Source organism: Streptomyces sp. NPDC049954 (assembly GCF_040656295.1).
Taxonomy (GTDB): Bacteria; Actinomycetota; Actinomycetes; order Streptomycetales; family Streptomycetaceae; genus Streptomyces.
The window spans coordinates 342,242-398,472 of sequence record NZ_JBFALS010000005.1; the positions used below are offsets into that span (position 1 = coordinate 342,242).

Annotated in this window: 51 protein-coding genes, 1 pseudogene and 2 riboswitches (2 of these 54 running past the window's edge); of the genes and pseudogenes, 17 read left to right on the forward strand and 35 right to left on the reverse strand. The window is 72.9% G+C overall.

The genetic code is table 11. The features are described from left to right. Positions 1-24, reverse strand: the 5' portion of a protein-coding gene (locus AB0J21_RS13430; RefSeq protein ID WP_363146029.1) for an Rv2175c family DNA-binding protein. The gene continues 342 nt to the left of window position 1, outside the view; the window shows 24 of its 366 coding nt (coding positions 1-24); the start codon lies at positions 22-24; the stop codon falls past the left edge of the window. 79 nt (positions 25-103) lie between these two features. Then, entirely contained in the window at positions 104-1,324 is a 1,221-nt protein-coding gene (locus AB0J21_RS13435; protein WP_363146030.1) for an FAD-dependent oxidoreductase, read from the reverse strand. A gap of 119 nt (positions 1,325-1,443) precedes the next feature. Continuing rightward, positions 1,444-1,556, forward strand: a riboswitch (TPP riboswitch). Here AB0J21_RS13435 and thiO point away from each other — a divergent pair. The 6 genes from thiO (at position 1,554) to AB0J21_RS13465 (ending at position 7,575) form a co-directional block, all read left to right on the forward strand. Then, positions 1,554-2,786, forward strand: coding sequence for a glycine oxidase ThiO (gene thiO / locus AB0J21_RS13440; protein WP_363146245.1), 1,233 nt, complete (start codon positions 1,554-1,556; stop codon positions 2,784-2,786). (Overlaps the previous riboswitch by 3 nt.) Beyond that, a complete protein-coding gene (gene thiS, locus AB0J21_RS13445; RefSeq protein WP_363146031.1) occupies positions 2,783-3,010 on the forward strand; it encodes a sulfur carrier protein ThiS in 228 nt (75 codons plus the stop codon). The genes thiO and thiS overlap by 4 nt, the downstream gene beginning before the upstream one ends. A gap of 4 nt (positions 3,011-3,014) precedes the next feature. After that, positions 3,015-3,809 (forward strand): thiazole synthase, encoded by a 795-nt coding sequence (locus tag AB0J21_RS13450; protein ID WP_363146032.1) that lies wholly within the window; start codon positions 3,015-3,017, stop codon positions 3,807-3,809. 124 nt (positions 3,810-3,933) lie between these two features. Next, positions 3,934-5,934, forward strand: a complete 2,001-nt coding sequence (pknB, locus tag AB0J21_RS13455; RefSeq protein WP_363146033.1) for a Stk1 family PASTA domain-containing Ser/Thr kinase — start codon at positions 3,934-3,936, stop codon at positions 5,932-5,934. A gap of 270 nt (positions 5,935-6,204) precedes the next feature. Then, positions 6,205-6,606, forward strand: a complete 402-nt coding sequence (locus tag AB0J21_RS13460) for a hypothetical protein (protein WP_363146034.1) — start codon at positions 6,205-6,207, stop codon at positions 6,604-6,606. Positions 6,607-6,675: 69 nt separating this feature from the next. Further along, positions 6,676-7,575, forward strand: coding sequence for a deoxyribonuclease IV (locus AB0J21_RS13465; protein WP_363146035.1), 900 nt, complete (start codon positions 6,676-6,678; stop codon positions 7,573-7,575). 142 nt (positions 7,576-7,717) lie between these two features. Here the strand turns inward: AB0J21_RS13465 and AB0J21_RS13470 are convergent, their stop codons facing one another. The 3 genes and pseudogenes from AB0J21_RS13470 to AB0J21_RS13480 all read right to left on the reverse strand — a co-directional run bounded on the left by AB0J21_RS13470 (position 7,718) and on the right by AB0J21_RS13480 (position 10,391). Beyond that, on the reverse strand, positions 7,718-8,203 hold the full coding sequence (locus AB0J21_RS13470) for an RICIN domain-containing protein (RefSeq protein WP_363146246.1): 486 nt from the start codon (positions 8,201-8,203) through the stop codon (positions 7,718-7,720). Then, positions 8,186-9,313, reverse strand: a pseudogene (locus AB0J21_RS13475) (glycoside hydrolase family 64 protein); the annotation flags it as partial. The gene AB0J21_RS13470 and the pseudogene AB0J21_RS13475, both read right to left, overlap by 18 nt. Before the next feature lie 454 nt (positions 9,314-9,767). Further along, positions 9,768-10,391, reverse strand: a complete 624-nt coding sequence (locus tag AB0J21_RS13480; protein ID WP_363146036.1) for a sulfite oxidase-like oxidoreductase — start codon at positions 10,389-10,391, stop codon at positions 9,768-9,770. 190 nt (positions 10,392-10,581) lie between these two features. On the opposite strand from AB0J21_RS13480, the gene bfr reads away from it, so the two are divergent. Beyond that, positions 10,582-11,100, forward strand: a complete 519-nt coding sequence (gene bfr / locus AB0J21_RS13485; protein WP_363146037.1) for a bacterioferritin — start codon at positions 10,582-10,584, stop codon at positions 11,098-11,100. Positions 11,101-11,156: 56 nt separating this feature from the next. Here bfr and AB0J21_RS13490 read toward each other — a convergent pair whose 3' ends face one another. Then, positions 11,157-11,501 (reverse strand): (2Fe-2S)-binding protein, encoded by a 345-nt coding sequence (locus tag AB0J21_RS13490; RefSeq protein WP_363146038.1) that lies wholly within the window; start codon positions 11,499-11,501, stop codon positions 11,157-11,159. A gap of 198 nt (positions 11,502-11,699) precedes the next feature. Beyond that, on the reverse strand, positions 11,700-13,055 hold the full coding sequence (locus AB0J21_RS13495; RefSeq protein WP_363146039.1) for a class II 3-deoxy-7-phosphoheptulonate synthase: 1,356 nt from the start codon (positions 13,053-13,055) through the stop codon (positions 11,700-11,702). A 309-nt stretch (positions 13,056-13,364) separates the two neighbouring features. On the opposite strand from AB0J21_RS13495, the gene AB0J21_RS13500 reads away from it, so the two are divergent. After that, positions 13,365-15,317 carry an anthranilate synthase family protein gene (locus AB0J21_RS13500; protein WP_363146040.1) on the forward strand — a complete coding sequence of 651 codons (1,953 nt, stop codon included), beginning with the start codon at positions 13,365-13,367 and terminating at the stop codon, positions 15,315-15,317. Between the two features lie 48 nt (positions 15,318-15,365). Here the strand turns inward: AB0J21_RS13500 and AB0J21_RS13505 are convergent, their stop codons facing one another. The 4 genes from AB0J21_RS13505 to AB0J21_RS13520 all read right to left on the reverse strand — a co-directional run bounded on the left by AB0J21_RS13505 (position 15,366) and on the right by AB0J21_RS13520 (position 19,445). After that, on the reverse strand, positions 15,366-16,370 hold the full coding sequence (locus AB0J21_RS13505; RefSeq protein ID WP_363146042.1) for a 2-hydroxyacid dehydrogenase: 1,005 nt from the start codon (positions 16,368-16,370) through the stop codon (positions 15,366-15,368). Positions 16,371-16,491: 121 nt separating this feature from the next. Then, positions 16,492-17,136 carry a response regulator transcription factor gene (locus tag AB0J21_RS13510; RefSeq protein ID WP_363146247.1) on the reverse strand — a complete coding sequence of 215 codons (645 nt, stop codon included), beginning with the start codon at positions 17,134-17,136 and terminating at the stop codon, positions 16,492-16,494. A gap of 113 nt (positions 17,137-17,249) precedes the next feature. After that, on the reverse strand, positions 17,250-18,386 hold the full coding sequence (locus AB0J21_RS13515; RefSeq protein WP_363146248.1) for a DUF5931 domain-containing protein: 1,137 nt from the start codon (positions 18,384-18,386) through the stop codon (positions 17,250-17,252). Positions 18,387-18,680: 294 nt separating this feature from the next. Continuing rightward, on the reverse strand, positions 18,681-19,445 hold the full coding sequence (locus tag AB0J21_RS13520) for a lysophospholipid acyltransferase family protein (RefSeq protein ID WP_363146043.1): 765 nt from the start codon (positions 19,443-19,445) through the stop codon (positions 18,681-18,683). Between the two features lie 298 nt (positions 19,446-19,743). On the opposite strand from AB0J21_RS13520, the gene AB0J21_RS13525 reads away from it, so the two are divergent. Further along, entirely contained in the window at positions 19,744-20,532 is a 789-nt protein-coding gene (locus tag AB0J21_RS13525; protein ID WP_363146044.1) for an alpha/beta fold hydrolase, read from the forward strand. Beyond that, entirely contained in the window at positions 20,525-21,196 is a 672-nt protein-coding gene (locus tag AB0J21_RS13530; protein ID WP_363146045.1) for a hypothetical protein, read from the forward strand. The genes AB0J21_RS13525 and AB0J21_RS13530 overlap by 8 nt, the downstream gene beginning before the upstream one ends. A gap of 49 nt (positions 21,197-21,245) precedes the next feature. On the opposite strand, the gene AB0J21_RS13535 is transcribed toward AB0J21_RS13530, so the two are convergent. The 6 genes from AB0J21_RS13535 to AB0J21_RS13560 all read right to left on the reverse strand — a co-directional run bounded on the left by AB0J21_RS13535 (position 21,246) and on the right by AB0J21_RS13560 (position 26,346). Then, a complete protein-coding gene (locus AB0J21_RS13535) occupies positions 21,246-22,010 on the reverse strand; it encodes an endonuclease/exonuclease/phosphatase family protein (protein WP_363146046.1) in 765 nt (254 codons plus the stop codon). A 73-nt stretch (positions 22,011-22,083) separates the two neighbouring features. Beyond that, a complete protein-coding gene (locus AB0J21_RS13540) occupies positions 22,084-23,025 on the reverse strand; it encodes an ROK family glucokinase (RefSeq protein WP_363146047.1) in 942 nt (313 codons plus the stop codon). Positions 23,026-23,081: 56 nt separating this feature from the next. Beyond that, positions 23,082-23,597: a DUF5304 family protein gene (locus AB0J21_RS13545; protein ID WP_363146048.1), complete on the reverse strand. Its 516-nt coding sequence runs from the start codon at positions 23,595-23,597 to the stop codon at positions 23,082-23,084. A gap of 165 nt (positions 23,598-23,762) precedes the next feature. Further along, positions 23,763-24,968 carry an ArsA-related P-loop ATPase gene (locus AB0J21_RS13550; protein ID WP_363146049.1) on the reverse strand — a complete coding sequence of 402 codons (1,206 nt, stop codon included), beginning with the start codon at positions 24,966-24,968 and terminating at the stop codon, positions 23,763-23,765. Positions 24,969-24,991: 23 nt separating this feature from the next. Then, positions 24,992-25,477 (reverse strand): SRPBCC family protein, encoded by a 486-nt coding sequence (locus AB0J21_RS13555; RefSeq protein ID WP_363146050.1) that lies wholly within the window; start codon positions 25,475-25,477, stop codon positions 24,992-24,994. 92 nt (positions 25,478-25,569) lie between these two features. Further along, complete coding sequence (locus AB0J21_RS13560) at positions 25,570-26,346, reverse strand: metallophosphoesterase (protein ID WP_363146052.1); 777 nt, start codon at positions 26,344-26,346, stop codon at positions 25,570-25,572. Between the two features lie 328 nt (positions 26,347-26,674). Here AB0J21_RS13560 and AB0J21_RS13565 point away from each other — a divergent pair, with 328 nt between their 5' ends. Continuing rightward, a complete protein-coding gene (locus AB0J21_RS13565) occupies positions 26,675-28,471 on the forward strand; it encodes a long-chain fatty acid--CoA ligase (protein WP_363146053.1) in 1,797 nt (598 codons plus the stop codon). A gap of 283 nt (positions 28,472-28,754) precedes the next feature. Here AB0J21_RS13565 and AB0J21_RS13570 read toward each other — a convergent pair whose 3' ends face one another. Continuing rightward, positions 28,755-29,897, reverse strand: coding sequence for a glycosyltransferase family 4 protein (locus AB0J21_RS13570; protein ID WP_363146054.1), 1,143 nt, complete (start codon positions 29,895-29,897; stop codon positions 28,755-28,757). 177 nt (positions 29,898-30,074) lie between these two features. Here AB0J21_RS13570 and AB0J21_RS13575 point away from each other — a divergent pair, with 177 nt between their 5' ends. Beyond that, the gene (locus AB0J21_RS13575) at positions 30,075-31,334 is read left to right on the forward strand and encodes a glycosyltransferase 87 family protein (protein ID WP_363146055.1); all 1,260 of its coding nucleotides are present in this window, start codon (positions 30,075-30,077) and stop codon (positions 31,332-31,334) included. Positions 31,335-31,349: 15 nt separating this feature from the next. On the opposite strand, the gene AB0J21_RS13580 is transcribed toward AB0J21_RS13575, so the two are convergent. From AB0J21_RS13580 to AB0J21_RS13605, 6 genes are all read right to left on the reverse strand, one after another. Continuing rightward, the gene (locus AB0J21_RS13580; protein WP_363146056.1) at positions 31,350-31,847 is read right to left on the reverse strand and encodes a hypothetical protein; all 498 of its coding nucleotides are present in this window, start codon (positions 31,845-31,847) and stop codon (positions 31,350-31,352) included. Between the two features lie 104 nt (positions 31,848-31,951). Further along, positions 31,952-33,202, reverse strand: coding sequence for a hypothetical protein (locus AB0J21_RS13585; RefSeq protein ID WP_363146057.1), 1,251 nt, complete (start codon positions 33,200-33,202; stop codon positions 31,952-31,954). A gap of 41 nt (positions 33,203-33,243) precedes the next feature. Next, complete coding sequence (locus AB0J21_RS13590) at positions 33,244-34,275, reverse strand: NlpC/P60 family protein (RefSeq protein WP_363146058.1); 1,032 nt, start codon at positions 34,273-34,275, stop codon at positions 33,244-33,246. 399 nt (positions 34,276-34,674) lie between these two features. After that, positions 34,675-35,751, reverse strand: coding sequence for an NlpC/P60 family protein (locus tag AB0J21_RS13595; RefSeq protein ID WP_363146059.1), 1,077 nt, complete (start codon positions 35,749-35,751; stop codon positions 34,675-34,677). 548 nt (positions 35,752-36,299) lie between these two features. Continuing rightward, positions 36,300-37,589: an NYN domain-containing protein gene (locus AB0J21_RS13600; protein ID WP_363146249.1), complete on the reverse strand. Its 1,290-nt coding sequence runs from the start codon at positions 37,587-37,589 to the stop codon at positions 36,300-36,302. A gap of 332 nt (positions 37,590-37,921) precedes the next feature. Beyond that, the gene (locus tag AB0J21_RS13605) at positions 37,922-38,161 is read right to left on the reverse strand and encodes a hypothetical protein (RefSeq protein ID WP_363146060.1); all 240 of its coding nucleotides are present in this window, start codon (positions 38,159-38,161) and stop codon (positions 37,922-37,924) included. A gap of 404 nt (positions 38,162-38,565) precedes the next feature. Between AB0J21_RS13605 and AB0J21_RS13610 the strand changes: the two genes are divergently transcribed. Continuing rightward, positions 38,566-38,847: an Lrp/AsnC ligand binding domain-containing protein gene (locus tag AB0J21_RS13610; RefSeq protein WP_363146061.1), complete on the forward strand. Its 282-nt coding sequence runs from the start codon at positions 38,566-38,568 to the stop codon at positions 38,845-38,847. 116 nt (positions 38,848-38,963) lie between these two features. Here AB0J21_RS13610 and AB0J21_RS13615 read toward each other — a convergent pair whose 3' ends face one another. The 6 genes from AB0J21_RS13615 to AB0J21_RS13640 all read right to left on the reverse strand — a co-directional run bounded on the left by AB0J21_RS13615 (position 38,964) and on the right by AB0J21_RS13640 (position 46,368). Further along, the gene (locus tag AB0J21_RS13615) at positions 38,964-40,325 is read right to left on the reverse strand and encodes an aminotransferase class V-fold PLP-dependent enzyme (protein WP_363146062.1); all 1,362 of its coding nucleotides are present in this window, start codon (positions 40,323-40,325) and stop codon (positions 38,964-38,966) included. Positions 40,326-40,525: 200 nt separating this feature from the next. Next, positions 40,526-40,643, reverse strand: a riboswitch (SAM riboswitch). A 277-nt stretch (positions 40,644-40,920) separates the two neighbouring features. Further along, on the reverse strand, positions 40,921-41,985 hold the full coding sequence (trpD, locus tag AB0J21_RS13620; protein ID WP_363146063.1) for an anthranilate phosphoribosyltransferase: 1,065 nt from the start codon (positions 41,983-41,985) through the stop codon (positions 40,921-40,923). A 194-nt stretch (positions 41,986-42,179) separates the two neighbouring features. Next, the gene (locus AB0J21_RS13625; protein ID WP_363146064.1) at positions 42,180-43,829 is read right to left on the reverse strand and encodes a ubiquinol-cytochrome c reductase cytochrome b subunit; all 1,650 of its coding nucleotides are present in this window, start codon (positions 43,827-43,829) and stop codon (positions 42,180-42,182) included. Continuing rightward, positions 43,826-44,878 (reverse strand): Rieske 2Fe-2S domain-containing protein, encoded by a 1,053-nt coding sequence (locus tag AB0J21_RS13630; RefSeq protein ID WP_363146065.1) that lies wholly within the window; start codon positions 44,876-44,878, stop codon positions 43,826-43,828. The genes AB0J21_RS13625 and AB0J21_RS13630 overlap by 4 nt, the downstream gene beginning before the upstream one ends. Next, positions 44,875-45,684, reverse strand: coding sequence for a c-type cytochrome (locus AB0J21_RS13635; RefSeq protein ID WP_363146066.1), 810 nt, complete (start codon positions 45,682-45,684; stop codon positions 44,875-44,877). The genes AB0J21_RS13630 and AB0J21_RS13635 overlap by 4 nt, the downstream gene beginning before the upstream one ends. 63 nt (positions 45,685-45,747) lie before the next feature. Continuing rightward, a complete protein-coding gene (locus AB0J21_RS13640; RefSeq protein ID WP_363146067.1) occupies positions 45,748-46,368 on the reverse strand; it encodes a heme-copper oxidase subunit III in 621 nt (206 codons plus the stop codon). A gap of 206 nt (positions 46,369-46,574) precedes the next feature. Between AB0J21_RS13640 and AB0J21_RS13645 the strand changes: the two genes are divergently transcribed. After that, positions 46,575-46,979 (forward strand): hypothetical protein, encoded by a 405-nt coding sequence (locus tag AB0J21_RS13645; protein WP_363146068.1) that lies wholly within the window; start codon positions 46,575-46,577, stop codon positions 46,977-46,979. Between the two features lie 120 nt (positions 46,980-47,099). On the opposite strand, the gene AB0J21_RS13650 is transcribed toward AB0J21_RS13645, so the two are convergent. The 4 genes from AB0J21_RS13650 to coxB form a co-directional block, all read right to left on the reverse strand. Further along, positions 47,100-48,359, reverse strand: a complete 1,260-nt coding sequence (locus AB0J21_RS13650) for an Ig-like domain-containing protein (protein WP_363146069.1) — start codon at positions 48,357-48,359, stop codon at positions 47,100-47,102. A gap of 131 nt (positions 48,360-48,490) precedes the next feature. Continuing rightward, on the reverse strand, positions 48,491-48,889 hold the full coding sequence (locus AB0J21_RS13655; RefSeq protein ID WP_363146070.1) for a cytochrome c oxidase subunit 4: 399 nt from the start codon (positions 48,887-48,889) through the stop codon (positions 48,491-48,493). Continuing rightward, positions 48,886-50,616 (reverse strand): cytochrome c oxidase subunit I, encoded by a 1,731-nt coding sequence (ctaD, locus tag AB0J21_RS13660; protein ID WP_363146250.1) that lies wholly within the window; start codon positions 50,614-50,616, stop codon positions 48,886-48,888. The genes AB0J21_RS13655 and ctaD overlap by 4 nt, the downstream gene beginning before the upstream one ends. A 2-nt stretch (positions 50,617-50,618) precedes the next feature. Then, on the reverse strand, positions 50,619-51,584 hold the full coding sequence (gene coxB / locus AB0J21_RS13665) for a cytochrome c oxidase subunit II (RefSeq protein WP_363146071.1): 966 nt from the start codon (positions 51,582-51,584) through the stop codon (positions 50,619-50,621). 323 nt (positions 51,585-51,907) lie between these two features. On the opposite strand from coxB, the gene AB0J21_RS13670 reads away from it, so the two are divergent. Next, positions 51,908-53,308, forward strand: a complete 1,401-nt coding sequence (locus tag AB0J21_RS13670) for an aminotransferase class V-fold PLP-dependent enzyme (protein ID WP_363146072.1) — start codon at positions 51,908-51,910, stop codon at positions 53,306-53,308. Positions 53,309-53,511: 203 nt separating this feature from the next. On the opposite strand, the gene AB0J21_RS13675 is transcribed toward AB0J21_RS13670, so the two are convergent. After that, positions 53,512-54,486: a carbohydrate kinase family protein gene (locus AB0J21_RS13675; RefSeq protein WP_363146073.1), complete on the reverse strand. Its 975-nt coding sequence runs from the start codon at positions 54,484-54,486 to the stop codon at positions 53,512-53,514. A 174-nt stretch (positions 54,487-54,660) separates the two neighbouring features. Here AB0J21_RS13675 and AB0J21_RS13680 point away from each other — a divergent pair, with 174 nt between their 5' ends. Both AB0J21_RS13680 and AB0J21_RS13685 read left to right on the forward strand, forming a co-directional pair. Next, positions 54,661-54,846, forward strand: coding sequence for a hypothetical protein (locus AB0J21_RS13680; RefSeq protein ID WP_363146251.1), 186 nt, complete (start codon positions 54,661-54,663; stop codon positions 54,844-54,846). Positions 54,847-54,979: 133 nt separating this feature from the next. Next, positions 54,980-56,231: the 5' portion of a hypothetical protein gene (locus AB0J21_RS13685; RefSeq protein WP_363146074.1), read on the forward strand. The gene runs 161 nt beyond the window's last position; 1,252 of the gene's 1,413 nt are visible here — the first part of the coding sequence; its start codon is at positions 54,980-54,982; its stop codon lies beyond the right edge, outside the window.

Genomic DNA, 56,231 nt, shown 5'->3' on the forward strand with positions numbered 1-56,231 from the left:
GGTCTTGGCATCAATCTCGGTCACGGGGACAAGCGTGCCATCCCGGACCGACAGGCGGTAGCCGGGAGGGCGGCAGGGGGGAGGGCGGCGGGAAACGTCCTGGTCAGCGCGTGGCGGCCTTGAGCGGGCGGGCCGGGTCGGCGAGCGCCCCCGGGTCCATCGGCGCACCGGCGGCGATGAGCTTGCGGCCCTGGGCGAGGTCGCGGGGGCGGCCCACGGCGAGGACCGCGACGAGCTGCTCCTCGCGCAGCCAGCACACCGAGTACGCGGGGGTGGCGGGGTCGCCGCGCCACACGGTGGTGTCGGCCTGTTCGTGGTGGCCGGCGTACTGCACGAAGTGGCCGAACTGCTCGGACCAGAAGTACGGGACGGGGTCGTAGGGCTCGGCCCCGTCGCCCGCGATGTCGGCGGCCACCGTGTGCGGCCCCTGGAGGGCGTTGTCCCAGTGGTGCACGAGGAGGCGGCGCCCGTAGCGGCGGGAGGGGAAGGAGGCGCAGTCCCCGACCGCGTACACCCCGGGCACCGAGGTGCGCAGGTGCTCGTCGGCGAGGACGGAGCCGTCGGGGGCGAGGTCGACGCCGGAGCCGGCGAGCCAGCCGGTCGCGGGCCGGGCCCCGACGCCGACGACGACGGCGTCGGCGGGCAGGCGTTCGCCGCCTTCCAGGACGACCGCGCCGTCCTCGACCGCCTCGACCCGGACGCCGGTGCGCAGGACGGCCCCGGCCCGCGCGTACCAGTCGGCCATCGGGGCGGCGACCTCGGCGGGCAGGGTGCCGGCGAGCGGGCGTCCGGCGGCCTCGACGACGGTCACGGCGCAGCCCGCCTCGCGTGCGGCGGTCGTGAACTCGGCGCCGATCCAGCCGGCGCCGACCACGACGACGGTGTGCCGGGCGGCGAGCACCGGGCGCAGGCGGCGTACGTCGTCGAGGGTGCGCAGCAGGTGCACGCCGGGCAGACCGGTGGTGCCGGGCAGCCGTATCGGCTGGGCGCCGGTGGCGAGGACGAGGGTGTCGTAGGCGAGCGGCCCGTGGGAGGTGTCCAGCTCGTGGTCTGCGGCGCGCAGTCCGAGGACCTCGACGCCCAGGCGCAGTTCGACGCCGAGGGCGGCGAAGTCGACGTCGAACGCGGAGTCCTCGGCGGTGCCGAGCAGGACGGCCTTGGACAGCGGAGGGCGGTCGTAGGGGGCGTGCGTCTCCGCTCCCAGGAGCAGGATCCGCCCCGCGTATCCCTGTTCGCGCAGGGCCACGGCGGTCTGCACCCCGGCCATGCCCGCCCCGACGACCACCGTGCGTCTGTCCGCCTCGTGCTGCCTCTGCTCACTCACCCGGTCACTGTAGGACGGGCACCGGGGGCGGCGGCGGGGAGCGGGCGGGAGATCTCCCCCACAGCGTGACCGCCCGCGGGGCCGGGCCTACCGGGGCCCCGCGGGCGGGTCTAGGGTGACGGGGACACCGCGGGAGCCCGGACGACCGGGCTGAGAGGGAGGCTGGAGCGGCCTCCGACCGTCCGAACCTGATCCGGGTCATTCCGGCGAAGGGAGGGGCATCGTGCCCATGCCTCCACCGTCCACCGCTCCCGCTCCGCCCTCCGGGCAGTCCTCGGGGGCGCCGGTGGACGTGCTCGTCGTCGGCGGCGGGATCATCGGCCTCGTCACGGCGTGGCGGGCCGCGCGGCACGGGCTGCGGGTGGCCGTGGCCGATCCGTGGCCCGGGGGCGGTGCGGCGCAGGTCGCGGCCGGGATGCTCGCGGCCGTCACCGAACTGCACTACGGCGAGGAGACCCTGCTCGCGCTGAACCTCGCCTCGGCGCGCCGCTATCCGGCCTTCGTGGCGGAGCTGACCGAGGCGAGCGGGCAGGACCTCGGGTACCGGGAGTGCGGGACGCTCGCGGTCGCGCTGGACGGCGACGACCGGGCCCAGCTGCGCGAGTTGCACGCGCTGCACGAGCGGTGCGGGCTCGACTCGCAGTGGCTGAGCGGGCGGGAGTGCCGCCGCCTCGAACCGATGCTCGCCCCGGGGGTGCGCGGCGGGCTGCGCGTCGCGGGCGACCACCAGATCGATCCGCGCCGGCTCGCCTCGGCGCTCCTCGTCGCGTGCGCGCGCGCCGGGGTCGCCTTCCGCCGGGAGCGCGCCGTCCGGCTGCTCGTCGGGGACGGCCGGGCGCGTGGCGTGGCCCTGTCCGGCGGCGGGCTGCTGACGGCGGAGCAGACGGTGCTCGCCGCGGGCTGCGAGAGCGGCGGGCTCGACGGGGTGCCGCCGGAGGTCGCCGTGCCCGTGCGCCCCGTCAAGGGCCAGGTGCTGCGGCTGACCGTCCCGGCCCGGTACGCGCCGTTCCTGAGCCGGACCGTGCGTGCGGTGGTGCGCGGCGGCAGCGTCTACCTGGTCCCGCGTGAGAACGGCGAACTCGTGGTCGGCGCGACCAGCGAGGAACAGGGTTTCGACACGACGGTCACGGCGGGCGGCGTGTACGAACTGCTGCGGGACGCCCATGAGCTGGTGCCGGGGCTGACCGAACTGCCGCTCGCCGAGATGCGCGCGGGGCTGCGGCCCGCCTCCCCCGACAACGCCCCGCTGCTCGGCCCGACCGCGCTGCCCGGACTGCACCTCGCGACCGGGCACCACCGCAACGGGGTCCTGCTCACCCCGGAGACCGGCGAGGTCATGGCGCACGCTCTCGTCCACGGCGAGCTGCCGGAGGCGGCCCGTGCCTTCAGTCCCCGCCGTTTCGAGGGGACCTCGCTCAGCCCCGCACCCCGCCCGGCCCTTCCCCAGGAGCTGTCCGCATGACCGCTGCACCCCTCGACCTCGACCTGACCTTGAGGGTCAACGGCGCCGAGCGCACCGTCGCCGCCGGTACGACGCTGGCGGCCCTCGTCGGCGAACTGACCCGGGCCCCGTCCGGGGTGGCCGCCGCCGTCAACGAGAGCGTCGTCCCACGCGGGCAGTGGGCGCGTACCGCGCTCGCCGAGGGCGACCGCGTCGAGATCCTCACCGCCGTACAGGGAGGCTGACACCGTGGCCGACGATCCACTGCTGCTGGGCGGGGTGCCGTACACCTCGCGGCTCATCATGGGCACCGGAGGGGCGCCCAGCCTCGACGTGCTCGAACGGTCCCTGCTCGCCTCGGGCACCGAGCTGACCACCGTCGCGATGCGGCGTCTGCACCCGGGCACGCAGGGCTCGGTGCTCTCGGTGCTGGAGCGGCTCGGCATCGGCGTCCTGCCGAACACGGCGGGCTGCTACACGGCGGGCGAGGCGGTGCTCACCGCCCGGCTGGCCCGGGAGGCGCTGGGCACCGCCCTCGTGAAGCTGGAGGTCATCGCCGACGAGCGGACCCTGCTGCCCGATCCCGTCGAACTGCTCGACGCGGCCGAGATCCTCGTGGACGACGGGTTCACGGTCCTGCCGTACACCAACGACGACCCGGTGCTGGCCCGCAAGCTGCAGGACGTGGGCTGCGCGGCGGTCATGCCGCTGGGCTCGCCCATCGGCTCGGGGCTCGGCATCCGCAACCCGCACAACTTCCAGCTCATCACGGAGCGGGCCACGGTCCCGGTGATCCTGGACGCGGGGGCGGGCACCGCCTCGGACGCGGCCTTCGCGATGGAGCTGGGCTGCTCGGCCGTCATGCTGGCCTCGGCGGTCACGCGGGCGCGAGAGCCGGAGCTGATGGCGCAGGCGATGCGGCACGCGGTCGAGGCGGGCCGGCTCGCGCACCGCGCGGGGCGCATCCCGCGCCGCCACCACGCCGAGGCCTCCTCCCCCGCGGAGGGGCAGGCGTGGCGGGACCCGGAGCGCCCGGCCTTCTGAGCCCTCGCCCGCGTGACCCGTGGCACACGCGTACGCCACCCGCCTGTCACAGCTCGGCAGCAGCTCGGTCCCGGGTTCTTCCTGGCGGGCGGCGGCGCGTGCGCCGGATCGTAGACTCGCCCGCGTGGACACGAGGCCAGTAGACCAGCACGCGCCGCTCGTCGGACATGTCCTGGACGGGCGCTACCGCGTCGACGCGCTGATCGCCCACGGGGGCATGGCGACCGTCTACCGGGCGGTCGATCTGCGACTCGACCGGGTCGTCGCGCTCAAGGTGATGCACCCGTCGCTCGCGACCGACGCGTCCTTCGTGGAGCGCTTCATCCGCGAGGCGAAGGCGGTCGCGCGGCTCGACCACCCCAACGTGGTGGGCGTCTTCGATCAGGGTGCGCAGGGCGCGTACGTGTATCTCGCGATGGAGTACGTCGCGGGCTGCACGCTGCGGGACGTGCTGCGCGAGCGGGGCGCGCTCTCGCCCCGAACGACCCTGGACGTCCTGGAGCCGGTACTGGCCGCGCTGGGCGCCGCGCACCGGGCGGGTCTCGTGCACCGGGACATGAAGCCGGAGAACGTCCTGATAGGGGACGACGGGCGGGTCAAGGTCGCGGACTTCGGTCTGGTGCGCGCGGTGGGCACGGCCTCGCAGACGACGGAGACGGTGCTCGGCACGGTGTCGTACCTGGCGCCCGAGCAGATCGACGACGGCGCGGTCGACCAGCGGGCCGACGTGTACGCCTGCGGGATCATGCTGTTCGAGATGCTGACCGGCCTCAAGCCGTACGCCGGTGACAACGCGGCCCAGGTCCTGCACCAGCACCTGAACCGCGACGTCCGGCCCCCCTCCGAGGAGGTGCCGGGGCTCTCCCCGGTCCTCGACGACCTGGTGGTGGCGGCGACGGCCCGCGATCCCCGGCTGCGCCCGCAGGACGCGGTCGCGATGCTCGCCGACGTCCGGGCGTCGGTACCGGGTCTGAGCGAGGCCGAACTGGACCTGGTGCCGCCCCGCGCGCGGGCGAGCGGGCACGACCACCACGACAACGCGGCCGACCGCACGAGCGTCATCCCGCGTTCGGTGTCCGTCCCCCGGGCGGTGCGGCCCCCGCTGCTGCCGCCGTTCGGTGACGACCCGGTCGACGCGGTGCCCGCCGCCCCCCTCGGTGACACGGGAGGGGTGCACCGCACGAGCGTCCTGCCGTCCCCGCCGCCGCCCGTCACGGGCCGCCCCGGGCGCGGCGGCGCGAGGTGGCGGCCCCGGCGCGGGCTGTGGGCGGCGCTGCTGGCCGCCGTGGTGGTGCTGTGCGTGGGCGCGGGCGTCTGGTACGTCAACGCGGGCCAGTTCACCCGGGTGCCGCCGCTGCTCTCGAAGACGCGGGCGCAGGCCGAGCGCCGGCTCGCCGACGAGGGCCTGGAGGTCAAGTCGGTCGAGCAGAAGTACAGCGCCACCGAGGAGCCCGGCACCGTCATCGGGACGGACCCCGCGGCCGGTGAGCGCATCCGCGACCACGGCGAGGTCACGCTGACCGTCTCGCGGGGCCCGCGCATGGTCGACGTGCCGGACCTGCGCGGCAAGACGCTGGACGAGGCCCGGGCGGCGCTGCGCGGGGCGGGGCTCGCACCGGGCATGGTGACGGAGGCGTTCAGCGAGGAGTCCCCGAAGGGCGCCGTGACGCGTACCGAACCGGGCCGGGGCGAGCGCCGCAAGGCCGGGACGACGGTGGCGCTGACCGTCAGCAAGGGCGCCCCGGTGCACGTCCCCGACGTGGGCGGGAAGCCGGAGGACGAGGCCCGTACCGAGTTGGAGGACGCGGGCCTCGACGTCTCGGTGGCCGACCGCCGGGTCTTCTCCGACGTGGACGAGGGCTCGGTCGCCGGGCAGTCCCCGCGACCGGACTCGGTCCGTGCGGAGGGCGACAAGGTGACGCTCACGCTGTCCAAGGGCCCGGACCTGGTGGAGGTCCCGGACGTCGAGGGCAAGCACGCCGACGAGGCGAGGAAGGTGCTGGAGGCGGCGGGCTTCAAGGTCAAGGTCTCGCGCTTCTTCCTCGGCGACACGGTCTGGGACCAGTCCACGGAGGGCGGGGACGAGGCCCCCCGGGGCAGCACGGTGACGATCCGGGTGCGGTGAGACGCTCCCGGGCCGTCCCGGCGGACGGGCGTCGCTGACGATCCGGGGGCGGTGACGATCCGGGGGCGGTGACGGAGCGCGCGGGGGCGGCGGTCGATCCGGAAGAGGACGGCAGAGAGCGCTCTCCGCCGCACGTGCCGGGCCTCCCGGCGCCCTTCGAGGCCCGCTTCACGAATCGCCCGAACGCTTCACCGGAAGTCCATACGTCACCCGGAGTGTTCGGGCAGACTGCCCTTCTCTCCTTCTGCTTCTGCCTCCCGGGGGTCTGTGATGCGTGTGCGTGTCCTCGCGGTCTCGGCCGCTCTGCTGGTCGCGGCCTCCGCGTCCGCCTGTTCCTCCACGACCGAGGACTCCGCTCCCCCGGCCTCGCCCCGGCCGCCCGCCTCGGCGAGCCCGGCGGCACAGGAGCGGTCCGCCCAGAAGGCCGACAGGCCGGACGGCAAGCAGTCGGCGGCCATGACGATCGAGCAGGAGCGCGCCGAGGCGTGCGACCGCGCTGTCGCGGAGGGCCGCGACCGGGCCCCGGAGTGCATCCTTGAGGGCGAGGACATCCCGCCCGGCCAGGTCTCGGTGGGCACCCCGGTGGTGCGCAGCCCGGCGGCGCAGAGTCCGGCGGCGGGCACCCCGTCCGTGGCGGACACCCCGGCGGCGGGCACCCCGGCCGCCGAGTAGCAGGGGCCGGAGGCAGGCGGCCGGGACCTCACTTTCCGGGACGGCCGGCGGGCGTGTCACCCTGGAGCGGTGAGCAGTAAGAACCTTCAGCGGACCGCGTCCGCCCTCCGCAACCCCGTCGGCGGCCACATCCCGGTGGCCGGCGGGCTCGCCGCCACCGGGATTCCCTACGCCGAGGAGCTGGGCGCCGAGGCCGTGCAGGTCTTCGTCGCCAATCCGCGCGGCTGGGCGACCCCCGAGGGCAACCCCCGTCAGGACGAGGCGTTCCGGACGGCCTGCGCCGAGAGGGGCCTGGTCGCCTACGTGCACGCGCCGTACCTCATCAACTTCGGCTCGCACACCGAGGCGACGGCCGAGAAGTCGGTGGACTCGCTGCGGCACTCGCTGCGCCGGGCCCGGGCGATCGGCGCCCCCGGTGTGGTCGTCCACACCGGCTCCGCGACGGGCGGCCGCTCCCGTGAGGTGGCGCTCGCCCAGGTACGGGAGCGGCTGCTGCCGCTGCTCGACGAGCTGACCCACGAGGACGACCCGTATCTGCTGCTGGAGTCGACCGCCGGCCAGGGCGCCTCGCTGTGCGCGCGGACCTGGGACTTCGCCCCGTACTTCGCGGCTCTCGACTCCCATCCCCGGCTCGGGGTGTGTCTCGACACGTGTCACATCTACGCGGCCGGTCACGACCTCGCGGGCCCCGGCGGCACGAAGCAGACCCTGGACCTGCTGGTGGACGCGGTGGGCGAGGGCCGCCTGCGGCTGATCCACGCGAACGACTCGAAGGACGTGGTGGGCGCCCACAAGGACCGGCACGAGAACATCGGGGCCGGCCACATCGGCGAGGACGCGTTCGCGGAACTCTTCTCGCACCCCGCGACCGACGGTGTGCCGCTGGTCATCGAGACGCCCGGCGGCAAGGAGGGGCACGCGGCGGACGTCGCACGGCTCAAGGCGCTGCGGGAGGCGGCGGCCTGCTGAGGGACCCGGCTGCCCGGGCCGCCCTTCGCGGCCCGCGACAACACCTGGCGGTGCGACGGGCCTCCGCGCGCTCCGGGCCCCGCCCCACCGGTCACCGGTGGGGCGGGGCCCTTTCCTCTTCCCCGGTCTTCGCGGGGCCGGGTCAGCCCGTCGCGAGGCGGAAGGACTGGGCGGAGGTGCCGTTGCACGTCCACTGCTGGATGGGGGTTGCGTCGGCGGTGGAGGCCCCCGCGACGTCCAGGCACTTGCCGCTGAGACGCGAGACGAAGCGGTAGCCGCCGTCGGACTGCAGCTCCGGCCTCCACTGCTGGTTGACACCGGAGTTCCGCGTCCACGTGGTGAGCTTGGCCCCGTCGGCGGTGGAACCGGCCGGGACGTCGATGACCTGGCGGGCGGCGTTGCGGTTGGCGATCGTGTAATAGCCGCTGTCGGCCGGGCTGAACTGCCACTGCTGGTTGGTCTGGCCAGTGCCGCAGGACCACTGCACGAGCGGGGTGCCGTCCGCGGTCCCCGCACCGGAGGCGTCCACGCACTTGCCCGAGTTGGTGTTGGTCAGGCGGTACCAGGCCGTGGGGTCGGCCGGGCCGGACGGGTTCTGGCCCGGACCGCCGAACGGGTCGAGGGTGATGGACGCCCGCTGGGGGTTGCCGTCGTGGACCAGCGACTCGTGGTTGCCGACGTCGTCGAAGGCGAAGGCGTAGGCCTTCCCGTCCACCATCTGCTGGTGGATGGCGCGGGCGTAGTGGTTGGTGACCGCGTCCTGGTAGAAGCCGGCGGAGCCGGTGTCGGGCTGGTTGGGGTTGCTGAGCAGCGTGGAGCGGTTGTATCCGGCGCACAGGGTGCGGGAGATCGGGCCGCGGACCAGGTCGTTGGGGGCGTCCAGGTACTTGTAGCAGCCGAAGACGCTGTCCGAGTCGGGCTTCTGGAAGGAGGTGACGACCGCCCCCGAGCCGTTGGTGAAGTTCATGACGTTCCCCGAGACCCGCCCGAAGTACTTGGTGCCGGGCTGGTCGGTGAAGGGGGTGACCGTCAGCGTCGAGCTGCTGTACTTCGACCAGACGCGGTTGATGTAGTCGTCCATGACGGTCTTCGGCAGGGCTCCGTTCGCGGCACCGTGGCCGGGGGCCAGGGCGCGCAGCACCGTACCGTCCGAGCGGGTCTGGATGAGGTTGGCCCAGCCGCCGGGCTGGCTCCGCAGGGAGTCGAAGAAGGCCTGGTAGCCACCGGGCTTCAGATGCCCGGTGGTCTTCGTGCTGCCGTCCCCGCCCGTCACCCCCACGGCGTAGGGGACCGAGACCATGTCGACCTGCGTGCTGTTGAGCCAGAGCCCCGAGTCGTTGAGGGTGTACTCGGTCCAGTCGAACAGGATGTCGCGGTTCGGGTCACTGGGGTTCTGCACCGCGGGCTGCACCAGTCCGCCGGTGGTCAGGCTGAAGACGAGTTTCCGGCCGAAGGAGAAGTAGATCCGGCCGGAGAACTTGGGGATCCGGATGGTGGTGGACTGACCGTTGGCCGGGCCGGCGATCGAGGCGTCCGGGGCCGGGGTGGGCGGGTTGCCGCCGGCGGGCCAGGCGTGGAAGGTGCCGGCGGCGTCGGCCCAGCCCTGCCGGCCGGTGGAGAGCTGGGTTCCCAGGTCGTAGATGTAGACCGGTTCGTTGCGCCCGGAGTTGTTGGTGAAGGTCACCGGGATCGTGTCGGGCACCGCCGCCTCGGCGGGTACGACGGCCAGCGCCGTCATTCCCAGGGCGACGAGCACGACAGCGAGTAAGGAGGCCAGTGACTTGCGGACCGTACGGACGGGTCTCTCCGTGAGTCTTCGTGCCATGAGCGCGTGTCTCCTCGTGGGGAGGGTGGAGGGTGCGGACTTCGGTCCGGGACGTGCGTCCGGGCAGGGGAATCCCGACTGGCGGTACTGGACATGCGGATACGCGCCGACCCGGAAGGGGACGGCGACAGCCGTCCGCTGAATGCCCGGCCTCGAACCCGGTGACGGGCGAGGCCAAAGGACCAGACCAATGTGAGAGCGCTCCCAGCATCTGGCCGGGGCCGAGGACTGTCAACGCTTCGAACGGAACGAACGGGCACACGTCCGAGAACCGCCCCTGGGCATCCCGGGTCGGCCGTCCGGCAGGGCGGAGCCGGCCTCCTCGTGGCAGGGCGAGGCGGCAGGGAGCCGCGCCTCCGGCCTCCCGCTACGCCTGGGGCCCCTCGCCCGGCTCCTCCTGGTAGGAGTAGCGCTGTTCACGCCAGGGGTCGCCGATGTTGTGGTAGCCGCGTTCCTCCCAGAAACCGCGGCGGTCGGCGGTCATGTACTCGATGCCGCGCACCCACTTCGGGCCCTTCCAGGCGTAGAGCCGGGGAACGACCAGCCGCAGCGGGTATCCGTGCTCGGCGGTGAGCAGCTCGCCGTCCTTGTGGGTCGCGAAGAGGGTGTCCTCGGCGGCGAAGTCCGCGAGCCGGAGGTTCGAGCTGAACCCGTACTCGGCCCACACCATCACGTGGGTCACGGCGGGGGCCGGCGGTACGAGGTCCAGGAGGGTGCGGGCCGGGGTGCCGCCCCATTCGGCCCCGAGCATGCTGAATTTCGTGACGCAGTGCAGATCGGCGGCGACCGTCGTGTAGGGCAGGGCGGAGAACTGCTCGTGGTTCCAGGCGTGCTTGTCGCCGTCCGCCGTGGCGCCGAAGACCCGGAACTCCCAGCGCTCGGGCCGGAACTTCGGGACCGGCCCGTAGTGCGTGACCGGCCAGCCGCGCTGCAGGCGCTGGCCGGGAGGCAGCCGCGGTTGCTCGTGTGCTTCGCTCGCCCGCTGACCCATACGTCCATCCTGACAGACCGGACGGTCCTCGGTGACCTCGGACGGCGTGACCCCGGTGACGCCTGGGGCGGACCTGACTAAGCGTGCACTTACTGGACGCTCCGGAACCGCGATGCGAGGATGCGCGCATTCCGCAGCCGGTCCGTGACCGGCCGTACCCGCCGTTGCTCTCCTGGAAGGAGCCCCGACGATGCAGGGCGACCCCGAGGTCATCGAGTTCCTGAACGAACAGCTGACCGCCGAGCTGACCGCGATCAACCAGTACTTCCTCCACGCGAAGCTGCAGGACCACAAGGGGTGGACCAAGCTGGCGAGGTACACCAGGGCCGAGTCCTTCGACGAGATGCGGCACGCGGAGATCCTCACCGACCGCATCCTGCTCCTGGACGGCCTGCCCAACTACCAGCGGCTCTCCCACGTGGCGGTCGGGCAGACGGCGACCGAGATGTTCCGGGCCGACCGGCAGATCGAGGTCGAGGCGATCGACCGGCTGCGGCGGGGCGTCGAGCTGATGCGGAGCAAGGGGGACATCACCTCGGCGAACATCTTCGAGGCGATCCTCGCCGACGAGGAGCACCACATCGACTACCTGGACACCCAGCTGGAGCTGATCGACAAGCTCGGCGAGGCGCTGTACCTGTCGACGGTCATCGAGCAGAACCAGCCCGATCCCTCGGGCCCCGGCACCAGCGGCTTCAAGACCGACTGACGGGCCACCGAGGGCCCCCGGACGGCGGGCCCGACCGGCCGAGCCGTCGTTCCGGGTCAGGCGGCGTCGTCCAGCACTTCTCCGCGCCCGGTTCCTTCGTACGCGGCTTCTCCGTACGTGGCTTCTCCGTGGGCGGCTTCTCCGCGTGCGAGGGGGGCGGCCGGTACGGCGACGACGGAAGCGGGTCCGGCGAGCGCCACGGCGGCGGGCGCGCCGCGGTCGATCAGCTCGCGGCGGGGGCAGGCGGCCCGGCCCAGGAGGGACTGGATCTGCCGCACGCAGCGGCCGCAGTCGGTGCCGGCCCGGCACGCCGAGGCGATCTTCCTCGGGGTGCCCGCTCCGGCTTCCGCGTGCTCCTTGACCTGCTGTTCCGTGATGCCGAAACACGAGCAGACGTACACGCGGTCCACCTCCCCTGCGGGTTCGGTCAGTACGGCCTCCCGGCCCGGGAGCGGTGCACCGCACAGCCCCCGGCCAGTGAGGTAACCCTAACCTTACCGATCGCCCGGCGGACGTAAAGCCCGGATACGCCGATGGGGCACGGATCACACGATCCGTGCCCCATCGGTCATTCGAGGTTCAGTGCCTCTCGGCGGGCCTCACTGCGCGCGGTACATCTCCGCGACCAGGAAGGCGAGGTCCAGCGACTGGCTGCGGTTGAGCCGCGGGTCGCAGGCCGTCTCGTAGCGCTGGTGCAGATCGTCGACGAAGATCTCGTCGCCGCCGCCCACGCACTCCGTGACGTCGTCGCCGGTCAGCTCGACGTGGATGCCGCCGGGGTGGGTGCCCAGTTCCTTGTGCACCTCGAAGAAGCCCTTGACCTCGTCGAGCACGTCGTCGAAGCGGCGGGTCTTGTGGCCGGAGGCCGCCTCGAAGGTGTTGCCGTGCATCGGGTCGGTGACCCAGGCGACGGTCGCGCCGGAGGCGGTGACCTTCTCGACGAGGGTCGGCAGCTTGTCGCGGACCTTGTCGGCGCCCATCCGGACGACGAAGGTCAGCCGGCCCGGCTCACGGTCCGGGTCGAGGCGCTCGATGTACTGCAGCGCCTCCTCCGGGGTCGTGGAGGGGCCGAGCTTGATCCCGATGGGGTTGCGGATCTTGGAGGCGAACTCGATGTGCGCGCCGTCCAGTTGGCGGGTGCGCTCACCGATCCACACCATGTGGCCGGACACGTCGTAGAGCCGGCCGGTGCGGGAGTCCACGCGGGTCAGCGCCGACTCGTAGTCGAGCAGCAGCGCCTCGTGCGAGGAGTAGAACTCGACGGTGCGGAACTCCTCCGGGTCCGTCCCGCAGGCCCGCATGAAGTTCAGCGCGCTGTCGATCTCCCGCGCGAGCTGCTCGTAGCGCTGCCCGGAGGCCGAGGTGCGCACGAAGTCCTGGTTCCAGGCGTGCACCTGGCGCAGGTCCGCGTATCCGCCGGTGGTGAAGGCGCGTACGAGGTTCAGCGTGGACGCGGAGGTGTGGTACATCCGCTTGAGCCGCTCGGGGTCGGGCACCCGGGCCTCGGCGGTGAACTCGAAGCCGTTGACGGAGTCGCCCCGGTAGGTGGGCAGCGTCACTCCGTCACGCGTCTCGGTGTTCTTCGAGCGCGGCTTGGAGTACTGGCCGGCGATCCGGCCGACCTTCACGACGGGCACGGAGGCCGCGTAGGTGAGGACGGCGCCCATCTGGAGGATGGTCTTGAGCTTCGCGCGGATGTGTTCGGCGGTCACGGCGTCGAAGGACTCGGCGCAGTCGCCGCCCTGGAGGAGGAACGCCTCGCCCCTGGCGACGGCCCCCATCCGGGTGCGCAGTTGGTCGCACTCACCGGCGAAGACCAGCGGCGGATACGATTCGAGGTCCGCGACAACTTCGCGCAGTGCCTCGGCATCGGGGTACTCAGGCTGCTGCGCCGCGGGCAGGTCTCGCCAGGTCGCCTTGGCGGCGACGGCGTCGGTTTCGGCGTTCACGGTCACCCGGCCACCTTACGGCGTCCCCACAGGTGTCCATGCGGCGGCTCATCAGATGAGACGGAACGTGTCCGAACGGGCGCGCCGCGTCCCGGGTGGATGACGGGCCGCCCCGGCATCGGTTAGGGTGCCGCTCATGTTCGCGCACTCGACCCGTTCCTGGTGGTGGCCCGCTCCTTCGGCGGCCCACTGACTGCGCGTACCCAGTTCGCGAAGGCCGCCCGAGGGGCGGCCTTCAGTGTTTTCCGGGACTCCCCGGAAACCGGCCGGCCGCTCCTCTCCGCTCAGCTCCGCTCCCGGAAGGAACGCCCGCCCATGCATCCCGCCAGCCCCGCCGCCGCCCTGTTCGACCGGCTCCGCTCCCCCGACGCCCCGCCCTTCGCCCTGCTGCGCCGCCGCACCCCCGGCCACGACGAGGACACGGTGGAGGTCCTGACCGGGCCGGTCCGCGAGGTCGAGCGGCTCGCGGACATCCCCGAGGAGGGCGAGCTGCCGGTCCTCGCGCTCGTGCCCTTCCGGCAGATCAGGGAGCGCGGTTTCGACGTGCGCGACGACGCCACCCCGCTGTCGGTGCTCCTGGCCGAGGAGGTGCACACCGTGCCGCTGGACGAGGCGCTGCGGCTGCTGCCGACGCACGAGGTGCGCGTGCGCGACGGGGACTTCGACGTGGACGACGCGCGGTACGCGCGGACGGTGGAGCGGGTGCTGCGTGAGGAGATCGGCCGGGGCGAGGGCGCGAACTTCGTGATCCGGCGCACCTTCCGGGGCCGGATCGAGGGCTTCGGCCGCGCGGACGCGCTCGCCCTGTTCCGCCGGCTGCTGGCCGGGGAGCGCGGCGCGTACTGGACCTTCCTCGTGCACACCGGGGAGCGCACCCTCGTGGGGGCGAGCCCCGAGGTGCACGTGCGGATGACCGGCGGCGGCACGGACGCCTCGGGCGGGCGGCGCTCCGGCACGGTCGTGATGAACCCGATCAGCGGGACCTACCGCTATCCGGCCGAGGGGCCGAGCGTCGAGGACCTGCTCGGCTTCCTGGGCGACGCCAAGGAGGTCGAGGAGCTGTCGATGGTGGTCGACGAGGAGCTGAAGATGATGGCGACCGTCGGCGACATGGGCGGGGTGGTGGTCGGCCCCCGCCTCAAGGAGATGGCCCATCTCGCGCACACCGAGTACGAGTTGCGGGGGCGTTCGACGCTGGACGCCCGCGAGGTGCTGCGCGAGACGATGTTCGCGGCGACCGTGACGGGCTCCCCGGTGCAGAACGCCTGCCGGGTCATCGAGCGCCACGAGGAGGGCGGGCGCGGCTACTACGCGGGGGCCCTGGCCCTGATCGGCAGGGACGCGGGCGGGGCGCAGACCCTGGACTCCCCCATCCTGATCCGCACCGCCGACATCGACCGGGAGGGCCGCCTCGGGGTCTCGGTCGGGGCGACGCTGGTGCGGGGCTCCGACCCGGCGGGCGAGGTCGCCGAGACGCACGCGAAGGCCGCCGGGGTGCTGGCCGCGCTGGGGGTGCGGCCGGGCCGGGCGGCGGCCGGTCCCGGCGGGCCGGTGCGGCTCGCGGACGACCCGAGGGTGCGCTCCGCGCTGGACGGCCGGCGCTCCGGGCTGGCCCCGTTCTGGCTGCGGCTGCGCTCCGCCCCGGCGGGCCCGCCCTCGGCGCGGGTCCTGGTGGTGGACGCCGAGGACACCTTCACGGCGATGCTCGCGCATCTGCTGCGCTCCTCGGGCCTCGCCGTCGAGGTGCGCCGTTTCGACGCGCCGGGGCTGCGGGAGGCGGTGGCCGCGCACGAGGGCCCGGTCGTCCTCGGCCCCGGTCCCGGCGATCCGTCGGACGCGGACGACCCCAAGATGCGGCTGCTGCGGGCGCTCGCCGCGGACCTCCTGGGCGCGCGCCGCCATCCGCTGCTCGGCGTGTGCCTGGGGCACGAGGTGATCGCCGCCGAACTGGGACTGGACCTCGTGCGCAAGGAGGTCCCGTTCCAGGGCGCGCAGACCTGCGTGGACCTGTTCGGGCGGCCGGAGACGGTCGGCTTCTACAACAGCTTCACCGCGCGCTGCGGGGACGCGGCCGCCCGTGAACTCGCCGCCCACGCGATCGAGGTGAGCCGGGACCCGCTGAGCGGGGAGGTGCACGCGCTGCGCGGACCGGGCTTCGCCTCGGTGCAGTTCCACCCGGAGTCGGTGCTGACCCTGGACGGGGCGTCGGTCGTGTCCCGGCTGCTCGCGGACGCGGCCCGCGAACTGCCGCACACCCCCCGCGTATGAGGGCCCGCGGGTGAAGTCCTGCGGATGAGGGGTGGCGCGGCCGGGAGGTCAGGGTCCGGGCACCGCCGGGACCAGGACGTTCGGGCCGCGCCGGCCCTCGGTGTGGTCGAGGCAGTTCTGGAGGGTCGCGTCCACGATCTGCTGCACGGCGTCGACGGTGTAGTACGCCTGGTGCGAGGTGACGACGACGTTGGGGAAGGTCATGAGCCGGGCGAGTACGTCGTCGTCGACGCCCTCCAGCGACTTGTCGAGGAAGAACAGCCCGGCCTCCGCCTCGTAGACGTCGAGTCCGACGCCGGTGAACCGGCCCTTGCGCAGTTCCTGGACGAGGGCCTCGGTGTCGATCAGCCCGCCCCGGCTGGAGTTCACCAGCAGCGCGTCGTCCTTCATGAGGCGCAGCGCCCGCGCGTCGATGAGGCGGGCGGTGGTCGGCAGCAGCGGGACGTGCAGGCTGACGACGTCCGACTCGCGCAGGAGCCGCTCCCGCTCGACGTACTCCATGCCGAGGTCCAGGCAGGCCGGGTTCGGCGTGAGGTCCCAGCCCAGCAGCCGCATGCCGAAGCCGTGCGCGATGGCCGCGAAGGCCGCGCCGATCTTCCCGGTGCCGAGCACGCCGACGGTGCGGCCGCGCAGGTCGCGCCCCATGAGCCCGTTGAGCCTGAAGTCGAACTCGCGGGTGCGGCGCACGGCGCGTACGACGTGGCGGTTGACGGTCAGCGCGAGGCTCCACGCGAACTCGGCGACCGAGTACGGCGAGTACTCCGAGACCCGGGCGACGGTCAGGCCGAGGCGCTCGGCGGCGGCCACGTCGATGTTGTTGAAGCCGGTGGAGCGCTGGGCGATCATCCGCGTGCCGCCGGCCGCGAGGATCTCCAGGACCTCGGCGCCGAGGTCGGCGTTGACGCTGGTGGAGACGGTCTCGTGGCCCGCGGCGAGCGGGGCGGTGTCGGCGGTGAGGAAGACGTCGAGGCAGTGCAGCTCGGAGTGGCCGGCGAAGGCCCGCTCCAGCAACGGCTGTTCGTCGCTCTGCACGCCGAATGCCAGGATCTCCACAGCGGCTCCCCGGGTAGGTGACACTGCCCCCGACCCTAGGGCCCCCGGTGGCTGACACGCCCGGGGAACACGGCTGTCCGGGACCTTCGGCCCCGCCCGCGCCCCGGGCGGGCCCGGTTGCTCAGATCTCGTCGAGACCGCGTTCGATGGCGTACCGCACCAGCTCCACGCGGTTGTGCAGCTGGAGTTTGCCGAGCGTGTTCTGCACGTGGTTCTGGACGGTGCGGTGCGAGATGACGAGGCGTTCGGCGATCTGCTTGTAGCTCAGGCCCTTGGCGACGAGCCGCAGCACCTCGGTCTCCCGCTGCGTCAGCCGGGGCGCGCCCGGCTCCTGCGCACCGGCGGCGGGCCCCTCGGCGGCCAGCCGCCGGTACTCGCCGAGCACGAGACCGGCGAGCCCGGGGGTGAACACGGCCTCGCCGACCGCGGTGCGCCGGACCGCCTCGACCAGTTCCCCGGTGCTCGACGACTTCAGCAGGTAGCCGGTGGCCCCGGACTTGACGGCTTCCAGGACGTCGGCGTGCTCCCCGCTCGCGGACAGCACGAGGACGCGCAGCCCGGGCCGCTCCCGTACCAGCCGTTTGCACACCTCGACGCCGGGCAGTTCGGGCAGGTTCAGGTCGAGCACGAGCACGTCGGGCCGTACGGCGGTGGCGCGGCGTACGGCCTGGGCCCCGTCCCCCGCGGTGGCGACGACCGTGAAACCGGCCGCCTCCAGGTCGCGGGCGACCGCGTCCCGCCACATCGGATGGTCGTCGACGACCATCACCGTGGTCGGCCGAGCGCCGTCCGTGCCCGTCTCCCGCGCCTCGTGCGGCTGGTCGTTCGACCCGTTCATCCTGTTCAGCCCGTTTCTCTTGTGGCGTGTGCCGTGTTCCGTCACGTGGCGGCGCGCGGTACGCGCAGTTCGACCTCGGTGCCCTGCCCGGGGACGGAGAGGAGTTCCGCGCCGCCGCCGAGGTCGCGCAGTCTGCCCCGGATGGACTGGGCGACGCCGAGCCGTCCCTCGGTCGCGGCCTGGTCCAGGCGGCCCTCGGGGATGCCGGGCCCGTCGTCGCGCACGGTGACGAGGACCTCCTCGGGCTCGTCCTCGACCAGGAGCCAGGCCCGCGCCCCCTCGCCCGCATGGGCCCGGACGTTGTCGAGGGCCGCTGCCACGGCGGCGGCCACCTCGCGTGCGGTGTGCGGCGGCAGCAGGACGGGCGTACCCGGTCCGGCGAGGCTCACCCCGGGGCCGGTGTGCGCGGTGAGCAGCGGCAGCAGGTCGAGCGGTGCCTCCCCCGCGCCCGGCTCGGCGTCCTCGGCGGGCGGGGCGGGCGGCCCGCCCAGGATCAGGGTGCGCAGCGCGCTCTCCTGCTCCCCGGCCAGACGGCCCAGTTCGGCGGCCTCCCCGCCGAGGGCGGTGCCGCGCCGCTGCACCATGGCGAGGACCTGGAGCACGCTGTCGTGGATGTCGCGGGCCAGCCGTTCGCGTTCGCGGTTCGCCGAGTCGATCTCCAGGGCGCGCGCGAGGGTGCGCTCGGAGGCGCGGGCGACCTCGATGACGTAGCCGATCGCGATGGAGGCGACGCACACCAGCAGCACCGCGTGCACGGTGCTCTGGCTCGGTGTGCCGCGCTGTACGACGTTCGCCAGGCCGACCAGCGCGGAGGCGAACGCCGCCCAGCGCCAGCCGCCCTTGAGCGCGTACGCGAGGACCGCGCCCGCCGTCCATATCGAGGGCAGCGTGGGCACCCCCGAGGCGACCCGGTCCGCGCCCTGCGCGAGCGGGGTCAGCAGGATTCCGGCGAGCGCGATCACGAGGTCGGCGCCGAGGAAGGGCCAGGTGCAGCGCGCGGCGCCGGAGACCCGGCGCAGGGTCAGCAGCGTCCAGGGCGCGAGCACCACGTAGTACGCGACGGCGAGGCCCGGACTGGCGTACTCACCGTACGAGGCGAGGAACAGCCCGACCGCGTAGCACAGGGTCAGCACGCGGTAGCCGGTGAGCGCCCGCCACATCGGCTGCTCGACCGACATGCGGGCCCGGGGCGCACTCGGCCGCGCGGGCGGGGTGTTCTCCGTCCTGGCGTCGGGCGGTGTGCCGCGCGGCGCGGGCCGCCCGCCCCCGGAGCGCGGCGCTGCGGGCGCTGCGTGCGCTCCCGCCGTCGCCGGGCCTTCCCTCGTGCTCATCTCGTGTGCCCCCTGCCCTCGACCGATTCCCCACCCGGTCCTACGCGCTGGGCAGCCTATGCGGTTCCCGGGGGACGGAGGGAGAAGGGGCCTGCCGGTCGACGGCGGCGGGCCGGGCGGCTCTGGCGGCGGCCAAACGGCTCAGGCGGCCCGGCCGCTCTCCTCGGCCCCGGCGGGGCGCTCCTTGGCGGCGGCCTTCTCGGCCTCGGCGCGCTTCTTCGCCGCGTCGGCGATCTGGCGCTTGGCGGCGGTCGCGTAGATGTCGACGTACTCCTGGCCCGAGAGCTTCATGATCTCGTACATGACCTCGTCGGTGATCGCGCGCAGGACGAAACGATCCTGCTCCATGCCCTCGTACCGGCTGAAGTCGAGCGGCTTGCCGATCCGGATGCCGGGCCGCATGAGTTTCGGCATGACCTGGCCGGGCGGCTGGATCTTCTCGGTGTCGATCATCGCGACCGGGATGACGGGGGCGCCGCTGGCGAGCGCGACCCGGGCGAGCCCGCCGGGTTTGCCGCGGTAGAGGCGGCCGTCCGGCGAGCGGGTGCCCTCGGGGTAGATCCCGAAGAGCTCTCCGCGTTCCAGGACCTCGACCCCGCTCCTGATCGCGGCCTCTCCGGCGCCCCGGCCGCCCGAGCGGTCCACCGGGAGCTGGCCCACGCCCTTGAAGAAGGCGGCGGTCAGCCGGCCTTTGATCCCGGGGGTGGTGAAGTACTCGGCCTTGGCGATGAAGGTGACCTTGCGGTCCAGCATCGACGGCAGGAAGAAGGAGTCGGAGAACGAGAGGTGGTTGCTCGCGAGGATGGCGGGGCCCTCGGCGGGGATGTGCTCCATTCCCTCCACCCAGGGCCTGAAGGCAAGCTTGAGCGAGGCACCCAGCGAGTGCTTCATCGCGTTGTAGATCACCGGTCCGCCTTCCCTGTCCTTGCCGTCGACCTTACCCGCCGGGGCGCCCGCGGGCGGGTGGGCGCACGACGACCCTGGTCGGTGTCGGCCCGGTCGCGTACGGTGAAGTACGCTCCCGCGCCATCGTTCCGGTGCCCCGTTCCCGGCCGGACATGCCGGGCGGGGGCGCGGCGCCACCTCCCGTACCGCCCGGTCGTACCCCTGTCCCCTCTCGCCACCCCCTTCACTGTTCCGCCCCGCCTCACGAACCCGCCTCATGAACCCGCCTGACGAACCCGCCTCACGAAGGAGACCGATCGTGCCGGTCCTTCCCGGAGCCGAGCCGTACCGCCACGAGGGCGGGCAGGTCGGCGTCCTCCTCTGTCACGGCTTCACCGGCTCGCCGCAGTCGCTGCGCCCCTGGGGCGAGTACCTGGCGCGGCGCGGGGCGAGCGTGTCCCTGCCGCTCCTGCCGGGGCACGGGACCCGCTGGCAGGACATGCAGATCACCGGCTGGCAGGACTGGTACGCCGAGGTGGACCGGGCGCTGCGGGAGTTGTCGGAGCGCTGCGAGCGGGTCTTCGTGTGCGGTCTGTCGATGGGCGGGGCGCTCGCCCTGCGGCTCGCGGCGAAGCACGGGGCGGCGGTGTCGGGGCTGGTCCTGGTCAACCCGGCGCTCAAGGTGCACGGGGCGGCGGCGCACGCGCTGCCGGTGGCGCGGCATCTGCTGCCCTCCATCGCGGGGCTGGTCGGCGACATCGCGAAGGAGGGCGTCGAGGAGCTGGGCTACGACCGCGTCCCGCTGCACGCGGCGCACTCGGTGCGCGCCTTCTTCCGGCTGGTGGACCGGGAGCTGCCGCAGGTGACGCAGCCGCTGCTGCTTCTGCACAGCGCGCGCGACCACGTGGTGCCGCCGGGCGACTCGGCGCGGGTGCGAAGCCGGGTGTCCTCGCGGGACGTCACCGAGCTGGTGCTGGAACACAGCTACCACGTCGCGACGTTGGACCATGACGCGGACCGGATCTTCGGGGAGAGTGTTTCCTTCGTGTCCCGGATCGCTCCAGAATTCGCCCATTTCGCCAACGAAGGGACGGCCACCGGTGGCTGAGAACGGCGCGGAGCGCGAGGAGAGCCGGGAGCCGGAGGAGAGCGGCGTCCCCTTCGACGAGGAGGCGGCCTGGGCGGCGATCGTCGCCGGGTACGGCGAGGAGCCCGAGGACCCGCCGGGGGCGCGGCCGTTCAAGTCCGTGGAGGATCTGGCCCGTACCGAGGCGGCCTCGCGGGGCGACACCCGGGCCGGTGACAAGGACACCGGCGACAAGGACGCCGGTGACAAGGACGCCGGTGACAAGGACGCCGGTGACCGGGACGAGGCGAAGAACGAGGAGGGCGGCGAGCCCGGGGAGGGCACCGTGTCCGGGGTCCGGCCGCTCGGTGGTTCGGTGGCCTTCGCGCCGGGGCTGGCGGGCGGTCCGCGCGACCACTCCCTCGCGCGGCCGGGTGAGGACGATCTCGGTCCGCAGGACGAGGGGCACTTCGTGCAGCCGGACCCGCCGCTGCCCACGGCGGACGTGACGTCCAAGTTCGCCTGGATCGCGGTGATCGGCGGTCCGGTGCTGACCCTGTTGATCGTCCTGCTGGGCTGGACGATGACGTGGTGGCTCGCGACGCTGTGCATCGGCGGTTTCGTCGGCGGCTTCGCGACGCTGGTCATGCGGATGGGGGACGGCGAGGACGACGAGGACGACCCGGGGCGCGGCGCCGTGGTGTGAGCCCCGGCGGGCGGGCCGCGGCTTCCGCGCGGTCCCGCCCCCGGTTCGTTCAGGAAGCGGCCGGCAGCCGCAGCGCCGCGAGGACCGGCAGGTGGTCGGAGGCGGCGCGCAGGTCGGCCTCGGTCACGCCGGGCAGGTCGGGGACGCCGCAGCCCAGCACCTCCACGCCCTCGGTGACGAACAGGGCGTCGATGCGCTGACGGGGGTCGGCGGCGGTCGAGGTGTGCTCCCCGCCGGCCGGGCGGACGGTCCAGGCGTCGCGGAGTTCGCCGGCGAGCAGCCGGAAGGTGCGGCCCCCGGGGCGTTCGTTGATGTCGCCGCCCGCGACCGCGTACTGGGTGCCGAGCCCCGCGACCTTGTCGAGCAGCATGCCGCCCTGGGCGTAGCGCTCGTCCTTCTGGAGGCTCAGGTGGCAGCTGACGACGCCGAGCCGGGCGGCGCCGAAGCGGAGTACGGCGGTGGACAGCCCGCGCCGGTGCAGCCCGGGGGTGAGCGGCAGCAGGACGTCCTCGGTGCTCTCGACCCTCGCGCGCAGCGAGCACAGCAGGGCGGGCCCGGCGGCCGTACCGCCGCCCGCGAGGGTCACCAGGCCCGATCCCCGGGCCAGTCGCGACAGTTGCTTGCGCCAGCGGAAGAACCGGGGCGCCTCCTGCAGGAGCACCACGTCGGGCGCGCAGGCGCGGATGATGCGGCTCAGCGCTTCGGTGTCGTCGCGCAGGGAGCGGATGTTGTAACTGAGGACCCGCACTACGGCGGAACCGTCCGGCTCGGTACGGGAGTCGGGCAAGGTGCTGGGCGGCGTTGGGCTCTGCATGGCGCTCAACCTACGCCGACGTCCGCCGCCTCCCGCACCGGGGACGCGACGGACGTGGGGCGTGCGAGGGGGGTCAGCCCTGGCGGGCGAGGTCGGCGGCGCCGACCAGCCCTGCCTTCCCGCCGAGTTGGGCGGCGAGCACCTGGGCGTGCGGGCGCCAGGCGCCGCCGATCAGCCAGCGGCGGAAGGAGCGGCGGATCGGGTCGAGCACGAGGTCGCCCTCGTCGGAGACGCCGCCGCCGACGATGAACGCCGAGGGGTCGAACAGCGAGGCGAGATCGGCGAGTCCGGCGCCGGCCCAGCGGGCGAGTTCCCGGAAGGAGTCGATCGCGACGGCGTCGCCCTGGCGGGCCGCCGCGCTGACGTGCTTGCCCTGGATGCCGTCGGCCGTGCCGTCGCCGAGGGCGAGCAGGATCTCGGCGTTCTCCGGGGTCGCGTTGGCGCGCTGCTTGGCGTAGCGCACCAGGGCCCGGCCGGAGGCGTACTGCTCCCAGCAGCCCTGGCTGCCGCAGCCGCACAGCAGCCCGTCGGGGACGACCCGGATGTGGCCGAACTCGGCGGCCACGCCGAAGCGTCCGCGGCGCAGCTTGTTGCCGATGATGATGCCGCCGCCGAGGCCGGTGCCCAGCGTGATGCAGATGACGTCCTCGTGGCCCTGTCCGGCGCCGAAGCGGTACTCGCCCCAGGCGGCCGCGTTGGCGTCGTTCTCCACAACGACGGGCAGGCCGACGCGCTGCTCGACCTTGTCCTTGAGCGGTTCGTGGCGCCAGTCGATGTTGGGCGCGAACAGGACGGTGGCACGCTTGTCGTCCACGTATCCGGCCGCGCCGATGCCGACGGCCTCGATCTCGTGGCCCTTGCTGGCGCCGGCGACCGCGCTGGAGATCGCGTCGACGATGGCCTCGGCGGTGGGCGGCGTGGGCACGGTGAACGTCGAGAGGATCGCCCCCTCCTCGTCCACCACTCCAGCCGCGATCTTCGTGCCGCCGATGTCGACGCCGATGGTGAGTCCCATGTGTCCCTCAGTTTTCGGTCGAGCCCCGCTGAGGGGCAACCTTACGCGAGGGGCCGTCAGTCGAGGTCGATGTGCTCCCCGCGCCCGGGTCCCTCGTCGTCACGGCCGGGTCCGGAGGGACCGCCGGGGCCCTCGTTCCCCGGGGTCTTCCCGGGGGCCGTCGCCCCGGTCTCGGAAGGCTTGTCGCCGCGCGTCCAGCGGTTCTCCTGGCCGGACACGGCGCTGCGGTAGGCGGCGAGGAGTTCGGCCCCGGCGGCGGCGAGGTGGTCGAAGACCTGCGGGTTGCGCTCCAGTACGGGTTCCACGACGGACTTCGCCTGCTGGACGACCTGGCGGACGACCTGTTCGGCGGCGGCGCCCGCGACGGGGTTGGCGGAGCCGGCGAGGGCGGAGAAGGCGCCGACGCGTTCGGCGACGGCGTCGGCGAGGCGGCGCAGCTCCTCGGCGGCGGAACCGGGGCGCGGCCCGTGCTCCCGCCGGCGCCGGTCCCGCTCGGCGGCGAGGTCCTCGGCGCAGGCCGTGGACCAGGCGTCGTCGTCGAAGGAGGCGGAGGGCTCGGTGGCTTCGCTCATGGCGGACTCCTGCGGGCGGGTCGGGCCGGGGGTGGGCTGCGCACTTCGACGGTACCGGACCGGGCGGCGAGACGGAGGGGGCCGGACGGCGGGCGGGGCGCCCAGGGCCTGTCTTCGAACTGGCGCCGCGCGGCAGGCGGCAGTTCGAAGACAGGCCCGAGAGGCTCAGCGCCTGGGCCACAGCGCCGGGTCGGGGGTGAAGCGCACCCGCAGGGCGCCCTCGCGCAGGGCGGCGCCGGTCACCGAGCAGCGGCGCAGCGCCGAGGGCAGGATCAGGACGCGGCGGAACGGCCCGGCGGTGACCACGAGTTCGTCGTCGAGCCGGAACAGGTCGAGCTCCTCGCGTACGGCTCCGGGCAGCGGGATCCACCACTCCAGGCAGCCTCCGCCGTCGTTGTCGCCGCTGTCCTCGCGGCGGTCGAGCAGGGGCCAGGGCAGCGCCTCGACGGGCAGGGCAGCGGGCGGGGGCACCTGGAGCGCGGCGAGGTCGTCGAGGCCGCGCGGGTCGTGGCCGAGGTGCCGCACGGGGTGCACGGGCAGCACCTCGGCCCGCCACTCGGCGAGCACCTTGTCCTGCTGGGCGGCGCCGGGGGCCTGCTCGGGCTGGACCCGGTTGGCGAGGACGGCCTCGGGGCGCAGGTCGTACAGGGCGGTCCCGGTGCGGTGCACGCGCAGCGCGTCGGCGGCGGCGGGGGTGGGCTCGGCGACGTACCGCACGGTCGTCCCGGGGGCCCGCAGCAGGTCTTCGACGGCGGCGAGCGTGGTGTCGGCGCGGGCCGCGAGCGTGTAGAGGTCCTCGGCGGGCATCGGCACCCCGGCGAGCCGCCCGAGGACGGGGCGCAGCGCGCGGGCGGCCTGCCGTCTCGCGGGCAGCAGGCGGCCGAGGTAGCGGCGCAGCTGCTCGGGGAGGACGAGCAGCGCGAGGGCCGCGTCGCCCGCGGGCAGGTCGACCACCAGCGTCTCGTGGGCAGGGCCGGTGTCCTCGTCGGCGTCGGGCCTCGCGGGGTCCTCGCCGACTCCGTGGCGGTGCAGCGCGGAGAGCAGCGCGAGTTCGCCGGCTCCGGGCAGCGTGGTGAGTTCGCCGTCCTCCAGCGGGGCGGCGCCGAGCAGCGCGAGGGCGGTTCCGGCGCGTTCCTGGAGGGTGAGGAGCCCGCTGCGGAAGCCGTGGTCCGGGTCGGTGCCGACGACGCCGAGCAGGGGCGCGACCTCGACGGGGGTGCGTCCGGGCCGCACGCCGAGGACGGCGGCGGCCGACCGGTCGGGGGTGATCAGCAGGGTGCGGGAGCCCGCGCGGGCGGCGGCGAGGGCGGTCGCGGCGGCGAGCGTGGTGCGGCCCGCGCCGCCGGGGCCGGTGACGAGGACCGTGCGCATGGCCTGGGGAAGGGCTCGGGCGGTCAGGCGGGATCGCCGGCCGGGGGCGCGGAGTCGGTCGCGGTCTGGGCGGGCGGACCGGCCTCGACGCGCTTCTTGAGCCCGGCGAGCGCGCGGTCGGTGATGACCTTCTCGGCCTTGCGCTTGATCATGCCGAGCATCGGGATCTTGACGTCGACCGTGAGCCGGTAGGTGACCTCGGTGCCGGCGCCGGCGGCGCGCAGCCGGTAGGAGCCGTCGAGGGAGCGCAGCATCTGCGACTTGACCAGGGTCCAGCTCACCTCTTCGGGGCTGAGCCAGGTGTAGGCGAGGGTCTGGTCGTCCTTGATGGCGCCCGCGTCCATGACGAGGCGGACCTGTTCGGCGCGGCCCTGGTCGTCGGTGGCCAGGATGTCGGCCTCCTTGACCTCGCCGGTCCAGTCGGGGTAGCGGGCGAAGTCGGCGATCACACCCATGACGTCGGCCACGGGGGCCTCGATGATGATGCTTGAGCTGGTGTGTTCGGCCATCGCCGTGGCTCCTCCAGTGCAGACCGGTCGGATGTTTCGCGGAAGTGGAACGATGTGGGGCCCGCGCGGCAAGGCTACCGCCCCGGCCGGCTTCACCATTCCAGGGCCCAGGGGCGCCCGGTGGAGGCGAAGTGACCCACGTTCACGCACTCCGTGGCGCCGATCCTGGCCCGCCGCACGAGGGGCTGGTGGACGTGGCCGAACAGGTGGTAGCGGGGCCGGGTGCGGCGGATCGCGGCGAGCAGGGCGCGGCTGCCGCGTTCGAAGCGGCGCGCGACGGTGTCGTAGACGAGTTCGGGCACCTCGGGCGGGATATGGGTGCACAGGACGTCGACCTCGCCGAGCGCCTCGACCTTCGCGGCGTACTCCTCGTCGTCCCGCTCGTAGGGGGTGCGCATCGGGGTGCGCAGTCCGCCGCCGACGAAGCCGAAGACGCGGCCGCCGATCTCCACCCGCTCCCCGTCGAGGACGGTGGTGCCGGGGCGGGCGTACTCCTTCCACAGGTGCGGGAGGTCGACGTTGCCGAAGGTCGCGTACGTCGGGGCGGGGAAGGCGGCGAACAGGCGCGCGTACTGGAGGCGGGCGGCGCGCTCGATGGCCGGGCCCGGTTCCTCGCCCAGCCGGGCCCACTGGGCGCGGTTGAAGTCGCGGGCCTCGTCGAAGCGGCGGGCGGTGCGCAGTTCGACGATCCGGTCGGCGGCCTCGGTGCCGAACAGGTCCGGGAAGATGCCGTGCGAGTGGTCCGCGTAGTCGAGGAACATCACGAGGTCGCCGAGGCACACGAGGGCGTCCGCGCCGTCCCCGGCCCGGGCGAGGTCCCGGACGTTGCCGTGCACGTCGCTCACCACATGAATACGGGTCCTTCGCATGCCCGCCACCCTAAGACCGGCCCGCGGTCCGCGGACAGGGAAGCGGCCCGCTTTCCGGCCGTGCCCAAGGACCGGCCGGAATCCGGCAGACAGGGTCGGACCTGCGGTTACTTCTCAGTCGGGAGCACCGTGGACTACTGTGCGCGAAGCGCCTGCGCGGCGTGTGACGCACCGAACATCTGGCCCGGTCCCCCTATCGAAAACCCCTTACCGGTGGGTAACGTCCGGGCGGTCCGGTCGTGCTCTCCCCACGGAGCACCCGCCCGATCTTGGATCGCACCGTCGCAGCACACCGTCGTGGCGCCGGCGCCAATGAGGAGCAGCAGTCTTGCGCGAGTTCAGCCTTCCGGCCCTGTACGAGGTCCCCGCGGGCGGCAACCTGACCGATATCGTCCGCCGCAACGCCGCGCGCCATCCCGAGGTGGCGGTCCTGGGCCGCAAGGTCGACGGGGTGTGGCGGGACGTCACCTCCACGGTCTTCCTCGCCGAGGTGAACGCCGCCGCGAAGGGCCTGATCGCCTCCGGTGTCGGCCCGGGCGACCGGATCGGCCTGATGTCCCGCACCCGCTACGAGTGGACGCTGCTGGACTTCGCGATCTGGGCGGCCGGAGCGGTGACCGTGCCGGTGTACGAGACCAGCTCCGCCGAGCAGGTGCAGTGGATTCTGGGCGACTCCGGGGCGGTGGCCTGCCTCGTGGAGAGTGACGCGCACGCCGCGACCGTCTCCTCGGTGCGCGAGGGGCTGCCGGAGCTCGCGCACGTGTGGCAGATCGACGCGGGCGGCGTCGGGGAGCTGAACGCGGCGGGCGCCGGGGTCGCGGACCGGGTTCTGGACGAGCGGGCCGCGGGCGTCAGCGCCGACGACCCGGCGACCATCGTCTACACCTCGGGCACCACGGGCCGCCCCAAGGGCTGTGTGCTGACCCACCGCAGTTTCTTCGCCGAGTGCGGGAACGTCGTGGAACGCCTCAAGCCCCTGTTCCGCACCGGCGAGTGCTCGGTCCTGCTCTTCCTCCCGGTCGCGCACGTCTTCGGGCGTCTGGTGCAGGTCGCGGCGCTCATGGCGCCGATCAAGCTGGGCCACGCCCCCGACATCAAGAACCTCACCGAGGAACTGAGCGCCTTCCGGCCGACGATGGTCCTCGGTGTCCCGCGCGTCTTCGAGAAGGTCTACAACGCGGCACGGGCCTCGGCGCAGGCCGGCGGCAAGGGCAGGATCTTCGACCGGGCCGCCGACGCGGCCATCGCCTTCAGCCAGGCCCAGGACACCCCGCAGGGGCCCTCCCTCGGCCTGCGGCTGCGCCACCGGCTCTTCGACAAGCTCGTGTACGGCAAGCTGCGGGCGGTGCTCGGCGGTCGCGGCGAGTACGCGATCTCGGGCGGGGCGCCGCTCGGCGAACGCCTCGGGCACTTCTTCCGCGGCATCGGCTTCACCGTCCTGGAGGGCTACGGGCTCACCGAGTCCTGCGCTGCGACCGCCTTCAACCCGTGGGACCGCCAGAAGATCGGCACGGTGGGCCAGCCGCTGCCGGGCTCCGTGGTGCGGATCGCGGACGACGGCGAGGTGCTGCTGCACGGTGAGCACCTGTTCGCGCGGTACTGGAACAACGAGGCGGCGACCGCCGAGGCGCTCGCCGACGGCTGGTTCCACACCGGCGACATCGGCACGCTCGACGAGGACGGCTACCTCGCGATCACCGGCCGCAAGAAGGAGATCATCGTGACGGCGGGCGGCAAGAACGTCGCTCCCGCCGTCATCGAGGACCGCATCCGCGGCCACGCGCTGGTCGCCGAGTGCATGGTCGTGGGCGACGGCCGCCCCTTCGTCGGCGCGCTGCTCACCCTGGACGAGGAGTTCCTCGCCCACTGGGCCGCCGACCACGGCAGGCCGGCCGGCTCGACCCCCGGGTCCCTGCGCGAGGACCCCGAACTGCTGGCCGAACTCCAGTCGGCGGTGGACGAGGGCAACGCGGCGGTCTCCAAGGCGGAGTCCGTCCGCAAGTTCCGCGTCCTGCCGGTGCAGTTCACGGAGGAGTCGGGACACCTGACCCCCTCCCTCAAGCTGAAGCGGAACGTGGTGGCGAAGGACTTCGCGGAGGACGTCGAGGCGCTGTACCGGAGGTAGGACGAGGCATTCGTCCTCAAGTGCCGGACAGACCGCAACCACCCCGGCCCGTCCGGCACTTGAGGACACCACCGGCCAGAGCCCCACACCCGGACCGCACCCCCACCAGCCCGTCCGGCACTTGAGGACACCACCGGCCAGAGCCCCACACCCGGACCGCATCCCCACCAGTCCGTCCGGCGCTTGAGGACACCACCGGCCGGAGGCCCGACACCCGGACCGCAACCACCCCAGCCCGTCCGGCACTTGAGGACACCAAGCCCTCCGGCGACTGAGGACACGGCTACAGCAGCGCCGCCAGATCGGCCGCCAGCAGGTCCCAGCGCCATTTCTCCTCGACCCAGGCGCGGCCGGCCCGGCCCATCCGCGTGCGCAGCGCCTCGTCGGCGAGGAGGGTGATGAGGCGGTCGGCCGTGTCGCCGGGGCGGTCGCCGGGGACGACCCAGCCGGTCACCCCGTCCCGTACCGCGTCCGGCGCTCCCCCGGAGTCCCCGGCCACCACCGGCAGCCCGGTCGCCGAGGCCTCCAGGTAGACGATGCCGAGGCCCTCCACGTCCAGCCCGCCGCGCCGCGTGCGGCACGGCATCGCGAAGACGTCTCCCGCGCCGAAGTGCGCCGGCAGCTCCGCCCACGGCACCGCGCCGGTGAACCGTACGGAGGCGGCCACCCCCGTCTCGCGGGCCAGGCGGCGCAGGTCCGCCTCGTAGGGTCCGCCGCCGACGACGAGCAGTACGGCCTCGGGTTCGGCGGCCAGTACGGTCGGCCAGGCGCGGATCAGCGTGTCCTGGCCCTTCCTCGGGACGAGCCGGGAGACACACACGACGACGGGCCGCTCGCTCAGTCCGAGCCGGGCGCGGACTTCGGCGCCGCCCGAGCCGGGGTGGAAGACCTTCTCGTCGACGCCCGGCGGCAGGTGCACCATGCGGGCGGCGGCGGCCGGGCCGAGCGCGGGCGCGATCCGGGAGCGGGTGTACTCGCCGAGGTAGGTCACCGTGTCGGTGGTGTCGCCGATGCGCCGCAGCAGGCTCCGCGCCCCGGGCAGCTGGGCCCAGCCCGCCTCGTGGCCGTGGGTCGTGGCGACCAGCCGTCGCGCCCCCGCCGAGCGCAGCGCGGGCGCCATGAGGCCGAGCGGCGCGGCGGCGCCGAACCACACCGACGTACAGCCGTGGCGCCTGAGCAGCGTCGTGGCCCGGCGCGTGGTGCGCGGGGTCGGCAGCAGCATCGTCGTCGGGTCGCGGTACACCCGGAACGGCTGCTCCGCGTCGAAGGCGGCGGTCGCCTCCCGGCCCTCGCGGCCGCGCTTCCAGGTCGAGGCGTAGACGACGAACCGCTCCGGGTCCAGGCGCAGCGCGATGTTGTGCAGGAAGGACTGAATGCCGCCCTGGCGGGGAGGGAAGTCGTTGGTGACGATCAGGGTCTTGTCCATCGTCGCCGACAGTACCGAACGTCCCGGTCCCCGGCGGACGCCGCCGTACCGGCGAAGTGCGGGGCACGAACCGGGACACAGCGCCCGCGCCGATGGCCCCGCCACGGGCCTTGCGGGCATAGTGGCCGCTCCAGTGGGACGAGCGGCCCGGCAGGGACCCGACACGACGAGGTGGGCATGGCGGACGCGAGGCGCCCGGGAGCGACGACGGCGGCGGTCCTGCTGGGCTGGGCGGCGACCAGAGCGCTCCTGATGCTGTGCGTGACGAAGGTGATCACGCCCCCCACGCTCGACGTGACGACCGACGTGTCGGTGATCTACCAGAACTGGGCCTCGGTCCTGGGCACCGGCGTGTTCCCGCACGACGACGTGACGTGGCAGTACCCGCCGGGCGCCGCCCTCGCGATCCTGGCGCCCCGGCTGCTGCCCCCGCTCGGCTACGCGGACGCCTTCTTCGTCGTGGCGCTGCTGTGCGACGCGCTCGTCCTGGGGCTCCTGCTGTACGCCTCCCGCCGGGGCGCCCGCCGTACGGCGGGCGTGTGGGTGTGGGTCGTGGGCGTCCCGCTGCTGGGCCCGACGGTGTACGCGCGCTACGACGTGATGGTGACGGCCGTCGCGGTGGCCGCGCTGCTCGCGGGCGCCGCCCGGCCCCGGCTGATGGGCGCGCTGTCGGCCTTCGGCGCGGTCGTCAAGGTGTGGCCGGTGCTCGCCCTGCTCGGCACCCCGCGCCGTTCGCCGACCCGCCGGGCGTGGGCGGCGGCGGCCCTCACGGCGGCGCTGCTGCTCGCGGTGTTCGGCCTGACGATGCCGGGGAGCCTGTCCTTCCTGACCGCGCAGCGCGACCGGGGCACCGAGGTCGAGTCGCTGGGCGCGCTGGTGTTCCACGTGGCGCGGCAGTTCGGCTGGTCGGGCGTGGTGCAGTACCACTACGGCTCGATGGAGTTCCTCGGCAGCCACGTCGCGCTCGTCAGCACCCTCGCGCAGGTCCTGTCCCTGATGGCGCTCGGCTGGCTCGTGCTGTGGCGGCTGCGGGCCCGCGTGTGGACCTCGACGACGGTCGCCGACGCGGCCTTCGCGGGGCTCCTGCTGTTCACGACGACGAGCAGGGTCATCAGCCCCCAGTACCTGGTGTGGCTCGTGGGGCTCGGCGCGGTGTGCCTGCTGTACCGCGCGAGCCGTATGGCGCTCCCGGTCGCGCTGGTCCTGTGCGCGACGGTCCTGACGTATCTGGAGTTCCCGGTCTACTTCGCGGAGGTCGTGGCGAGCGAACCGGCGGGCCTCGCCCTGCTGCTCGCGCGCAACGGCCTGCTCGTGGCGGCGAGCCTGCTGGCCTGCCGCACGCTGTGGCGGCAGACCGTGACCGAGGCCCCGGCGGGCGAGCCCGTGGCCGCCCCCTCGGACGCCGGGCGGACGGCGGCGGCGGCCAGCTCCGCGTGACCCGCCCCGGCCGGGTCAGCCCCGCCCCGGGAACGCGGCGCGCGGTCCCCGGCCACGGACGAGGAAGGCCGCCACGACCAGCGGCAGCGCGCACACGGCCTGCGTCGCGGCGTACCAGGCGGGGCACACCCCGGGGATCAGGTCGACGCCGACGATCGCGACCGGCATGACGGCGGTCAGGGTGCGTACCCGTTCGTAGCCCCGTCGCACCCCTTGCGCGGCGCGGGCGGCCGGCCGGCGGATCACCGGGGCCAGGGCGAGCAGGACGGCCCCCCGCACCCACATGAAGAGGCTCACCGGGTGGCCGCCGCACACCAGGACGGCCAAGGTCACGAGGACGAGGGCACACAGCACGCCGTAGAGCCCGGCGCACGTGCGCACCGCGTCGAAGGCCCTCCGCGTACCGGCGTCCTGTGCCTTCAGTGTGTCGTGGTCGCGGTGCGCCGTCGCGGCCGGAATGTTCCCGGCCGTCCCCGTCCCCGTCCCGGCCCCGGTGGTCTCGGTGTTCGCCATCTCTCTTCTCCTCCGTCTCGTCGTGGTGTCGACGCTAGGGAGGGCGCGGGCAGTGGGGTACGGGCCTGGGCCCACGGGCCGGTGGGCCCAGGCCCACCCGGTACTCAGGCCAGCTGCTCCCGCAGATAGGCCTGCCAGCGCTTCGTGAACCGGGCGGTGTCCAGCCCGAGGACCTTGTGCAGGGCGGCGTCCACGGCGCTCTCGCGCCCGTCGTGCCCGCCGACCGCGCGGTAGAAGTCGCGCAGCGCCGCCTCGCCCCACTGCTCGGCGATCATGCGGCAGGCCAGCCAGCCGCTCTCGTAGGCGCGGGCGAGGCGGTCGGGGTCGGTCGCGAAGCCGAACGCCCCGTCCTCGGGCAGCGCGCGCGGCAGCCGCCCGGCGTGGACCTCCTTGGCGAGTTCGGGGGCGACCTCGGCGGGTGTGCGGCCGGTGCCCCGGTAGCCGCTCCAGTCGGCGAAGCCCTCGGAGAGCCACAGCGGGGTCGCCGAGGAGGTCGAGGAGCGCGTCGCCACGTGGGTGGCCTCGTGGGTGAGGACGAACTGCGCGCCGAAGGAGCCGAGTTCACCGAAGGCCGCGGGGTTGACGGTGACCCGGTCGGCGGGCACCCGCGCGGCGCCGCCGAGTTCCCCGGTGGTGACGGCGGCGATGCCCCGGTAGTCGTCGGGGCTCGCCCCGAGCAGGGCGGCCATCCGGTCCAGGGAGCGCGGCACCACGACGACCAGCCGTCCGGGCCAGCCGCCGGTCCAGGCGCGGCGTACGGCCGGCACGGCCCTGTCGGCGAGGGCCGCGAACTCCCGCAGCCGCTCGCGGCTCTGCCCCACGCCCAGGACGATCGAGGAACGCCCGTCCACGACGCTCACCTCGCCCTGCTCCCACAGCTGCGGCGGGGACTTCGGCGCGGGCCCCTCCGACTCGACGTACCAGCGCTCCCCGCGCAGTCCGAGGCTCAGCGCGCGTCCCACGGTGACCGGGGCGGCGTCGAAGCCGCGCAGCCGGTAACTCAGTTCGGCGCGGGCCGAGGCGGTGCGGCCGGTGCGTTCCAGCGAGACCAGGCGGTACGACCAGGAGCCGAACGGGAGGTCGTCGAGGTGCTCGAACGCGGTGCGCTCGCGGCCGCGTACGGCGCTGCCGCGCGGGTCGGCGGTCGCGAGCCAGCCCTGCTCGTCCTTGTCGAGCACGGCCCGCGCACGGCGCTCCAGGAGGGCGCGTACGGCCTGTTCGGCCCGGTGCTGCCGGTCCGCTCCCGGTTGCGGCGGCGCGCAGCCGGCCGTGCCGAGGAGCAGGGCCGCGGCGAGTGCCGCCAGGGGCCCGCGCCGTCGCACGAGCGGGAGTCTCTCGGGTGTCCGACCTGCCACCCGCCGAGAATACGGGCGCCGGGCGGCGCGCCGCCCTCCGGTCAGGGCCGGGTGACGGAGGAGACGGGCATCATGCCGACCGGATCGCGGCGGACCGGCGCCCCGGGGTAGGGCGCGTGGATGACCTGTCCGCCGCCGACGTACATCCCGATGTGGCTCGCGTCGGCCCGGTAGGCCACGAGGTCGCCGGGGCGTGCCTGGGACAGCGGGACCTGTCGCCCGGCGTGCGCCTGCGCCTGCGAGGTGCGGGGCAGCCCGACCCCCGCCTGCCCCCAGGCCCACTGCACGAGCCCCGAGCAGTCGAAGGAGGACGGCCCGCTGGCGCCCCACACGTACGGGCTGCCGAGGGCGCGCTGTGCGGCGGCCACGGCGGCCGCCGCCCGGCCGGAGGCGACGGCGTCCGCGCCCGGCAGGTCCGCGCGGCCCGGGGAGCCCGCCCGCGAACCGCGCCGGAAGTCCTCGCGCTGCCGCTCGGTCAGCGAGCCGAGCAGCCGCCTGGCCGCGCCGAGTCTCGCCTCCACGGTGCGCTTGTGGCGGGCCACGTCCGTGCGGCTGCGCTCCAGCGCGGCGAGGGTGCGCCGCGCCTCCGCGCGGTCCTGGGCCAGCACGCGCCGCGCCTGTTCCAGGGCGGTGAGCTGTCCGGAGCGCACCTCTCCGACCCGTTCGAGCAGCGCGGCCCCGGCCAGGTAGCCGTCCGGGTCGGCGGAGAGCAGGAGGGCCACGGTGGGGTCGATGCCGCCCGCGCGGTACTGCGCGGTGGCGAGTGAACCAAGCACGCCGCGCATCGTGTTGACCCGCTCCTGGGCGCGGGCGACGGCGTCCGCCGTGGAGTTGACCCGGGTCCGCAGCCGCCCGGCGCGTTCCTCGGCCTCGTTGTAGGCCTCGGTGGCCTGTTCGGCCTCGGTGAGGAGCCGGTCGACCCCGGCGCGGGCGGTCTCCCGGGTGGGGGTGGGCTCAGCGCTCGCGGGGCTCGCGGCGAGCGCGGCCGCGGTGGCCGCGACCGCGGTGGTCAGCGCGGTGACGCGGGCGCTGCGGTCGGGGCCGGAGGAGGCGGGACGACGATGGGACGCCACGGCGGTCGGTCGCCTTTCGCTACGGACCCCGGCGGGCGCCGGGGAATGCGAACCGACAGTAGCGGCCCGGCTACGCTCCGTCCAAAGACCTCAGGGGGCGCCACCTCCGCGGCCCGGACCGTGGGCAGCCGCCATGCCGCAGGTCACGGGCACACAGCGGGGCCGGCGGGGGCGTCCGCGATTCCCCCGATCGGGCGGGGGTGAGACCGGGCGCGCCCCAGGGACACGGCCGGGCTGGGCACTTGACCCCGACAGCCCCCTCGCGCTTTTTGCGTGCGAGCGCGCCCCCGCACGCGACGCGGTCCCGGACACGCCGGAGGCCCGGGCGCGCGACGGTGCGTCGCACGCCCGGGCCTCCCGCGGCCGGGCACCGCCCGGCGAGGACTCCTCGGCCCGGCCTCAGATACGGACGCCGAACTGGAAGGGCATGTTGCCGATCGCCTCGTAGCGCACGACCGTGCCGGTGCGCGGGGCGTGCAGCACCTGGCCGTTGCCCGCGTAGAGGCCGACGTGGTGCTGGTCGCCGTAGAAGATCACGAGGTCGCCGACCTGGAGCTGGCTCTGCGAGTAGATCCGCTGGCCGGCGTTGGCCTGGGCCTCCGAGGTGCGCGGGATGGTCGCCCCGGCCTGCGCGTAGGCCCAGGAGGTGAGGCCCGAGCAGTCGTAGGCGCTGGGACCGGTGGCGCCGTATTGGTACGGCAGGCCGATCTTGGACTGCGCGGCGGCGAAGGCGGCGCCCGCGAGGCCGGAGCCCTTGCCCACGTTGGCGGAGGAACCGGTCGAGGTGGAGCCGCCCGCGGTGGAACCGCCCGTGGTCTGGAGGGCGGCGCGCTCGCTCGCCCTGCTGGCCCGCTCCTGGTCCGCGGCCATCTTGGCCCGCTCGGCGGCCGTGAGGCTGTTGAGGAGCTTGCGGGCCTCGGAGAGCTTCGACTGGACCTCGGCCTTCTTCTTGCCGAGCTGCTCGCGGGTGTCGGCTAGGTCGGCGAGCTTCTCGGCGGCCTCCTTGCGCTGCTGCGCGAGCACCCGCTGCTTCTCCTGGACCTTCTTCAGCGTGTCGGCCTGCCGGTCGCTGATCTGGTCGAGGGCGCCCGCCTGCTGGAGGAAGTCGTCCGGGTCGGAGGAGAGGAACAACTGGACGGTGGGGTCGATGCCGCCGGAGCGGTACTGGGCGGCGGCGACGGCGCCGAGCGCGTCGCGCTGCTCGTTCAGCTGGTCCTGGCCGCGGGCCACCTTGTCCTGGAGGTTGTCGACCTCCCGCTCCAGCTTCTCCTGCTTCTCCTTGGCCCCGTTGAACTTCTCGGTCGCCTGCTCGGCTTCCTCGTACAGCTTGTCGACCTTGGCCTTGACCTCGGTCTTGGTGGGCTTGGGATCAGCTTGCGCGGCCTGCGAGGTGAAGGCCACGGCGGCGGCCGCGGTGACGGTGAGCACGGTCACACGGGCGCGGCTCGGCTGCTTGGGTCGACGGTGGGACGCCACGAAGGCGAGCTCCTTCTTCCTTCAGCCGCCTACCGAGACACCGGTCGGCGGTGCCCCCCGCCGTCACCCCGGATGGGTGATCAACCGAGCGAAGGTTCGGGCTGACATTAGTGACCTTCCTGTGATCAGTTCAAATCCTCACCGGCAAAAACCTCGTGCTCACGGGTTTCTTTACCCCGCAAGGCACCACCAGTGACGGTGAACTGACCGTGCGTCGCATCGCGAAGGCACCAATGGGCACACACCGCACTCCGGTTACAGATGGTACGGACAGAACTCCTGCGACAATACGGGCACATGTGTTCCTCGCATATGCGTACGGGCTTTACCGGGCGCGGCGGACCGGTGCGCCGAACGCGATCGCCCACGCGACCGGCTGCACCCAGCCGCGGATCATGCGGCCCGGGAATCCGTGGAGAGCAGCCCGGGCGCGGGCATTCGGGCACGAGCATCCCGGGCCCAGGCATTCCGCGCGCAGGCACCCCGGGCCCAGGCATTCCGGACACAAGGCCGCGACCGGGGGCGGCCCGGCCGGCGGAAGCGGCGCCTCAGGCCCGTGAGAGCCGCTTCAGGAGCATCGCGGAGGCCACCGGGCGGGCGCCCGCCTTGGCGACGCCGTCGGCCACCTCGCGGTCCGTGGAGACGACCACGACGGGACGGCCGGGCGGCTCGGCGCGCACGAGCTGACGGATCAGTTCGTCGGCGGTGACCCCGGCCTTGCTGAACAGCACCCGGACGCCGCGCGGCGGGGCGAGCAGCACGGGGGCCGCGAGTTCCGCCCCGTCGAAGACGCAGGTGACCTCCGCGCCGCTCTGGGCGGCGAGTTGGGACAGCCCGCCGAGCAGCCGCAGCCGCTGCTTCTCCAGCGGCATCGTCGGATAGCCGGTCTTGGTCACGTTGTAGCCGTCGACCACGAGGTGGGCCTGCGGCAGGTCGAGCAACTGGTCCAGGATCGCCGGATCGTGCTCGGACAGCGCGCGGGCCGCGATGTCCTTGGGCGTCATCCGTCCCGGCTCGTCCGCCTCGACGGTCTCGGCGGGCCGCACCGAGACGGGCGGCAGGGCGAGTTCGCGGCGCAGCCCGGAGGCGGCGTCGAGCACGGTGTCCAGCAGCAGGCGCAGCCGCATGTCCTCGACGCTGCGGCCTTCCCTGGCCGCCCGCCGGCTCGCCTCCAGAGCCGCCTCGACCTCGGCGAGCCGCGCCCGTACCCGGCGGGTCTCGCTCTCGGCGGCGCTCACCTGGGCCTGCCCCGCCGTACGCGTCGACTCGGCCTCGGCGGTGACCTTGCGCAGCGCCGCCTCCCCGCGCTTGACGTCGCTCAGCGCGGACCGCAGCTTGCGGTGCAGGGCGTCGGACTCCCGGCGGGCCGTGTCGAGTTCGGCGCGCAGCCGTTCGCTGTCGTGCCTGCCGCGCTCCTTGGCCTCGGCCAGTTCGGCGCGCAGGCGTTCCAGTTCGTCGCGGGTCGCGTCGTCGATCCGCTCGGCGTCGGCCCGCTGGGCCTCCTCGCCGGCCGCCGCGACGAGCTTGACCCAGCCGGGCGGGCGCAGCACGTAGGCCGCCGCCGCGACGTCGAGCGGGTCCGCGGCGGGCGGCGGGGCGCCGCACTCCAGGGCCTCGCACACCTCGGGCTGGGCACCGCGCAGCCCGAGCGCGATGCGCTGGCGGAAGGCGGGGTCGCTCTCCACGGCCGCGGCCATGGCGTTGCCCGCGAACTTGGCCCTGCGGGACGGGGTGAAGCGGGCGTACTGCCGTAGTGAGGCGGGCAGTTCGGACACCGTGAGCCCGCCGAAGGCGGCCGACACGATGGCCACGACCCGCCGCCTGACCCCTTCGGGCAGCGGTCCTTCGAGCGGCTCGGCCCCGCCGTCGGCAGCCCGGGCACCTTCGCCGGGAAGCTCACCGCCCGGTGCGGCCCCGGTCCGCCCGTCCGGCGGCCCGGCTTCGGTCCGCCCCTCGGCAGGTCCGGCCTCGGCACGCTCCCCGGAGTCCGCCGCGGGACGGTTCGTCCCGGCGGAGTCCGGGGCACGACTGTCCCGTCCGTCCGGCGGCACGGCGGCCTCGGGCTGCCGCTCACCGGCGGCCCCGGGGGGCGCCCCGGCGGTTTCGGCGTCGCCCGTGGCGTTCGCTTCCTCCACCCTTCGTCACCCCATCTCGCCGTGCGGGCCGGCCCTCAGGAGGCCGGGCCCGGCCTGTCCACCAGTTCCACCTGGTCCACCGCGTTGCACCAGCGGCAGCGGACCGACTCGATGGTCTCATCGACCACTTCACGCTCCTCCACCTGCGGCGCCCCGGCGAGGTCGAGATGTACGTACTCGACGACCTTCGACGAACGGGTCACGTCGAAGCGCGTGAGGTTGCCGCACAGCGTGCAGCGCCAGCGCGTCGTGTCCGTCGGAAGGGAAACCGTCATCGTGCCCGTCGCTTTCTTCGCAGTGGTACCAGTCCTCATTGCCCGTAACCCTACGGCCTGACGTACCGGACGCGAGCCGGGATACCCGGCGGCGCGGTGGCACGCCCCGTTCCGCACGCAAGGTCATGATATGTCCATGATCCCTTTCCGGGACGACGGGAAGCGGCCCGCGCGGACCGCCCACCCGGTCCGGGTACCCCGTCAATGCGGACCGACCGCCCCGAGCGGCCCGGCCCCGGCGTACGACGGCGGGGACCGCCTCGCGTCCGCCGGGACCCGCGTCGCGCACCCCGGCACCTCGCGGTCCGGCGGGCCTTCTCGCCGGGCTTCCTGCCCGCGTGAGCCCGGATCGGGCGCATTAAGGTGGCAGCATCAGCCAGGGCCACCGAAGGGGACAGCCAGCCGTGATCACCGCGATCGTGCTCATCAAGACCAGCGTCGACCGGATTCCGGAGATCGCCGAGTCGATCGCCGGCATGGACAGCGTGAGCGAGGTCTTCTCCGTCACCGGTTCCTACGACCTGATCGCGATGGTGCGGGTGGCCCGGCACGAGGACCTCGCCGAGATCATTCCCGGGCGCATCAGCCGGGTGCCCGGCGTCGTCGAGACGGACACCCACGTCGCCTTCCGCACCTACTCGCAGCACGACCTCGAAGCGGCCTTCGCGATCGGCCTCGACTCCTGAGCCGCCGCGCCCGCCGGTGGCGGCCCGCCCGGCCGCTCCCGCACCGCCCGCAGACCTGAGCCCCCGGCGCGCGCCGGGGGCTCAGGTGTACGCGGCCGGGGCCCCGCCGATCCGGCTCAGACGGCCGGGACGCAGCGCCCGCCCTCGGTGCGGTAGCTCCACCGCGCCCCGTCGGCCACCAGCTCGCGGACGGCGCCGAGGAACCGCTCGACGTGCTCGTCGGGGGTGCCCGCGCCGAAACTGACCCTGATCGCGTTGAGCGACTGCTCCCCCGCCGCGCCCTCGGGGGCCCCGCACTCGCCGGGCGCCTCGGCCGTGGAGCCGAGCAGGGTGCGCACCAGGGGGTGGGCGCAGAACAGTCCGTCGCGCACCCCGATGCCGTACTCGGCGGAGAGCGCGGCGGCGAAGTGCGAGCTGTTCCAGCCCGAGACGACGAAGGACAGCACGCCGACCCGTTCGGCGGCCTCGCCGAAGAGGGACAGCACGGTGACACCGGGAACGTCCGCGAGCCCGGTGCGCACCCGCTCCACGAGCTGCCTCTCACGGGCGACGAGGCTGTCGAACCCGGCCTCCGTGAGCGCCTTGCAGGCCGAGGCGATCGCGTAGGCGCCGATGACGTTGGGCGAACCGGCCTCGTGGCGGGCCGCGCCGCCGTGCCACACGACGTCGACCCCTCCGTCCTCGCGCCGGCTCACCGAACGGCTGGCGCCGCCCCCCGCGAGGTACGGCTCCGCCTCCTCCAGCCAGTCGGAGCGGCCGGCCAGCACACCGGAACCGAAGGGCGCGTACAGCTTGTGTCCGGAGAAAGCGACCCAGTCGACGTCCAACTCCTGTACGGAGACGGGGTGGTGGGGGGCGAGCTGCGCGGCGTCCAGCACGATCCGGGCGCCGTGCGCGTGGGCGACTGCGGCCAGTTCGCGCACCGGCCAGATCTCCCCCGTCACATTGGAGGCGCCGGTGACGCACACCAGGGCGGGCCCGTGGGGTTCCCGCGCGGCCAGGGCGCGCTCCAGGGTGTCGACGGCCTCGGCCGGGCTGCGCGGGGCGTCGAGGTGGGTGACCTCGGCGTTGCGCCAGGGCAGCAGCGAGGCGTGGTGCTCGGTCTCGAAGACGAACACCTGGCACCCGGCGGGCAGGCAGGCGGCGAGCAGGTTCAGCGAGTCGGTGGTGGAGCGGGTGAAGAGCAGTTCGTCGCTCTCCCGGCAGTCGAGGAACTCGGCGACCTCCACCCGGGCCTTCTCGAACAGGTCGGTGGAGAGCTGCGAGAGGTACCCGGCACCCCGGTGCACGCTGCCGTAGTACGGGGCGTAGGCGGCGACGTCGTCCCACACCCGCTGGAGGGCGGGGGCGCTCGCGGCGTAGTCGAGGGCGGCGTACTCGACCTCGCCGCCGGTCACCAGCGGGACGCGGACATCCCGCCCGAGCACGGACAGAGGCTGACAAACGGTCTGGGCGGCGGCAGCGGTGGAGACAGTCACGGCGAAACTCCCGGGGCGAAGGGACCCACGGACACGGACGCACGGGCCCGTGGGGCGAAGATGAGGAGGAGGTGCGGGGACGGGGCGCTCGGCCCTACCGCATTCGCTTGCTCACGAGACTGCTCCCTCGACGACCAGGACCCCTGGTGTCGAGCCCGGCGGGGGATTCACAGAGAAACGCCCCGGAACGGGCGCGGAGGGGTCCGCGCTTGCCGCAGACCTCGCTGCCTGCGGCCTGGTCTTCACCCGGGGCACCCCGCCACGGACGGAGGGTTGCCGGACAGCGGGCCGGGGCCGTAGTCGCTGTCACTCATGACCTGCCCGGCATCCTGCCATATCGCCTGCGGCGGGCACAGGGGGGTCCGCCATGCGGACGAAGGACTGTCCTCAAACGCCGGACGGGCTGGTGGTGGCCCCGCCCTCTTCACCGGCACCCACCCCCCGGACAGACGCACAACTCAAGCCCGTCCGGCGCCTGAGGACACCCCCGAAGGCGAAGGAAACGCCCCGGACACCGCACCGACCACCACCCCAGCCCGTCCGGCGTTTGAGGACACCGCCGAAGGCGGATCAGGCCCCCGCCCGCCCCGCCGGCTCAGGCGTTGGTGGCCGTGACCCAGCGGTCGAGCGCCCCCGCCGCCGCGCCCGAGTCGAGGGACTCCGCCGCGCGCGCCATCTGGGCGGCGATCTGTTCGGTGAGCGGGGCCCGCGTCGGGTGGAGGGCGACCAGCGCCGCCGCCGAGTTCAGCAGCACCGCGTCCCGCACGGGCCCGCGTTCCCCCGCGAACAGGCGCCGCGCGACATCCGCGTTGTACGAGGCGTCGCCGCCGCGCAGCGCCTCCACCGGGGCGAGGGCGAGGCCCACCTCGCGCGGGTCGAAGGCCTCCTCGCGCACCTGCCCGTCCCGCACCACCCAGACCCGGGAGGTCGCGGTGATGGTCAGCTCGTCGAGGCCGTCGTCGCCCCGGAACACGAGCGCCGAGGAGCCGCGCGCGGCGAGCACCCCCGCCATGATGGGCGCCATCCGGGCGTCCGCGACACCGGTGGCCTGGGCCGCGACCCGGGCCGGGTTGGTGAGCGGGCCGAGGAAGTTGAAGGTCGTGCGGATGCCCAGCTCACGGCGGGCCGGCGCCACGTGGCGCAGCGCGGGGTGGAACTTGACCGCGAAGCAGAAGGTGATCCCGGCCTCCTCGGCGACCTCGACGACCCGCTGCGGGCTCAGGTCCAGGTTGACGCCGAGCTTCTCCAGGACGTCGGAGGCCCCGGAGGCGGAGGAGGAGGCGCGGTTGCCGTGCTTGACCACCTTCGCTCCGGTGCCGGCCACGACGACGGCCGACATGGTCGAGATGTTGACGGTCTTCGCGCCGTCCCCGCCGGTGCCGACGATGTCGACGCTGGGCCCGGGCACCTCGATGGTGCGGGCGTGCGCGTACATCGCCTCGACGATGCCGCTGATCTCCTCGACCGTCTCGCCCTTGGCGCGCAGCGCCACGGCGAAGCCCGCGATCTGCGCGTCGGTGGCCTCGCCGCGCATGATGCGGTCCATCGCCCACGCCGTGTGCGCGGCGGACTGGTCCTCGCCCGCGAGCAGCCCGTCCAGGACCTGGGGCCAGGAAGTGACCGCCGCGGTGTCGCCTCCGACGGGGTGCACAGCGCTCATGGTCGCTCCTGGTGGGTCGTGTGGGTACGGCTTCTGCCAGGGGGTCCGGCGGATCAGGCCGGGTCGCGACGCCTGGCACGGGCCTGGCACGGCGCCCCCCGGCGCCCAGGATATCGGCGCGCGCGGACGGCGAAGAGCCCCGTCCATCGAATGGACGGGGCTCCTGCCGTGGCGTGCAGCGTGACAGCGGTCGATCAGTGGTGGCCGTGGCCGCTGGTGATCTCCCGGTACTCCTCCTCGGTCGGCTTCGGGATCTGCGTCCCTTCGCCGTAGTAGCCCTTGGAGAGCTTGACGCGGGTCTTCTCGATCGGGGAGACCTTGCGCTCCACCCCGTTCTCGTCGACCGTCGGGCCCAGTTCGGCCGGCTGGGGCTGCTCGTGCGCGGTGAGCGTGAAGCGCTGCTCGGCGCTGAGCGGCTCGTGGACCTCGATGAACTCACCGTGCGGGAGGCGCTTGATGACGCCGGACTCGCGGCCGTGCAGCACCTTCTCCTTGTCGGCGCGCTGGAGGCCGAGGCAGATCCGGCGGGTCACGACGAAGGCGACGACCGGGCCGAGGAAGAAGCCGATCCGCACGAACCAGCTGATCGCGTTGAGCGACAGGTGGAAGTGCGTGGCCCACAGGTCGTTGCCGCCGCCGATCAGGGTGATGAAGTACATCGTCACCCAGGCGACACCGAGACCCGTACGGGTCGGGGCGTTGCGCGGACGGTCCAGGATGTGGTGCTCGCGCTTGTCGCCGGTGACCCAGGACTCGATGAACGGGTAGACGGCCATCGCGCCGAGCACGAGCCCGAAGACGACCAGCGGGATGAACACCCCGAGGACCAGCGTGTGGCCCCACAGGTTGATCTCCCAGCCCGGCATGACACGGATCAGGCCTTCGGCGAAGCCCATGTACCAGTCGGGCTGGGCGCCGGTGGACACCTGGTCCGGACGGTAGGGGCCGATCGCCCAGATCGGGTTGATCGAGGCGATGCCCGCGATGGCCGCGATGACACCGAAGACCAGGAAGAAGAAGCCTCCGGCCTTGGCCATGTAGACCGGCATCAGCGGCATGCCGACGACGTTCTTGTTCGTGCGGCCGGGGCCCGCGTACTGCGTGTGCTTGTGGTAGAAGACCAGGATCAGGTGGCCGACCACGAGGCCGAGCATGATGCCCGGCAGCAGCAGGATGTGGATCGAGTAGAACCGGGCGACGAAGTCGCCGCCGGGGAACTCCCCGCCGAACAGGAACATCGAGATGTACGTACCGACGATCGGCACGGACAGGACCGCGCCCTGCGTGAAGCGGACACCGGTGCCGGAGAGCAAGTCGTCCGGGAGCGAGTAGCCGGTGAACCCGGTGAACATGCCCAGGGCGAACAGCAGGAAGCCGAACAGCCAGTTGACCTCGCGCGGCTTGCGGAAGGCACCCGTGAAGAAGACGCGCATCATGTGCACGAACATCGCCGCGAGGAAGATCAGGGCGGCCCAGTGGTGGATCTGCCGGATGAGCAGACCGCCGCGGACCTGGAAGCTGATGTCGAGCGTGGAGGAGAACGCCTCCGACATCATCTGGCCCTGCATCGGGATGTACGGGCCGTGGTACTCCACCTCGTTCATGCTCGGGTGGAAGAACAGCGTCAGGTACACACCGGTGAGGATGATGATGATGAAGCTGTAGAGGCAGATCTCACCCAGCATGAAGCTCGGGTGGTCCGGGAAGATCTTCCGCATGTTGGCCTTGGCCAGGCTGTAGATGCCCAGTCGGCCGTCCGCCCAGTCGGCGACCCGCTCACCCGCGGGGGCCTGACGGCGATCCGGCGCGTCAACGCCGGGTGCGTGCGTGGTCTCGGTGCTCATCCGCGCTCCCAGAAGGCAGGACCGACGGGCTGGTCGAAGTCGCCGAGCGCTTCGAGGTAGCCGTCCTCGTTCACAGCGATCCTCAGCTGCGGCAGCGGGTGGCCGGCCGGACCGAAGATCACTCGGGCGCCGTCGGAGAGGTCGAAGGTGGACTGGTGGCACGGGCAGAGGACGTGGTGCGTCTGCTGCTCGTACAGGGAGATCGGGCAGCCCACGTGGGTGCAGATCTTGGAGAAGGCGACGATGCCGTCGTGCGACCAGTCCAGCTCGCGCTTGTCCTTGATGTTGTCCGGAGCGATCCGGATGATCATCAGGGCGGCCTTGGCGATCTGGTTCTGGAAGTTCTCGTCGTGCTCCTCCAGGCCCTCGGGCTTGGCGAAGGTCAGCGAACCGGTCGCGACGTCCTCGGGGCGCATCGGCTCGTCGGTGTTCATGTTGACGAGCAGCTTGCCCTTGGCCCACAGGGTGGACCGCAGCTTCTTCTCGGGCAGCGGCCCGAGGTCGCGCAGCAGGACGACCCCGGAGAGCGGGACCAGGGCCAGCGCGCCGAACATCGAGTTGCGGATCAGCTTGCGGCGGCCGAGCACCGATTCCTTGGCGCCCTGCTTGAAGTCGGCGAGAACCTTGGCCTTGACCTCGGGGGCCGCCTCGATCTCGTGCCGCTCGTCGACCAGCTCGACGTCCGACATCAGCGTGCGCGCCCAGTGGACGGCGCCGGCGCCGATGCAGAACAGCGCGAGGCCCAGGGTCAGGCCCAGGGAGAAGTTCAGCGCGCTGACGTGACCGAACGGGAAGATGTAGACGATCTTGCTCGGCTTGAAGATCACGTACGAGGCGATGAACCCGGCCGTGGCGAGCATCGACAGGGTGAACAGGAAGGCGACCACGCGCTCACTGCGCTTGGCGGCCCGCTCGTCCAGGTCCTGGATGCGGTGCTCGTGGGGCGGCAGCCCCGGGTCGGCGAAGGGGTTCTTCGCCAGCTCGGCCGAGTGACCCTCGGCGCCCTGCTCTGCCGGCAGGTTCTCTTCAGGATTCTCTTGGCTGCTCATGACTTCTTGGCCTTTGCGGTCCGGACGGCAACCCAGGTGGCGACGGCGATCATCGCACCGAGCCCGAAGACCCAGGCGAACAGCCCTTCACTGACGGGGCCGAGACCACCGAGGCTCAGACCGCCGGGGGACGCGGTGTCGTCGCCGTTGACCTCTTTGACGTAGGCGATGATCTGCTTCTTCTGCTTCTCCGGCATGGTGGTGTCGGGGAAGGACGGCATGTTCTGCGGGCCGGTCTGCATGGCCTCGTAGATGTGCTTGGGGTCGACACCCTCCAGCGAGGGAGCGTACTTGCCGTGGGTCAGCGCCCCGCCCTCACCGGTGAAGTTGTGGCACTGGGTGCAGTTGGTGCGGAACAGTTCGCCGCCCTTGGCGATGTCGGCGCCCTGGGGGTCGTACTGGTCCTTCGTCGGAATGGACGGGCCCGCTCCGAGGGAGGAGACGTACGCGGCGAGCTGGTCGATCTCGGCCTGCGAGTAGATGACCTTCTTCTTCTCTGCCTGGGCGCCCTGCTGCTGGAGCGGCATGCGCCCGGTGCCGACCTGGAAGTCGACGGCCGCAGCGCCCACGCCGACCAGCTGAGGCCCGTCGCTGGTGCCCTGACCGCCGGTTCCGTGGCAGCTTGCGCAGCCCACGGCGTAGATCTTCTTGCCCTCGTCGATGGCGAGGGACTGGGCGGATTCCTCAGCCTGTGCCTTGTCCGCAGGTGCGAACGCGGCGTACAGCCCCCCGGTGGCCGCCAGCGCGAGGAGTAGGACGACGACCGCCGCCAGCGGATGGCGTCGTCGTACGGAGAGCTTTTTCACGGATTACCCCGGTGTCAGGATCTTCTGCGTCGATGCTTGCAGGATGTGGGCGATCTCGCCCGGTTACTTGATCAGGTAGATCGTGGCGAAGAGGCCGATCCAGACGACATCGACGAAGTGCCAGTAGTAGGACACGACGATGGCCGCAGTGGCCTGATGATGTGTGAACCTCTTGGCCGCGTAGGTCCGGCCCAGGACCATCAGGAAGGCGATGAGCCCGCCTGTCACGTGCAGTCCGTGGAACCCGGTGGTCAGGTAGAAGACGGAGCCGTACGGGTCCGAGGACAGGGAAAGTCCGTCCTTCTTCACCAGTTCCGTGTATTCGAAGATCTGACCTCCGATGAAGATCGCGCCCATCACGAAGGTCACCGAGAACCAGGACCGCAGCTTCTTCACGTCACCTCGCTCGGCGGCGAACACGCCGAGCTGGCAGGTGAGAGAGGACGCCACGAGGATGGCGGTGTTGGTACCCGAGAACGGAACGTTCAGCGAGTCCGCCATTTCCTTCCAGTGATCCGGTCCGGTCACCGATCGCAGGGTGAAGTACATCGCGAAGAGGGCCGCGAAGAACATCAGCTCGGAACTCAGCCAGATGACTGTTCCCACGCTGGTGAGGTTCGGCCGATTGACCGACGGGTGCGCGTGCCCGGTTTCTACTGTCGTTGCTGTCGCCACGACCGACATTATGTCGGTCGCTTATCCCGCCCTCACTCCCGGGGGTGCCGTTCGGTGTGTCCGCCCTCTGTGCCGGGCCCGAACGGCCCATCGTTGAGCTGTTCACAGCGGTGTTGACGGGGTGTTGGACGGAGTAGCATCCGGCCCACCGGGGCCCGGACGCACTGGTTCTGGCCCGTTCCGCCGAATGCCCGTACCGATGCATGGAGGAACTGATGCAGCCGACCGCGACCGTGCTGGTCTACAGCGACAACGCCGACACCCGCACCCAGGTCAGGCTGGCCGTCGGCCGCCGGCCCGCGGCCGACGTCCCCGAGGTCCGGTTCCTTGAGTGCGCGACGCTCCCCGCGGTCCTGAAGGAACTGGAGCAGGGCGGGGTGGACGTGTGCGTCCTGGACGGGGAGGCCGCTCCCGCGGGCGGCATGGGGGTGTGCCGGCAGATCAAGGACGAGGTCTTCCGCTGCCCGCCGGTCCTGCTGCTCATGGGTCGGCCGCAGGACGCCTGGCTGGCTACCTGGAGCCGCGCCGAGGCGGCCGTCACTCTTCCGGTGGAACCCGTGGAGTTCGCCGAGACCCTCGCGGGGCTGCTGCGCGCCCGTCCCGCCCTCGGGGCGGCCTGAACCCCGCCTGCGGACGTACGAAGCGCTCAGAGGCCCACAGACGGGCCGCTGAGCGCTTCGTACGTCCGTGGGCGGGGTCGGGAGTGTCGTGTGCTGTCCGGTGTCCGCACTGCCTCCGGGTCACACGCCCGGTCGCAGCCTGGCCGGTTCGACGGCGCCGGGGGCGGTGTTGTGGCCGCTGCCCCTGATGGCGCTGCCCTCCTGCCACTTCTTCCAGCTCAGGTTCCAGTCGCCGAAGCCGTTGTCGAAGGGGGTCATGCGCTCCCCGTCGCTGCCGACCACCTCGACGATGTCGCCCCGCTGGACGGTGTCGAAGAAGCGGTGGGCGTTCTCGGTGCTCATGCCCACGCAGCCGTGGCTGGTGTTCGCCGAGCCCTGGGAGCCCACCGACCACGGCGCGGCGTGCACATATTCACCGCTCCATGTCACCCGGGTGGCCCAGTAGACCGGCAGGTCGTAGGACTCGGAGCTGCCCGCGGCTATCCCGACGCTGCCGCTGCGCATCCGTACGAAGGACTCCTTGCCGAGGATCACCTTGATGCCGTTGCGGGTGTCGAAGCCGGGCTTGCCGGTGGTGACCGGGAAGCTCTCGACGACCTTTCCGTTGCGGCGCACCGTCATGTCGTGGTTGGCGGAGTCGACGACGGCCTCTATACGGTCCCCGAAGCCGAGCGTCAGCGGCTCCGAGGGGCCGCCGCGCAGGTCGCCGGTGACCTTGACCCCGTCGAGGTTGCTGCTCAGCCGCACCTTGGAGCGGGCCGGCCAGTACGTCTTCGGGCGGTAGTGCAGGTTCTTCGAGTCGACCCAGTACCAGGAGCCCTGGACCGCGGGTGTCGACTCCACGGAGAGGGAGCGTTCGACGACGGCCCGGGACGCCTTGTCCTTCACGGGTGCGCTGAGCGTGGCGGTGAGGGGCTGCCCCACGCCGTAGGTGCCCTTCTCGGGGCCGAAGCTGACCTTCAGCCGCTTCTTCCCCCCGTCGCCGGTGCGCATTTCGAGGGTCTTGCGGCCGGGGTCGCCGTCGCTGTTCTCGGTGGAGACGCGCACCGTGTACTGGGCGTTGGCGGCCAGCGGGCTGGTGCTGTGCCAGCGGGCTCCGTCCGCCGAGAGCGCGCCGGCCAGGTGCCGGCCGAGGGAGTCGGTCGCCGACACGTCGGTGATCCGGCTCTCCCCGCCCTTGGAGACGATCTCCAGCGGCTTGTCGGGGTCGGCCTCCTTACTGCCCGAGGGGGCGTTGAAGGCGACCTGACCGGCTGCGTCGTAGGGCCGGCCTGCGAGCGGGTGACCTCCGGAGTCTCCACAGGCCGTGGCACCGACACCGAGGGCGGCCACCAGGACTGTGCAGCTCAGTACCGTACGGGTTCGCGGTGAGTGGCTCATAGACCACAAGGTAGGGACATATCGGTCGCTCGGCGCGTCTGTTGAGCCGTTCGAGCGTACGCAGGCGGGGGAAAGCGAAGGGCCCGGACACGCCGTACGGCGTGTCCGGGCCCTTGCGGGTGCGGCGTGTGCTACTGGTTCTGGTCCGCTCCGCGGTAGTACTCGAAGACCCAGCCGAAGAGGCCGAGCACGATGATGGGCGCGGAGAAGTAGAGCAGCCACCAGCCGAAGGCCACCGCCAGGAAGGTGAGGGCGCCGCCGACGCTCAGCGCGAGCGGCTGCCAGCTGTGCGGGCTGAAGAAGCCCACCTCACCGGCGTCGTCCGCGACGTCGGCCTCCTTGTTGTCCTGCGGGCCGGCGTCGATCCGCCTGGCCGTGAAGGCCAGGTAGTAGCCGATCATGATGCACAGACCGAAGGCCAGGAAGAGCGCCGTCGTACCGGCGGGCTCCTTCGACCACAGGCCGTAGATGATCGCGATGGCGAGCACGAAGGCGCTCAGCCAGATGAACAGCTTCCCCTGGACCTTCACCGTCCGGCCTCCTTGCCGCCCACGAGGGCGGTGTCCTTCTGGTCGCCGTTCTCCAGTTGGTCGAGCGCGGCGATCTCGGGGTGGTGCAGGTCGAACGCGGGGGACTCACTGCGAATACGGGGCAGCGAGGTGAAGTTGTGCCGCGGCGGCGGGCACGAGGTGGCCCACTCCAGGGAGCGGCCGTAGCCCCACGGGTCGTCGACCTCGATCTTCTTGCCGTACTTGGCGGTCTTCCACACGTTGTAGAAGAACGGCAGGATCGACAGGCCCAGCAGGAACGAGCTGATCGTGGAGATGGTGTTCAGCGCGGTGAAGCCGTCGGCCGCGAGGTAGTCCGCGTAGCGACGCGGCATGCCCTCCGCGCCCAGCCAGTGCTGGACCAGGAAGGTCCCGTGGAAGCCGATGAACAGCGTCCAGAAGGTGATCTTGCCGAGCCGCTCGTCGAGCATCTTGCCGGTGAACTTCGGCCACCAGAAGTGGAATCCGGCGAACATCGCGAAGACCACGGTGCCGAAGACGACGTAGTGGAAGTGCGCGACCACGAAGTACGAGTCGGAGACGTGGAAGTCCATCGGCGGGGCGGCCAGGATGACGCCGGTCAGACCACCGAAGCAGAAGGTGATCAGGAAGCCGATGGCCCACAGCATGGGTGTCTCGAAGGACAGTGAGCCCTTCCACATGGTGCCGAGCCAGTTGAAGAACTTCACGCCGGTCGGTACCGCGATCAGGAAGGTCATGAAGGAGAAGAACGGCAGGAGGACGCCGCCCGTCACGTACATGTGGTGCGCCCACACCGTCACCGAGAGGCCGGCGATGGCGATGGTCGCGCCGATCAGGCTGACGTAACCGAACATCGGCTTGCGTGAGAAGACCGGGATGACCTCGGAAATGATGCCGAAGAACGGTAGCGCGATGATGTACACCTCTGGATGGCCGAAGAACCAGAAGAGGTGTTGCCACAACAACGCCCCGCCATTACTGGCGTCGAATACATGGGCACCGAATTTACGGTCCGCCTCCAGGGCGAACAGCGCGGCGGCCAGCACCGGGAAGGCGAGCAGTACGAGAACGGCCGTCAGCAGGACGTTCCACACGAAGATCGGCATGCGGAACATCGTCATCCCGGGTGCGCGCATGCAGATGATCGTGGTGATGAAGTTGACCGAGCCGAGGATGGTGCCGAAGCCCGAGAAGGCCAGACCCATGATCCACATGTCGGCGCCGACGCCCGGCGAGCGGACCGCGTCCGAGAGCGGCGAGTAGGCGAACCAGCCGAAGTCCGCGGCGCCCTGCGGGGTGAGGAAGCCACCGACCGCGATGAGGGAGCCGAAGAGGTACAGCCAGTACGCGAACATGTTCAGTCGCGGGAAGGCGACGTCGGGGGCGCCGATCTGGAGCGGCATGATCCAGTTGGCGAAACCGCTGAACAGGGGCGTCGCGAACATCAGCAGCATGATCGTGCCGTGCATCGTGAACGCCTGGTTGAACTGCTCGTTCGACACGATCTGTGTGCCGGGGCGGGCGAGTTCGGCGCGCATGACCAGCGCCAGGATGCCGCCGATGCAGAAGAACGCGAAGGACGTGACCAGGTAGAGCGTGCCGATCGTCTTGTGATCGGTCGTGGTCAGCCACTTGATCGCGGTGGCGCCGGGCTGGCGCTGCCGGACGGGCGGCTCGCTCACGAGCGTGCCGCCGGTGGCGGCCACCCTCTGGGGTTCGTTGTCGATACTCACAGGTTGTTCGTCTCCCGGTTCTTCTCGTGGCCCGTCTGCTCAATACCGGCCGGGATGTAACCGGTGTCGCCCTTCTCCGCGAGCTCCTTCAGGTGCTGCTTGTAGCGCTCGGGAGAGACGACCTTCACGTTGAAGAGCATCCGGGAGTGGTCGACGCCGCACAGCTCGGCGCACTTGCCGCGGAAGGTGCCCTCCTTGCTGGGGGTCACCTCGAAGGCGTTGGTGTGACCCGGGATGACGTCCTGCTTCATCAGGAAGGGGACCACCCAGAAGGAGTGGATGACGTCACGCGAGGTCAGGATGAAGCGGACCTTCTCGCCCTTGGGGAGCCAGAGGGTCGGTCCGGGGTTGCCGTTCTGGGGATTGCGGTCCCCAGGGGTGCCCGCGATGTAGACGCCTTCGGCGCCCTTCGGGTACGCCTTGTGGAAGCGGTCCGGGATCGCCTTCAGTTCCTTGGCGTTCGCGGCGTCACCGGTGGCGGTGTCACCGTCCACGTTCTCGATGTAGTTGAAGCCCCAGCTCCACTGGTAGCCGACCACGTTGACGGAGTGGACGGGCTTGTCAGTGAGGTCCAGGAGCTTCGACTCGTCGCGAGCCGTGAAGTAGAACAGGACCGAGACGATGAGGAGGGGGACCACGGTGTACAGCGCCTCAAGAGGCATGTTGTACCGGGTCTGACGAGGAACCTCGACCTTGGTGCGGCTGCGCCGGTGGAAGAAAACGCTCCACAGGATCAGCCCCCACACCAGGACGCCTACGGCGAGGGCGGCAGCCCAGGAGCCCTGCCACAGGGAGAGGATCCGCGGCGCCTCCTCCGTGGTGGGGGTGGGCATACCAAGGCGGGGGAAGTCCTTGTATGTGCAACCGGTTGCGGTTACCAGGATCAGGCCCGCAGTCAGCACCTGCGGCAGCTTCCGCCGCATCGGGCGCCGCGACGAGCGGTCGGAGCCGTTGGGACTCACGTAGCGCCTTCCCGAGAGTCTCGCCCGCGCGGCAATCCGCGGCCTCCACGCTGGTCGGTCGCCGTGTCCCCGCGGCGGGCAGGGTTTGGATGTTTATGCGGACCAAACCCTACTGGACGCAATTTGGGGTCGCGCGGGGAGGGTGCCCAACGCGCCGTGCCGCACCCCGAAGGGGTGGAATCCCCCGCTTCGCAGGTCATCTGACGCCCCCTCCCCTGCCGGAGGCAAACCTTCCGGACGTGCCCGGAGCGGCCGGGCGATCCCGCCGGTCACCGGAAGCCGGGCGTGTCGGGTTCCGGGCCTGCCGGGGTTAGCGTGACGGCGTGTCCTACTTCGACGCGGCCTCCTCGGCCCCGCTGCACCCCGTCGCCCGTCAGGCCCTTCTCGCCTCCCTCGACGAGGGCTGGGCCGATCCGTCCCGGCTGTACCGCGAGGGCCGGCGGGCCCGGATGCTGCTCGACGCGGCGCGGGAGGCGGCCGCCGCGGAGGTGGGCTGCCGCCCCGACGAGCTGGTCTTCACCTCTTCGGGGACGCGTGCGGTGCACTCGGGTCTGGCGGGGGCGCTCGCCGGGAGGCGCCGCACCGGACGGCATCTGCTGGTGTCGGCCGTCGAGCACTCCTCCGTCCTGCACGCGGCCGAGGTTCACGAGCGCGAGGGCGGGAGCTTCACCGAGGTGGGCGTGGAGCGGTCCGGGGCGGTGCGGCCCGGGGCGTACCGGGAGGCGCTGCGTGCGGACACCGCGCTGGCCGCGCTCCAGTCCGCGAACCACGAGGTGGGTACGGTGCAGCCGGTGGCCGAGGTCGCCGAGGTGTGCGCGGAGGCGGGGGTGCCCTTGTTCGTGGACGCGGCGCAGTCCCTGCTGTTCGGTCCGGTGCCGGGGGCCTGGTCCCTGCTCGCGGCGAGTGCGCACAAATGGGGCGGACCGGCCGGGGTGGGGCTGCTCGTCGTACGCAAGGGCACCCGTTTCGCGCCGCGGGGGCCGGCCGACGAGCGGGAGTCCGGGCGGGCGGCGGGTTTCGAGAACCTGCCGGCGATCGTCGCCGCGGCGGCCTCCCTGCGGGCCGCGCGCGCCGAGGCCCTGGCGGAGGCGGAGCGGCTGCGCGGGCTGACCGCGCGGATCAGGGAGCGGGTCCCGGTACTGGTCGAGGACTGCGAGGTGGTCGGGGACCCGGCGCACCGGCTGCCGCATCTCGTGACCTTCTCGTGTCTCTATGTCGACGGGGAGACGGTGCTGCACGCCCTGGACCGGGAGGACTTCTCGGTGTCCTCCGGCTCCTCCTGCACGAGTTCGACGCTGACGCCGAGCCATGTGCTGCGGGCGATGGGCGTCCTGAGCGAGGGCAACGTGCGCGTCTCGCTGCCGCTGCACACCCCCGAGGAGGAGGTGGAGCGGTTCCTGCGGGTCCTGCCCGCGGTGGTCTCCGGGGTGCGGGAGCGGCTGGGCGCCCCGGCATCCGCTCCGGCCACCCCCGACGGGGCGAAGGACACGCCGGAGGCGGCGGACCTGGTGGTGGACGCGGTGGGCCGGCGCTGCCCGATCCCGGTCATCGAACTCGCGAAGGTCATCGGCGAGGTCCCGGTGGGCGGCACGATCACCGTCCTCGCCGACGACGAGGCGGCCCGCCTGGACATCCCCGCGTGGTGCGAGATGCGGGACCAGGAGTACGTCGGCGAGGAACCGGCCCCGAGGGGCACCGCGTACCGGGTACGGCGACGGGGATAGCGGCGGGCCCACCCGCCCCCGTCCAGCCCGCGCGACAACAGCCGCCCTACCAGCCCCTCCGGCGCTTGAGGAGCCGCCGGAGGCACCGTCACGCGTAAGACCGCCACCCGGAGCAGGCGCACCGCCCCACCACCCAGCCCCTCCGGCGCTTGAGGAGCCGCCGGAGGCACGGCGCCGGCCGCCAGGCCACACCGCCCCGCCGGCTAGGCGAGATGCCCCCTGACCTCCTCAGCGGCAGCGTCCCCGTACGCCTTGGTGAACCGCTCCATGAACCCCGTCCGCTGCAACTGGTACTCCTGCGTGCCCACCGTCTCGATGACGAGGGTCGCCAGCATGCAGCCGACCTGGGCGGCGCGCTCCAGGCTCACGCCCCAGGCCAGGCCGGAGAGGAAACCGGCCCGGAAGGCGTCGCCGACCCCGGTCGGGTCGGCCTTGCGGTCCTCCTCGGGAACGCCCACGAGGATCGGCTCCGCACCGGCCCGCTCGATCCGCACCCCGTCGGCGCCCAGCGTCGTGACGCGGTGCCCGACCCGGCCGAGGATCTCCTCGTCGCTCCAGCCGGTCTTCGACTCGATGAGGCCCTTCTCGTACTCGTTGGAGAAGAGGAAGCGGGCGCCGTCGAGCAGGACCCGGATCTCCTCGCCGTCCATGCGCGCGATCTGCTGCGAGAAGTCGGCGGCGAAGGGGATGGACCGGGCCCGGCACTCCTCGGTGTGCCGCAGCATCGCCTCCGGGTCGTCGGCCCCGATCGTGACGAGGTCGAGCCCGCCGACCCGCTCGGCCACGGCCTGCAGCTCGATGAGCCGGGCCTCGCTCATGGCACCGGTGTAGAAGGAGCCGATCTGGTTGTGGTCCGCGTCCGTCGTGCACACGAAGCGCGCGGTGTGCAGGACCTCGGAGATCCGCACCGAGGCGGTGTCCACTCCGTGCCGGTCGAGCCAGGCGCGGTACTCGTCGAAGTCGGCTCCGGCCGCGCCGACCAGGATCGGCGCGGTGCCGAGCTGCCCCATCCCGAAGGCGATGTTCGCGGCGACCCCGCCCCGGCGTACGTCGAGGTTGTCGACGAGGAAGGACAGCGAGACCGTGTGGAGCTGGTCGGCGACCAGTTGGTCGGCGAACCGCCCGGGGAAGGTCATGAGGTGGTCGGTGGCGATGGAGCCGGTTACTGCGATACGCACGGCTGGCTGCTCCTGCTCGGGGGCGTGGGGCCCGGACGTCCTCCGGGGACGGTCGCGGCTGACGTCTCACGCTACCCGGTGCCCCCGCGCCCGCCGGTCGCGCCGGACGGCCGGAACTACCCGATAGTAGAACTTTTTTCGCGGCATCCCGGTGCGTACGGTGCGCTCATGGACATGAACCCCGCTCCGGGCAGCGTCGCCCGGTTGCCGCAGCTCACCCGGTACGCCCAGCGGATGGCCCCGCACTGGTCGGTGCCCGCGGCCGCCCTCGTGCCGGTGCCGCCCGCCCTCATCCGGGGCGTGTCGGTCCCCTCGTCCTCGGCCCGTCTGCTGGAGCGGATGCCGGAGTACGGGGGCTGAGCCCGGGCCCGCGGGCGGCTGCATCCGGCCTCTGGTACCCGCGCGCGGAACCGAGCCGGGGTCCGCCCCGTCGAACCGCTGTCCTAGGGACGTCCCCCTGTCACGGGCGGCGGCGAGACGAAGGAGCGATGCGGTGAACGCGCAGAGGCGAGCCGGGCATCCCGATCCGGCCGGGACCGAGTCCGCCGGGCCCCGCCCGCGCGGGGGGCTGCGGCCCCTGGCCACGCTCTCCGTCGTCGGGGTGGTCCTGCTCGCGGGCGGCGGCACGGCGGCGGTGCTCGCGGCGCAGCACGACGGCGGGGGTGCGGGCGGCGCCCCGGCGGGCCGGACGTCCACGGGTCCGGCCTCCCCGGGCGGCTCCTCGGCCCCGCCGTTGGCCCTCGACGCGGTGGACTCCCCGGCCCCGTCGGCGGGAAGTGGTTCCGCCGGCATCGCGCCCGGGGAGCCCGATCCGGACGGAGTGCGCTACCGGGCCGACGGACCGCTGCCGAAGGGGCCCGCCTCGGCCCCGGTGTACCGGTCTTCGGGGACGGTGGCGCGGGGGGACGTGTTGCGGCTGGCGAAGGCGCTGGGCGTGGAGGGCAGTGCGCGCGCCGAGGGCGGTGACTGGCGGATCGGCCCGGCGAACGACGGTTCAGGTCCGGCTCTGCGCGTGAGCCGGCAGGCCCCGGGGAGCTGGACCTACCTGGCGCGTCCGGGCGCGGGCGGCGACAACTGCCCGCGCGCCAAGCCCTGTTCCCCCTCCCCGGGCGGTACGCCGGTGAGCGCGGCGGCGACGCGTGCGGCGGCGGCGCCGGTGCTGAAGGCGCTCGGCCAGGGTGCGGCGCGCACGAGGGCGGAGCGGTTGCGGGGCGCGGTCCGGGAGGTCGAGGCCGATCCGGTCCTCGACGGGCTGCCCACGCGGGGCTGGTCGACGCTGCTCCAGGTCGCGCCGGACGGGACGGTGAGCGGCGGCAGCGGGAAGCTGCTGGAGCCGGTCAAGGGCCCGCGCTATCCGGTGGGTTCGGCGCAGCAGGCCCTCGACCGGCTGAACGCGGGCGGGCCGGGCGCCGGGACGGGCGGCCCCTCCTCCGTTCCCGTGGAGTCGGCCCGCTTCGGTCTGTCGGTGCGCTCGGAGAAGGGGCGCCCGGTCCTCGTACCGTCCTGGCTCTTCGACGTACGCCCCTCGGGGGCGGGGCAGTTGGTGACGCTGGCCGGGACGGCGGTGGACGCGAAGTACCTGGAGCCGGGCGGCGGGCAGCGGATGGCGCCGGGCGGTCCTGGTTCGACCGGGCCCGGTGAGCGCACGCGCGCGGTGCGCCCGCAGTCGTACACGGCGGACGGGCGGCGTCTGACCGTGCGGTTCACCGGCGGGGTGTGCGCCTCCTACCGCGCCTTCGCGCACG

Coding starts and splice junctions, on each gene's coding strand:
- thiO (WP_363146245.1), top strand. CDS start 1,554: ATGCCTCCACCGTCCACCGCTCCCGCTCCGCCCTCCGGGCAGTCCTCG.
- thiS (WP_363146031.1), top strand. CDS start 2,783: ATGACCGCTGCACCCCTCGACCTCGACCTGACCTTGAGGGTCAACGGC.
- AB0J21_RS13460 (WP_363146034.1), top strand. CDS start 6,205: ATGCGTGTGCGTGTCCTCGCGGTCTCGGCCGCTCTGCTGGTCGCGGCC.
- AB0J21_RS13480 (WP_363146036.1), bottom strand. CDS start 10,391: ATGGGTCAGCGGGCGAGCGAAGCACACGAGCAACCGCGGCTGCCTCCC.
- bfr (WP_363146037.1), top strand. CDS start 10,582: ATGCAGGGCGACCCCGAGGTCATCGAGTTCCTGAACGAACAGCTGACC.
- AB0J21_RS13500 (WP_363146040.1), top strand. CDS start 13,365: ATGCATCCCGCCAGCCCCGCCGCCGCCCTGTTCGACCGGCTCCGCTCC.
- AB0J21_RS13510 (WP_363146247.1), bottom strand. CDS start 17,136: ATGGTCGTCGACGACCATCCGATGTGGCGGGACGCGGTCGCCCGCGAC.
- AB0J21_RS13515 (WP_363146248.1), bottom strand. CDS start 18,386: ATGTCGGTCGAGCAGCCGATGTGGCGGGCGCTCACCGGCTACCGCGTG.
- AB0J21_RS13535 (WP_363146046.1), bottom strand. CDS start 22,010: ATGCAGAGCCCAACGCCGCCCAGCACCTTGCCCGACTCCCGTACCGAG.
- AB0J21_RS13540 (WP_363146047.1), bottom strand. CDS start 23,025: ATGGGACTCACCATCGGCGTCGACATCGGCGGCACGAAGATCGCGGCT.
- AB0J21_RS13545 (WP_363146048.1), bottom strand. CDS start 23,597: ATGAGCGAAGCCACCGAGCCCTCCGCCTCCTTCGACGACGACGCCTGG.
- AB0J21_RS13550 (WP_363146049.1), bottom strand. CDS start 24,968: ATGCGCACGGTCCTCGTCACCGGCCCCGGCGGCGCGGGCCGCACCACG.
- AB0J21_RS13555 (WP_363146050.1), bottom strand. CDS start 25,477: ATGGCCGAACACACCAGCTCAAGCATCATCATCGAGGCCCCCGTGGCC.
- AB0J21_RS13560 (WP_363146052.1), bottom strand. CDS start 26,346: ATGCGAAGGACCCGTATTCATGTGGTGAGCGACGTGCACGGCAACGTC.
- AB0J21_RS13570 (WP_363146054.1), bottom strand. CDS start 29,897: ATGGACAAGACCCTGATCGTCACCAACGACTTCCCTCCCCGCCAGGGC.
- AB0J21_RS13575 (WP_363146055.1), top strand. CDS start 30,075: ATGGCGGACGCGAGGCGCCCGGGAGCGACGACGGCGGCGGTCCTGCTG.
- AB0J21_RS13580 (WP_363146056.1), bottom strand. CDS start 31,847: ATGGCGAACACCGAGACCACCGGGGCCGGGACGGGGACGGGGACGGCC.
- AB0J21_RS13605 (WP_363146060.1), bottom strand. CDS start 38,161: ATGACGGTTTCCCTTCCGACGGACACGACGCGCTGGCGCTGCACGCTG.
- trpD (WP_363146063.1), bottom strand. CDS start 41,985: ATGAGCGCTGTGCACCCCGTCGGAGGCGACACCGCGGCGGTCACTTCC.
- AB0J21_RS13625 (WP_363146064.1), bottom strand. CDS start 43,829: ATGAGCACCGAGACCACGCACGCACCCGGCGTTGACGCGCCGGATCGC.
- AB0J21_RS13630 (WP_363146065.1), bottom strand. CDS start 44,878: ATGAGCAGCCAAGAGAATCCTGAAGAGAACCTGCCGGCAGAGCAGGGC.
- AB0J21_RS13640 (WP_363146067.1), bottom strand. CDS start 46,368: ATGTCGGTCGTGGCGACAGCAACGACAGTAGAAACCGGGCACGCGCAC.
- AB0J21_RS13645 (WP_363146068.1), top strand. CDS start 46,575: ATGCAGCCGACCGCGACCGTGCTGGTCTACAGCGACAACGCCGACACC.
- AB0J21_RS13650 (WP_363146069.1), bottom strand. CDS start 48,359: ATGAGCCACTCACCGCGAACCCGTACGGTACTGAGCTGCACAGTCCTG.
- AB0J21_RS13680 (WP_363146251.1), top strand. CDS start 54,661: ATGAACCCCGCTCCGGGCAGCGTCGCCCGGTTGCCGCAGCTCACCCGG.